The sequence below is a fragment of the Salinilacihabitans rarus genome (assembly GCF_024296665.1).
Taxonomy (GTDB): domain Archaea; phylum Halobacteriota; class Halobacteria; order Halobacteriales; family Natrialbaceae; genus Salinilacihabitans; species Salinilacihabitans rarus.
Genome location: NZ_CP100762.1, coordinates 2543706 through 2599615 on the forward strand (window position 1 = coordinate 2543706; position 55910 = coordinate 2599615).

General features: G+C 70.1%; 55 protein-coding genes and 1 tRNA gene (2 of these 56 cut by a window edge). 30 read left to right on the forward strand and 26 right to left on the reverse strand.

What is annotated here, in order from left to right; all coding sequences use genetic code 11:
* Both NKG98_RS13295 and NKG98_RS13300 read left to right on the forward strand, forming a co-directional pair.
* Positions 1 to 1042: the 3' portion of a signal recognition particle protein Srp54 gene (locus NKG98_RS13295; protein ID WP_254766403.1), read on the forward strand. The gene continues 347 nt to the left of window position 1, outside the view; only the last 1042 of its 1389 coding nucleotides appear in the window; its start codon lies off the left edge, out of view; it ends in the stop codon at positions 1040 to 1042.
* Positions 1043 to 1316: 274 nt separating this feature from the next.
* Positions 1317 to 3179, forward strand: coding sequence for a cation:proton antiporter domain-containing protein (locus tag NKG98_RS13300; protein ID WP_254769475.1), 1863 nt, complete (start codon positions 1317 to 1319; stop codon positions 3177 to 3179).
* An 18-nt stretch (positions 3180 to 3197) separates the two neighbouring features.
* On the opposite strand, the gene NKG98_RS13305 is transcribed toward NKG98_RS13300, so the two are convergent.
* Positions 3198 to 3611, reverse strand: a complete 414-nt coding sequence (locus NKG98_RS13305; protein ID WP_254766404.1) for an RNA-binding domain-containing protein — start codon at positions 3609 to 3611, stop codon at positions 3198 to 3200.
* Entirely contained in the window at positions 3608 to 4177 is a 570-nt protein-coding gene (locus NKG98_RS13310) for an AAA family ATPase (RefSeq protein ID WP_254766405.1), read from the reverse strand. The genes NKG98_RS13305 and NKG98_RS13310 overlap by 4 nt, the downstream gene beginning before the upstream one ends.
* 111 nt (positions 4178 to 4288) lie before the next feature.
* On the opposite strand from NKG98_RS13310, the gene NKG98_RS13315 reads away from it, so the two are divergent.
* The 3 genes from NKG98_RS13315 to NKG98_RS13325 all read left to right on the forward strand — a co-directional run bounded on the left by NKG98_RS13315 (position 4289) and on the right by NKG98_RS13325 (position 5658).
* Entirely contained in the window at positions 4289 to 5161 is an 873-nt protein-coding gene (locus NKG98_RS13315) for a hypothetical protein (RefSeq protein WP_254766406.1), read from the forward strand.
* On the forward strand, positions 5158 to 5535 hold the full coding sequence (locus NKG98_RS13320) for a YccF domain-containing protein (protein WP_254766407.1): 378 nt from the start codon (positions 5158 to 5160) through the stop codon (positions 5533 to 5535). The genes NKG98_RS13315 and NKG98_RS13320 overlap by 4 nt, the downstream gene beginning before the upstream one ends.
* 48 nt (positions 5536 to 5583) lie before the next feature.
* A tRNA-Arg gene (locus NKG98_RS13325) sits at positions 5584 to 5658 on the forward strand.
* 116 nt (positions 5659 to 5774) lie between these two features.
* Here the strand turns inward: NKG98_RS13325 and NKG98_RS13330 are convergent.
* Positions 5775 to 6053: an Hsp20/alpha crystallin family protein gene (locus tag NKG98_RS13330; protein ID WP_254766408.1), complete on the reverse strand. Its 279-nt coding sequence runs from the start codon at positions 6051 to 6053 to the stop codon at positions 5775 to 5777.
* A gap of 112 nt (positions 6054 to 6165) precedes the next feature.
* Entirely contained in the window at positions 6166 to 7248 is a 1083-nt protein-coding gene (locus NKG98_RS13335; RefSeq protein WP_254766409.1) for a glutamate--cysteine ligase family protein, read from the reverse strand.
* A gap of 84 nt (positions 7249 to 7332) precedes the next feature.
* Between NKG98_RS13335 and NKG98_RS13340 the strand changes: the two genes are divergently transcribed.
* Complete coding sequence (locus NKG98_RS13340) at positions 7333 to 7545, forward strand: hypothetical protein (RefSeq protein ID WP_254766410.1); 213 nt, start codon at positions 7333 to 7335, stop codon at positions 7543 to 7545.
* Positions 7546 to 7578: 33 nt separating this feature from the next.
* On the opposite strand, the gene NKG98_RS13345 is transcribed toward NKG98_RS13340, so the two are convergent.
* Both NKG98_RS13345 and NKG98_RS13350 read right to left on the reverse strand, forming a co-directional pair.
* Positions 7579 to 8673, reverse strand: coding sequence for an aminopeptidase (locus tag NKG98_RS13345; protein WP_254766411.1), 1095 nt, complete (start codon positions 8671 to 8673; stop codon positions 7579 to 7581).
* A gap of 56 nt (positions 8674 to 8729) precedes the next feature.
* Positions 8730 to 9722 carry a hypothetical protein gene (locus NKG98_RS13350; RefSeq protein ID WP_254766412.1) on the reverse strand — a complete coding sequence of 331 codons (993 nt, stop codon included), beginning with the start codon at positions 9720 to 9722 and terminating at the stop codon, positions 8730 to 8732.
* Between the two features lie 98 nt (positions 9723 to 9820).
* Between NKG98_RS13350 and NKG98_RS13355 the strand changes: the two genes are divergently transcribed.
* Complete coding sequence (locus NKG98_RS13355; protein WP_254766413.1) at positions 9821 to 10840, forward strand: threonine aldolase family protein; 1020 nt, start codon at positions 9821 to 9823, stop codon at positions 10838 to 10840.
* A 4-nt stretch (positions 10841 to 10844) separates the two neighbouring features.
* On the opposite strand, the gene NKG98_RS19015 is transcribed toward NKG98_RS13355, so the two are convergent.
* On the reverse strand, positions 10845 to 10976 hold the full coding sequence (locus tag NKG98_RS19015) for a DUF7859 family protein (protein ID WP_256558417.1): 132 nt from the start codon (positions 10974 to 10976) through the stop codon (positions 10845 to 10847).
* A gap of 354 nt (positions 10977 to 11330) precedes the next feature.
* Positions 11331 to 11846 carry a metallophosphoesterase gene (locus NKG98_RS13360; protein WP_254766414.1) on the reverse strand — a complete coding sequence of 172 codons (516 nt, stop codon included), beginning with the start codon at positions 11844 to 11846 and terminating at the stop codon, positions 11331 to 11333.
* Between the two features lie 96 nt (positions 11847 to 11942).
* On the opposite strand from NKG98_RS13360, the gene NKG98_RS13365 reads away from it, so the two are divergent.
* On the forward strand, positions 11943 to 12893 hold the full coding sequence (locus tag NKG98_RS13365) for a cation diffusion facilitator family transporter (protein WP_254766415.1): 951 nt from the start codon (positions 11943 to 11945) through the stop codon (positions 12891 to 12893).
* Positions 12894 to 12914: 21 nt separating this feature from the next.
* On the opposite strand, the gene NKG98_RS13370 is transcribed toward NKG98_RS13365, so the two are convergent.
* A complete protein-coding gene (locus NKG98_RS13370; protein ID WP_254766416.1) occupies positions 12915 to 13334 on the reverse strand; it encodes a hypothetical protein in 420 nt (139 codons plus the stop codon).
* 134 nt (positions 13335 to 13468) lie between these two features.
* Between NKG98_RS13370 and NKG98_RS13375 the strand changes: the two genes are divergently transcribed.
* Positions 13469 to 15637, forward strand: coding sequence for an ATP-dependent DNA helicase (locus tag NKG98_RS13375; RefSeq protein WP_254766417.1), 2169 nt, complete (start codon positions 13469 to 13471; stop codon positions 15635 to 15637).
* Between the two features lie 16 nt (positions 15638 to 15653).
* Here NKG98_RS13375 and NKG98_RS13380 read toward each other — a convergent pair whose 3' ends face one another.
* Positions 15654 to 16154, reverse strand: coding sequence for a 2'-5' RNA ligase family protein (locus NKG98_RS13380; protein ID WP_254766418.1), 501 nt, complete (start codon positions 16152 to 16154; stop codon positions 15654 to 15656).
* 40 nt (positions 16155 to 16194) lie between these two features.
* Positions 16195 to 16389 (reverse strand): DUF7554 family protein, encoded by a 195-nt coding sequence (locus NKG98_RS13385; protein WP_254766419.1) that lies wholly within the window; start codon positions 16387 to 16389, stop codon positions 16195 to 16197.
* Positions 16390 to 16476: 87 nt separating this feature from the next.
* Between NKG98_RS13385 and NKG98_RS13390 the strand changes: the two genes are divergently transcribed.
* The 9 genes from NKG98_RS13390 to NKG98_RS13430 all read left to right on the forward strand — a co-directional run bounded on the left by NKG98_RS13390 (position 16477) and on the right by NKG98_RS13430 (position 26144).
* Positions 16477 to 17553: a helix-turn-helix transcriptional regulator gene (locus NKG98_RS13390; RefSeq protein WP_254766420.1), complete on the forward strand. Its 1077-nt coding sequence runs from the start codon at positions 16477 to 16479 to the stop codon at positions 17551 to 17553.
* 288 nt (positions 17554 to 17841) lie between these two features.
* Positions 17842 to 19086: an argininosuccinate synthase gene (locus NKG98_RS13395; RefSeq protein WP_254766421.1), complete on the forward strand. Its 1245-nt coding sequence runs from the start codon at positions 17842 to 17844 to the stop codon at positions 19084 to 19086.
* 2 nt (positions 19087 to 19088) lie between these two features.
* Complete coding sequence (gene argH / locus NKG98_RS13400; RefSeq protein ID WP_254766422.1) at positions 19089 to 20594, forward strand: argininosuccinate lyase; 1506 nt, start codon at positions 19089 to 19091, stop codon at positions 20592 to 20594.
* Positions 20595 to 20840: 246 nt separating this feature from the next.
* Positions 20841 to 21005 carry a lysine biosynthesis protein LysW gene (lysW, locus tag NKG98_RS13405; RefSeq protein ID WP_254766423.1) on the forward strand — a complete coding sequence of 55 codons (165 nt, stop codon included), beginning with the start codon at positions 20841 to 20843 and terminating at the stop codon, positions 21003 to 21005.
* Complete coding sequence (gene lysX / locus NKG98_RS13410; RefSeq protein WP_254766424.1) at positions 21002 to 21889, forward strand: lysine biosynthesis protein LysX; 888 nt, start codon at positions 21002 to 21004, stop codon at positions 21887 to 21889. Before lysW ends, lysX begins: the two co-directional genes overlap by 4 nt.
* Positions 21889 to 22974 carry an N-acetyl-gamma-glutamyl-phosphate reductase gene (gene argC, locus NKG98_RS13415; RefSeq protein ID WP_254766425.1) on the forward strand — a complete coding sequence of 362 codons (1086 nt, stop codon included), beginning with the start codon at positions 21889 to 21891 and terminating at the stop codon, positions 22972 to 22974. The genes lysX and argC overlap by 1 nt, the downstream gene beginning before the upstream one ends.
* A gap of 1 nt (position 22975) precedes the next feature.
* The gene (locus NKG98_RS13420; protein WP_254766426.1) at positions 22976 to 23848 is read left to right on the forward strand and encodes an acetylglutamate/acetylaminoadipate kinase; all 873 of its coding nucleotides are present in this window, start codon (positions 22976 to 22978) and stop codon (positions 23846 to 23848) included.
* Positions 23845 to 25011: an aspartate aminotransferase family protein gene (locus tag NKG98_RS13425; protein WP_254766427.1), complete on the forward strand. Its 1167-nt coding sequence runs from the start codon at positions 23845 to 23847 to the stop codon at positions 25009 to 25011. The genes NKG98_RS13420 and NKG98_RS13425 overlap by 4 nt, the downstream gene beginning before the upstream one ends.
* Positions 25008 to 26144, forward strand: a complete 1137-nt coding sequence (locus tag NKG98_RS13430) for a [LysW]-lysine hydrolase (RefSeq protein ID WP_254766428.1) — start codon at positions 25008 to 25010, stop codon at positions 26142 to 26144. The genes NKG98_RS13425 and NKG98_RS13430 overlap by 4 nt, the downstream gene beginning before the upstream one ends.
* 258 nt (positions 26145 to 26402) lie before the next feature.
* Here NKG98_RS13430 and NKG98_RS13435 read toward each other — a convergent pair whose 3' ends face one another.
* Complete coding sequence (locus NKG98_RS13435) at positions 26403 to 26855, reverse strand: DUF6789 family protein (protein ID WP_254766429.1); 453 nt, start codon at positions 26853 to 26855, stop codon at positions 26403 to 26405.
* 147 nt (positions 26856 to 27002) lie between these two features.
* Here NKG98_RS13435 and NKG98_RS13440 point away from each other — a divergent pair, with 147 nt between their 5' ends.
* The 5 genes from NKG98_RS13440 to NKG98_RS13460 all read left to right on the forward strand — a co-directional run bounded on the left by NKG98_RS13440 (position 27003) and on the right by NKG98_RS13460 (position 30901).
* The gene (locus tag NKG98_RS13440) at positions 27003 to 27248 is read left to right on the forward strand and encodes a DUF8001 family protein (RefSeq protein ID WP_254766430.1); all 246 of its coding nucleotides are present in this window, start codon (positions 27003 to 27005) and stop codon (positions 27246 to 27248) included.
* Between the two features lie 42 nt (positions 27249 to 27290).
* Positions 27291 to 27674: a helix-turn-helix domain-containing protein gene (locus NKG98_RS13445; RefSeq protein WP_254766431.1), complete on the forward strand. Its 384-nt coding sequence runs from the start codon at positions 27291 to 27293 to the stop codon at positions 27672 to 27674.
* A gap of 73 nt (positions 27675 to 27747) precedes the next feature.
* Positions 27748 to 29007, forward strand: coding sequence for a threonine synthase (gene thrC, locus NKG98_RS13450; protein WP_254766432.1), 1260 nt, complete (start codon positions 27748 to 27750; stop codon positions 29005 to 29007).
* 82 nt (positions 29008 to 29089) lie between these two features.
* Entirely contained in the window at positions 29090 to 29446 is a 357-nt protein-coding gene (locus tag NKG98_RS13455) for a hypothetical protein (RefSeq protein WP_254766433.1), read from the forward strand.
* 249 nt (positions 29447 to 29695) lie between these two features.
* Positions 29696 to 30901: a tryptophan--tRNA ligase gene (locus tag NKG98_RS13460; protein WP_254766434.1), complete on the forward strand. Its 1206-nt coding sequence runs from the start codon at positions 29696 to 29698 to the stop codon at positions 30899 to 30901.
* Positions 30902 to 30954: 53 nt separating this feature from the next.
* Here NKG98_RS13460 and NKG98_RS13465 read toward each other — a convergent pair whose 3' ends face one another.
* Positions 30955 to 31161: a hypothetical protein gene (locus NKG98_RS13465; protein WP_254766435.1), complete on the reverse strand. Its 207-nt coding sequence runs from the start codon at positions 31159 to 31161 to the stop codon at positions 30955 to 30957.
* 93 nt (positions 31162 to 31254) lie between these two features.
* Positions 31255 to 31755 (reverse strand): metallophosphoesterase, encoded by a 501-nt coding sequence (locus NKG98_RS13470; protein WP_254766436.1) that lies wholly within the window; start codon positions 31753 to 31755, stop codon positions 31255 to 31257.
* 135 nt (positions 31756 to 31890) lie between these two features.
* Between NKG98_RS13470 and NKG98_RS13475 the strand changes: the two genes are divergently transcribed.
* The 4 genes from NKG98_RS13475 to NKG98_RS13490 all read left to right on the forward strand — a co-directional run bounded on the left by NKG98_RS13475 (position 31891) and on the right by NKG98_RS13490 (position 36531).
* Entirely contained in the window at positions 31891 to 32895 is a 1005-nt protein-coding gene (locus NKG98_RS13475; RefSeq protein WP_254766437.1) for an arsenic resistance protein, read from the forward strand.
* A gap of 73 nt (positions 32896 to 32968) precedes the next feature.
* Positions 32969 to 33526, forward strand: a complete 558-nt coding sequence (locus NKG98_RS13480; RefSeq protein ID WP_254766438.1) for a KH domain-containing protein — start codon at positions 32969 to 32971, stop codon at positions 33524 to 33526.
* Positions 33527 to 33698: 172 nt separating this feature from the next.
* The gene (gene thsA, locus NKG98_RS13485) at positions 33699 to 35375 is read left to right on the forward strand and encodes a thermosome subunit alpha (protein WP_254769476.1); all 1677 of its coding nucleotides are present in this window, start codon (positions 33699 to 33701) and stop codon (positions 35373 to 35375) included.
* A 160-nt stretch (positions 35376 to 35535) separates the two neighbouring features.
* Positions 35536 to 36531 carry an ornithine cyclodeaminase family protein gene (locus tag NKG98_RS13490; protein ID WP_254766439.1) on the forward strand — a complete coding sequence of 332 codons (996 nt, stop codon included), beginning with the start codon at positions 35536 to 35538 and terminating at the stop codon, positions 36529 to 36531.
* Between the two features lie 7 nt (positions 36532 to 36538).
* Here the strand turns inward: NKG98_RS13490 and NKG98_RS13495 are convergent, their stop codons facing one another.
* From NKG98_RS13495 to NKG98_RS13530, 8 genes are all read right to left on the reverse strand, one after another.
* The gene (locus NKG98_RS13495) at positions 36539 to 37303 is read right to left on the reverse strand and encodes a YqjF family protein (protein ID WP_254766440.1); all 765 of its coding nucleotides are present in this window, start codon (positions 37301 to 37303) and stop codon (positions 36539 to 36541) included.
* Positions 37300 to 37515 carry a DUF7535 family protein gene (locus NKG98_RS13500; RefSeq protein WP_254766441.1) on the reverse strand — a complete coding sequence of 72 codons (216 nt, stop codon included), beginning with the start codon at positions 37513 to 37515 and terminating at the stop codon, positions 37300 to 37302. Before NKG98_RS13500 ends, NKG98_RS13495 begins: the two co-directional genes overlap by 4 nt.
* 110 nt (positions 37516 to 37625) lie before the next feature.
* Positions 37626 to 40337 (reverse strand): leucine--tRNA ligase, encoded by a 2712-nt coding sequence (gene leuS, locus NKG98_RS13505; RefSeq protein WP_254766442.1) that lies wholly within the window; start codon positions 40335 to 40337, stop codon positions 37626 to 37628.
* 189 nt (positions 40338 to 40526) lie between these two features.
* Positions 40527 to 43376: a leucine--tRNA ligase gene (gene leuS, locus NKG98_RS13510; RefSeq protein WP_254766443.1), complete on the reverse strand. Its 2850-nt coding sequence runs from the start codon at positions 43374 to 43376 to the stop codon at positions 40527 to 40529.
* Between the two features lie 87 nt (positions 43377 to 43463).
* Positions 43464 to 43886 carry an Hsp20/alpha crystallin family protein gene (locus NKG98_RS13515; RefSeq protein WP_254766444.1) on the reverse strand — a complete coding sequence of 141 codons (423 nt, stop codon included), beginning with the start codon at positions 43884 to 43886 and terminating at the stop codon, positions 43464 to 43466.
* Between the two features lie 95 nt (positions 43887 to 43981).
* Positions 43982 to 44440, reverse strand: coding sequence for a peroxiredoxin (locus NKG98_RS13520; RefSeq protein ID WP_254766445.1), 459 nt, complete (start codon positions 44438 to 44440; stop codon positions 43982 to 43984).
* Positions 44441 to 44630: 190 nt separating this feature from the next.
* Positions 44631 to 45437 (reverse strand): prephenate dehydratase, encoded by an 807-nt coding sequence (gene pheA, locus NKG98_RS13525; protein WP_254766446.1) that lies wholly within the window; start codon positions 45435 to 45437, stop codon positions 44631 to 44633.
* 113 nt (positions 45438 to 45550) lie between these two features.
* The gene (locus tag NKG98_RS13530) at positions 45551 to 45859 is read right to left on the reverse strand and encodes a non-histone chromosomal MC1 family protein (RefSeq protein WP_254766447.1); all 309 of its coding nucleotides are present in this window, start codon (positions 45857 to 45859) and stop codon (positions 45551 to 45553) included.
* Between the two features lie 242 nt (positions 45860 to 46101).
* On the opposite strand from NKG98_RS13530, the gene NKG98_RS13535 reads away from it, so the two are divergent.
* A complete protein-coding gene (locus NKG98_RS13535; RefSeq protein WP_004215684.1) occupies positions 46102 to 46299 on the forward strand; it encodes a hypothetical protein in 198 nt (65 codons plus the stop codon).
* A gap of 213 nt (positions 46300 to 46512) precedes the next feature.
* A complete protein-coding gene (locus NKG98_RS13540; RefSeq protein WP_254766448.1) occupies positions 46513 to 49407 on the forward strand; it encodes a M14 family metallopeptidase in 2895 nt (964 codons plus the stop codon).
* A 6-nt stretch (positions 49408 to 49413) separates the two neighbouring features.
* Here NKG98_RS13540 and pheT read toward each other — a convergent pair whose 3' ends face one another.
* Together pheT and pheS are read right to left on the reverse strand one after the other, a co-directional pair.
* Positions 49414 to 51147 carry a phenylalanine--tRNA ligase subunit beta gene (pheT, locus tag NKG98_RS13545; protein WP_254766449.1) on the reverse strand — a complete coding sequence of 578 codons (1734 nt, stop codon included), beginning with the start codon at positions 51145 to 51147 and terminating at the stop codon, positions 49414 to 49416.
* On the reverse strand, positions 51147 to 52688 hold the full coding sequence (pheS, locus tag NKG98_RS13550) for a phenylalanine--tRNA ligase subunit alpha (RefSeq protein WP_254766450.1): 1542 nt from the start codon (positions 52686 to 52688) through the stop codon (positions 51147 to 51149). The genes pheT and pheS overlap by 1 nt, the downstream gene beginning before the upstream one ends.
* Before the next feature lie 346 nt (positions 52689 to 53034).
* Here pheS and NKG98_RS13555 point away from each other — a divergent pair, with 346 nt between their 5' ends.
* Positions 53035 to 53544, forward strand: coding sequence for a hypothetical protein (locus NKG98_RS13555; RefSeq protein WP_254766451.1), 510 nt, complete (start codon positions 53035 to 53037; stop codon positions 53542 to 53544).
* Positions 53545 to 53578: 34 nt separating this feature from the next.
* On the opposite strand, the gene NKG98_RS13560 is transcribed toward NKG98_RS13555, so the two are convergent.
* On the reverse strand, positions 53579 to 55165 hold the full coding sequence (locus tag NKG98_RS13560) for a tryptophan--tRNA ligase (protein ID WP_254766452.1): 1587 nt from the start codon (positions 55163 to 55165) through the stop codon (positions 53579 to 53581).
* Positions 55166 to 55215: 50 nt separating this feature from the next.
* Positions 55216 to 55910 carry the 3' portion of an FtsZ/tubulin family protein gene (locus NKG98_RS13565; RefSeq protein ID WP_254766453.1) on the reverse strand. 454 nt of this gene lie beyond the right edge of the window, so 695 of the gene's 1149 nt are visible here — the last part of the coding sequence; its start codon lies beyond the right edge, outside the window — the gene reads right to left on this strand; its stop codon occupies positions 55216 to 55218.

Genomic DNA, 55910 nt, shown 5'->3' on the forward strand with positions numbered 1-55910 from the left:
GATGGCGTGGTGGTTCTCGACGAAGGGGCTGCGCCCGGCGGTCATCCAGACCGACACCTTCCGCCCCGGCGCCTACGATCAGGCCGAGCAGATGTGCGAACGGGCCGAGGTCGACTTCTACGGCGACCCCGACGCCGACGACCCGGTCCGGATCGCCCGCGACGGCCTCGAGGCGACCAGCGACGCCGAGGTCCACATCGTCGACACCGCGGGTCGTCACGCCCTAGAGGAGGACCTGATCGACGAGATCGAGGAGATCGAGGACGTCGTCGAGCCCGACACCTCGCTGCTCGTCCTCGACGCCGCGATCGGTCAGGGGGCGAAAGAGCAGGCCCAGCAGTTCGACGAGTCGATCGGCATCGACGGCGTCGTCATCACCAAACTCGACGGGACCGCGAAAGGTGGCGGCGCGCTCACCGCCGTCGACCAGACCGACTCCTCGATCGCGTTCCTCGGCACCGGCGAGGAGGTCGAGGACGTCGAGCGCTTCGAGCCCAACGGCTTCATCTCCCGGCTGCTGGGGATGGGCGATCTCGGCCAACTGGCCGAGCGCGTCGAGCGCGCGATGGAGCAGACCCAGATCGAGGAAGAGGACTGGGACCCCGAGGACATGCTTCAGGGCAACTTCACCCTGAACGACATGCAAAAACAGATGGAGGCGATGAACAACATGGGGCCGCTGGATCAGGTGCTCGACATGATTCCCGGCTTCGGCGGCGGGATCAAAGACCAGTTGCCCGACGACGCCATGGACGTCACCCAGGACCGGATGCGGAAGTTCCAGGTCATCATGGACTCGATGACCGACGCCGAGAAGGAGTACCCCCGCGCCGTCGGTGCCAGCCAGGTCGAGCGCATCGCCCGCGGGTCGGGCACCAGCGAGGAGGACGTCCGCGAACTGCTCCAGCAGTACAAGATGATGGAGCGTACCATCAAGCAGTTCCAGAACATGGGCTCGGAGAAGGAGATGCAGCGGATGATGAAGCAGATGCAGGGCGGCGGTGGCGGTGGCGGCATGGGCGGGATGGGGCCGTTCGGCTGACCGCGTTCGTTCGACCGTCGGACCGTACGCCGGCGCGTTCTATCCGGGTCCGGCCGGGTCCGAACCGTCGTCTCTCGCCGCTTAGATGCCGCTGTGCCGACCGCGGTACGCGACGCCCCGACCGACGGGACGTCGCGGTAACGAAAGACAGTAACGACTGACACACAGATATGGTGATGGGAATGCGGCTCACGCGACCTATTCGACCCGCGTCGACGGACCGGTGGGGGGTGCGATCGTGCTACTAACGACCGCGGACAGCGAGCCGAACCTGATGTTGATCGTCGCGGTCATCATCGTGCTCGGCGTCGCGTCCCAGGTGCTCGCGGACCGATACCGCGTGCCGAGTGTCCTGTTTCTGATCGTGGCGGGGATCGCGGTCGGGCCGAAGGGACTCGGCATCGTCACGAGCGAGTCGTTCGGCAGCGCGCTGTCGACCATCGTCGGGCTGAGCGTCGCGATCATCGTCTTCGAGGGGGCCTTTCACCTCCACGTCGACAAGCTCCGGGAGGCGCCGTCGGCGGCCTTCCGACTCGTTACGATCGGGGCGCTCATCTCGTTTCTCGGGACGGCGCTGGCCGTCAGGTTCCTCCTCGACGCCGACTGGGGGATCGCCCTCGTCGTCGGGGCGTTGCTCGTCGCGACCGGGCCGACGGTGATCACGCCAATCCTGAGCGTCGTTCCCGTCCGCCGACCGGTCGCGGCGGCACTGGAGACCGAAGGGATCGTCAACGACGTGACGGCCGCCATCCTCGCGGTCGTCGTCTTCAAGGCGCTTACCGCCCAGCAGATCGTGGCGGGCAGTTTCGTGAGCGCGTTCGCGGAACGGGTCGGCATCGGGCTCGGCGTCGGCATCCTGGTCGCCGCCGTCCTCTGGTACCTCATCACGTACGTGGACCTCTCGGCGAAGAACGCGCCGCAAAACGCTCGCCTGATCGCGCTGGCCGGCGCGATCGTCGCGTTCAGCGTCGCCGACACCATCGCCACGGAGGCCGGCGTCGCGGCGGTCGCCACCGCGGGCATCATCCTCGGAAACGCGGACCTCCCCTACGAGGAGGCCATCGAGGAGTTCAAGGGGGACATCACGCTGCTCGTCCTCTCGTTTATCTTCATCGCGCTGGCCGCGCTCATCGAGATCGAGACGCTGCTCGAACTGGGGCTCGGCGGCGTCGCGCTCGTGTTGGTGCTGACGCTCGTCCTCCGACCGTTGCTGGTCTTCGTCTCGACGACCGGCACCGTCTTCACGACCCGGGAGAAGCTGTTCGTCAGCCTCGTCGCCCCCCGCGGGATCATCCCCGCGTCGGTCGCGACGCTGTTTGCCATCGAACTCACGACCATCGCCGAGGAACAGGGGAACCCGGCGCTCGCGGCGCAGGCGGACATCCTGGCGGGGACGGTGTTCCTGGTCATCCTCGCGACGGTCGTCTTCCAGGGCGGTCTCGCAAGAAAGATTGCGGAGTACCTCGACGTACTTCCCATGCGCGTACTCGTCGTCGGCGGTGGCAAAGTCGGACGGTCGCTCGCCGAACGGCTCGGGGACCGCGGCGAAGACGTCGTCATCATCGAGAAAAACGAGGACATCGTCGAGCAGGCCCGCGCCGCGGGCTTTACGGTGGAGTGGGGCGACGGAACCGATTCGGAGATGCTCCGCAAGGTCGGCGCGGACGATGCGAAGACGGTCATCGCCGCGACGGGCAACGACGACGCGAACCTGCTCGTCTGTCAGCTGGCCAAATCGCAGTTCGACGTCGAGCGGGTCATCGCCCGGACGAACAATCCGAACAACGTCGAGCCGTTCGAGGAACTGGGCGTGCGGGCGATATCGGCCTCGGACGCCACCGCGTGGGCCATCAACAACGTCATCGAGCGGCCGGAGCTGTCGAACTGGATGACAGAACTCGGCCGGAGCGGCGACGTACAGGAGATCGAGATCACCGCGGAGGACCTCACCGGCAAGAGCATCGCGGAGCTAGACGGCGAACTTCCGAACGGCGTCCTCGTCGCGCTGGTCGGCCGCGACGGCGACACCCACGTCCCGGACGGTAGCTTCACGCTCGAATACGGCGATCACGTCACCTTCCTGGGGCGGACGGAGGCGGTCCGCGAGGCGGTCCAGCGGACCCACCCCCACGACTGAGCCGTCGACGCGGTCGACTCAGCCCTCGATCGGCCGCCCGTCCTCGGTCGGCGGGGCGACGTGGTCGACGTACTCCTCGACGCTCGGTTCGTCGACGCGGACGCGGACCGCGATGTCGCCGAGTTCGGCCGGTTCCCCGACCGCGAAGTTGACCCGGCCCTCGAACGCCGCCTGCTTCTTCAGCGCGAACGAGAAGGCGTCGCCCTCGCGGTTCGAGAAGAACTCGCCGCGGGCGGTGTCGAGGATCTCCTGACGGTGGAGCAGTTCCGAGAGGCGGTCGAGCGAGTGGGTCTCGCCCCGGATCTCGCCGTAGCTCTCCTCGATGTCGGCGTTGGGAAACAGGTTGGCGACGGCGTCGGCGACCCGCGCGGTCACCTCGGTGTCGGACACCGGCGCGGTGATCTCGACGTCGACGCGGTAGATCTCGGTCATGGTTCGAGTCGCTGGGGGTCGGTCCCCTCCCGGATGAGGGTCCGGATGCGGTCGTGAAACGCCGCGAGCGTGTCCGTGTTCTCGACGACGACGTCGGCCCGGTCCATCGCCTCGTCCATCCCGAAGCCACGCTCGCGGTCGTCGCGGGCGGCAAGTCCCTCGCCGCCGTCGTCCTCGCCGGCGTCGCGCCCGCGGCTCTCGACGCGCTCCCTGCGGACCTCGAAGGGCGCCTCGATGCTCACGAGCGTGAAGTCCTCGTCGAAGCGCTCCTCGAAGACGTCGACCTCGACGCCCGAGCGGATGCCGTCGACCAGCACCGTCTCGTGGTCGCGCAGTCGGTCCTCGATCATCGGGAGCGAGCGCTCGGCGATCGCCGCCGGGCCGTCCTCCTCGCGCAGCGCCTGGGCCACCGTCCCGTGATCCCTCGCGGGGTCGAGCCCGCGGTCTTTCGTCTCCTGACGGACGACGTCGCCCATCGTCACCACCGGGACGCCCTCCTCGCGCGCGACCGTCGCGGCCTCGCCCTTGCCGCTGCCCGGCAGGCCCACGGTTCCGATGACGTGCATCACCCCGTGATACAGGCGACGCGTGCATAAGGACTGTGTCTCGCGTTCGGGCCCGAACGGCGGGCGCCCGACACCGGAACGTCTATCTGGTGCGGTTCGCCGTGAACGAGTATGCCCTCCCCCGATCCGACCGACGACGACTCGTCGACGCGACGGACCCTCCTTCGCGGCGCGGCGGCCGCCGCGATCGGTTTTCCCGTCGCCGGCTGTCTGGATCGCCGCGAACCGAGCGACCCCGGGGCGGTCGAGGCGGTCGAACGGAGCGTCGAGGCGCTCGACGGCGTCGACGGCTACGAGTCGGAGCTGTCCGGTCGGCTGGCGGCGACCCACCGGGACGAGGACGTTCGCGCGACGCTGTCGGGGTATCGTCGGGTGAACGAACGCGAGCGTCTGGCTCGCGCGCGCGTCGATGCCGACGGCGACGTCGACGAATGGTACGACCGCGACGCCGACGAGTGGTACCTCGACGGGGACACGCTGTACCGTCGGTGCTCGTCCTCCTGGTTGGTGAACGTCGAAGACGCGTGGTATCCCGAGCAGGCGGTCGACTGGGAGGAGGCGACGCTGGCCGGGAGCCAGCGATCGCTCCTCGACATCTCCGCGGTGTACGACCGCGGGACCGACGCGCTGGACGGGCGGGAACTGCGGGTGATCGAGTTCGCGCCCGACGCGGACGCGTACGCGGACCTCGAACGAAACGGCGGCGTCGAGGACGCGACCGAGCCGTCGTCGGTCACGCTCACCCAGTGGCTGGACGAGGACGGCCGTCCCCGCCGGATCGAGTCCGACGTCGAGCGCTCCTCGCGGTTCGGGCCGACGATCCGGCAGGAGCAGCGCGAGGACGTCGCGTACGGGGCCGTCGACGTCGAGGTGCCCCCGCTCGTGGACGACGAGGACGAGTGTCCGCGGTCGTTCGACGTGCGATCGGTTCGGTCGCCGTCGATCAGTGGAATTATCCCCGCCGGCTGGCTTCCTCGGGTATGACACAGCGGTCCCTCCTCGTCCGGGCGATCTGGTTCGTCTTCGTCGGCTGGTGGCTGACGCCCGTCGTGGTCAACCTCGCGTGGGCGCTGAACGTGACGATCGTCCTGCTCCCGATCGGGATCAAACTCATCAACCTCGTCCCGACCGTCCTGACGCTGGCCGAACCGCGGTCGCTGACCGAACCGGATGCCACCCGCGGGCAGCCGTCGCTCGTCGTCCGTGCGATCTACTTCGTCCTCGTGGGCTGGTGGCTCAGCTGGTTCTGGGCGAACCTCGCCGCGTTGCTCGCGATCACGGTCGTCGGCCTCCCGGTCGCCATCTGGATGGCAAACCGCCTGCCGTACGTCACGTCGCTGTACCGGTTCCACGGCTGACGGAAATCCCTACCGCTTATACCGGTTGCCCGACCAACGTGTACGCGAGGGCACGTAGCTCAGTCTGGACAGAGCGTCGGACTTCTAATCCGATGGTCGTGGGTTCGAATCCCATCGTGCCCGCTGATTCCGTTGCGAGCAACGCGAGCAACGAATCGAGGATCGCGTGGGATTCGAATCAGGGAGCAGCTCGCTGCGACCGTGGTTCGAATCCCATCGTGCCCGCTCTTCCACGCCTCCTACTCCAGCCCCAGCGTGATCTCCACGACGCCGTTGTGGTAGACCGCCCGCCGGTCGTCGGTGAAGACGCGGTCCGTCGGCGGCTCGAACGAGCGCTCGTAGCGGCCGCCGTCGGGGCGGTCGAGGCGGACGTGGATGCGGCTCGGGCCGACGCGAAGCGAGAGGTCGTCGGCGGTCGCGGGCATGACGTCGAGGTGGATCACCAGTCGACCGGCGTCCGGGTCGTAGGTGCGGCGAACGGGCAGCGCGGTGCTTTCGGGGAGTAGCGGGGAAGCCACGGCGGGGAGTGGCGAGCCGAGTCGCAAGTAGTTCGGGGTGCACATCGACGGCGTACAAGTAGTCCTCGACCGCGACGGCGGGAGCCGCGGGCTCCGAACGCGGAGGCGCGAGTCAGGCGCGGACGGCCGTCCGTTCGAGGTCCGCTTCGAGCCAGCCGGCCGCCCGGAGCCGGAGCCGCCGCGCGCGGCGCCGCGAGAGCCGCCCGTCGGGCAGCCGGTCGCCCAGCGGGTCGAACCGCGAGGGGTCGAGGCCCAGCCGTTCGAGGTAGCGACACACCGCCGGATCGGCGGCGCCGTCGCGTATGGCCGCGTCGACGGTTCGTTCGACCGTCTCGAACGCCGGGAGCCCGACCCGGCCGTCGTCGTCGGTGCCGTCGCCGCCGGGGTCGACGACGGTCCCGCGGGCCTCGGCGCGGGCGACGACCGCGCGTACCTGCCCTGCGAGTTCGAGCAGCTGGCTCGGCAACGCGGCGTCCGGCGAGCGCCACTCGACGGTCGGGACCGCCTCGCGCAGCCGGACGGGCGTCCAGACGGCCTCGTAGGGGTCGTACTCCCGGTCGAACGCCGACTCGTCGACGCCGCGGGCGAGTGCCGTCTCGCGGAAGCGGTCGAACGCCTCCCGCAGGCGGGCGTCCCACTCCGCGACGCTATCGACGTACGACCAGAGCTGTCCCTGTTCGGGGAAGCCGCCGTAACAGCTCCGCCGGTAGAGGTACGGGCGGGCACACGCCAGCAGCCGCTCGCCGCGGTGGTGGGCGGCGCTGGCGACGAGCGCGAACGCCGGGTCGAGCGCCGTCAGCGCGTTGAGCTGGTCGACGACGTTCGACCGTTCGAGGTGGACGTGCGTCCCGGCACAAAAGCGGGCGTCGCCGAACGCCGGGCCGAGGATCCGCCGCTGCAGCGCCGTGCTCTCGGACTCGCGGTACGGAAGCTCCGACGGCGCGGCGGAAAGCGGGGTCGCCAGCGGGACGAGGCGCCTGTCGTGCTCGCGGGCGCGGTCGACGACGCGGCCGAGTCGTCCGAGCAGGTCCGCGCGGAGTTCCGACGCCGACTCACACGGCGTGGTCTTGATCTCGATCATCGGCTCGACGAACTCGGGGTCGACCTGCTCCGAGACGTCGAGGAGGGGGTCGGCGGAGACGAGGTCGCCGTCGTCGTCGACGACCCAGTACTCCACCTCGAGGCTGGTTTTCATGGGTGTTCCGTGCGTGGCCGGGTTTCGTCGCCGCGCCGCGGTCGGATTCGACGGTGTCGGCTACCCGGGTCCGACGTGAGGCGCTTGAGCCTGCGCCTGCCGGCTTCGACCGGGATTTCGACGGGAGAGGAAGAAATCGGACCGACGGCCGGTTGGGGCCTCGAAGCCGTCCTCGAACCGGAACGTGCCGTCGCGCTGGACGACCTCGCCGTCGACCTCGATGACCGAGTCGCTCCGACCTTTTTCCGCTCGGGTGACTCACTTCGTTCGCCACCGCTCGCGCAAAAACGTCGATGAAAAAGCCGCGACTCGCTGCGCTCGCCGCGGTCGCTACTCCTCGAAACCGTCCTCGAACCGGAACGTGCCGTCGCGCTGGACGACCTCGCCGTCGACCTCGATGACCGAGTCCTCGCTCATGTCGACGATCATGTCGACGTGGACCGCGCTGTCGTTTTGCTCGTTGCCCTCGCCGACGGTCTCGTCGTAGGCGCGGCCGACCGCCATGTGGACGGTGTCGCCCATCTTCTCGTCGAACAGCATGTTGTACGTGAACTGGTCGATGTCGCGGTTCATCCCGATGCCGAGTTCGCCGATCCGGCGGGCGCCGTCGTCGGTGTTCAGGACCTCGGTCAGCAGATCCTCGTTCTTCTCGGCGGCGTGGTCGACGACGGTGCCGTCCTCGAATTCGAGGTAGACGTCCGTGATCTCCCGGCCCTGGTGGTACAGCGGCATGTCGAACAGCACCTCGCCCTCGACGCTGTCGGGGACGGGCGCGGTGAACACCTCGCCGCCGGGGAGGTTGTGCTCGCCGTGGTCGTTGATCGTACGGTTGCCCGCGACGGACATCGTGAGGTCCGTCGCGTCGCCGCTTTCGATCCGGACCTCGTCTGCGGGGTCCAGAATCTCGACCATCTGCCCCTGGTGTTCGCGCACGGCCGCCCAGTCCTTGTTGACGGCGTCCCAGACGAAGTTCTCGTAGGCCTCGGTGCTCATCTCCGCCAACTGGGCGTTCGCGGGCGCGGGATACTGCGTGAGACACCACCGCGTCGAGAGCCGCTCGTCCAGAATGGGGCGGTGGGCCTGCTGGTAGGCGGCGCTGGTTTCGGGGGCGACGTCGCTGGTCTGGGTGACGTTGTCGCTCGCGCGGATGGCGATGTAGACGTCGGTCTCCTCGATGAGCGCGAGTTCGTGTGCGGGCGTCTCGAACTCGTCGTCCGCGGCGCGAAGGTAGGCTCGCTGTTGCCGTTTGCCGGTGCGCTGGCTCGTCGTCACCGGGTTCGCGCCGACGTCGCCGATCACCTCGTGGAGCGCGACGACGAGGTCCTCGGCGACCGGGTGGGCGTCGATCACGACGTTGTCGCCCGCCTGCAGGTCGACGGAGTGGTTCGCGATGATCTCGGCGTGCTCACGGATGCGTGGGTCCATACCGGGCAGATTCCCCCAGCGGGCGCATACCGTTTTCGGATCGAAACGGGTCCCGCTCAGTCGCGCGCCGGTCCGGGTCGCGTCCGGGACCCCGTCGCTCCGCGGCCGCCGTCGACGAGGTCCTGCACGAGCGACACCGTCGCCGCCGTCAGGACGAGTCCCAGCGGCGTCGCCGCGAGGAGCGCGAGGACGAACCCCGCCGGACCGGCGCTGACGGCGACCGACAGCGCGATCGAGGCGCCGGCCGCGACGAGGACGTGTCCGAGGGCGAACCGGAAGTACGGCCCGCCCTCGACGGCGAACCCGTACGACCGCCGGAACGACTCGACCACTCCCGCGTCGTCGACGACGATCAGGAAGGGGGCGGCGTAGAAGAGGTAGCCCAACACCACGGCCGCGGGGAGCGCCAGCACGAGCAACGGCGGCGCGACCACGAGCACGGGAACGAGCGCGAGGATCGCCGCGAAGACGACGAGATAGTAGGCGAAGAGCCGCGGCGCGTAGGCGACGACGCACGCGGCTATCGACGCCGGGTCGCGGCGAAGCCGTCGATCGATGCCGCCGAGGTAGCCCGCCGCGACCGCCGCCGCGAGCGCCGCGTACGCGAGGACGACGGCGCCGATCCAGACCGTCGCCGCGGCGCCGACCGCGTCGAGGGGCAACGCGACGGTCTCGAACGGCGTCTCGATCGTGACGTCGAGGCCGCTCGACGCGGTCGTCCCGGACGGGCCGCCGATCGGCGGTCCCGTTCCCGGCCCGATGTCCGGGGGTCCGGACGGTTCCGGCGGGTCGACGAGCGACCAGAGGTGGAACAGCGGGGTCGGGAACGCGAACTCGACGTTGATCGAGAACCCGCGCGCGGACGGGTCGAGGGCCCGCCGGACGCTCTCGAACTCGAACAGCGACAGCGCGACGGGCACCAGCGCGAACGGGACGAGGTCGTCGAAGCGGTCGGTGACCCGCGAGACGTGCCGCGAGAACGTCGGGGACGACCGCTCGCCGGCGCCGTCCGGCGGGTCGGAGTCGGCGGGATCGGGTGCGGGGACCATACGGCCTCGCACAAACGACACCGAGTTGAACGTTTCGCTCCGCGCGGCGGCCCGCCGCGGTCGTCGCCTATTTGGTCCGCGGCCGGCTACCCCTCGTCATGATCGACCTGCGCTCGGACACGGTGACGAAACCCGACGAGGAGATGCGCGAGGCCGCCCGCACCGCCGCGGTCGGCGACGACGTCTACGGCGAGGACCCCACGGTGAACGAACTCGAAACCCGTGCGGCCGAGGCCGTCGGGATGGAGGCCGCGCTGTACGTGCCCAGCGGGACGATGGGCAACCAGATCGCCGCCTGCGTCCACACCGAGCGCGGTCAGGAGGTGCTGGCCGACAGGAAGAGCCACGTCGTGAAGTACGAACTCGGCGGGCTGGCCCAGCACGCCGGGTTGCAGGTGCGGATGCTCGACGCCGACCCGCGGGGGGCGCCGACGCCCGAACAGGTCGCCGCGGGCTACGTCGAGGCGGACCTCCACCGCCCCGGAACGGGCCTGCTCTGTCTCGAAAACACTCACAACGCCCGCGGCGGTCTCGCGATCGACCCCGAGCGGATCGCCGCGGCCGCCGAGGCGGCCCGCGAGCGCGACGTCCCGGTCCACCTCGACGGCGCGCGGGTGTTCAACGCCGCGACGGCGCTTGACGTGCCCGTCACCGAGATCACCGACCACGTCGACTCGGTGATGTTCTGCCTCTCGAAGGGCCTCGGCGCGCCCGTCGGTTCGATGCTCGCCGGCGACGAGGCGTTCGTCGAGCGCGCCCGCCGGACCCGAAAGCTGTTCGGCGGCGGGATGCGACAGGCCGGCATCGTCGCCGGTCCCGGCCTCCGCGCGCTCGAGAACGTCGACGACCTCGCGACCGACCACGAGAACGCCCGGGTCCTCGCCGCGGGCCTCGACGACGTCGACGGTCTCTCGGTCCAGGAGCCGGAGACGAACATCGTCCTCGCGGACGTCTCGGGGACCGGCCTCGACGTCGAGGCCGTCCTCGACCGCCTGCGCGAGCGCGAGGTGCTCGCGACGCAGTTCGGGCCGACGACGGTCCGCTTCTGTACCCACCGCGACGTGAACCGCGCCGACGTCGAGGCGGCGGTCGACCGCGTGGCCGCAACGCTCCCCTGACCCCCTACCGTCCCTCCATCCCCTCGCGGAACTCGAGGATCGTCCGCCGGAGCAGGAGGTACGAGAAGAAGACCAGCGAGAGCAGGATCAGGACGATCGCGATGATGACCGGATCGTCGGGGAGGAATTCCAGCATGGGAGGCGGATACACGGTCGGAGCGCAAAACCGTTTCGACCGCCCTCGCGGCCGACGACGGCGAACGCGACCGTCCGCGATCCCGTCGCCGGGGCGTCGTCTGACGCGTCTGACGTAGCTAAAACCGTTCTTTCACCTTACGGTGACTATTTTTCGTCCCGTGCCGTACGTCGAAATGCGCCGCGGCCCTCGCCCCGACCGCCCCCGGGGTGAGACCGCGGACGCCGCCCCGTCCCCGCGGCCCGCCGATCGGGTCGTCGTCAGCCCCCTCTGACCGCCCTCCGTCCGATCGACGACCGGATCCCCCTCTCCGCGTTCGGGTCTCCACCCGAACCGTCCCCCCTGACCGCTTCGTTACAGGTCGAACGACTCGACGACCGTCCCGTCCGGTTCGAGCACTCGCCCGCGTACGACGTCGCTCCCGTCCTCGCTCTCGCGTTCGAGCACGGCAAAGCCCGGTCGGTTGCCCCGCGGCCGGGCGTGGCTCCCGGGGTTGCACAGCACGACGTCGCCGGCGTCGACGACCGTCGGCCGGTGGGTGTGTCCCGAGACGACGAGGTCCGCCTCCCGCGCGCGGCCGAACAACGCGAGCGCCGTCTCGCCGCCGTCGCGGCGGTGAGTGACCGCCAGCCGGACCCCCTCGGCCTCGACGACCCGCTCGGCCGGGAGGCGGTCGCGGACCGCCATCGCGTCGGCGTTGCCGTGGACCGCGTACAGCCGGCCGGCGACGTCCCGGAACGCGTCGAGCGCCGCGACGCTCGTGAAGTCGCCGGCGTGGACGACGGCGTCGGCCTCGCGTGCGGCGGCGAGCGCCTCACCTTCGAGTTCGTGGCCGGTGCCGCTGTGGGTGTCCGAGAAGATGGCGAGCATGGTGGCGGCTACGACCGCGGCCGGAAGGGGTCTTTCGGATCTAACCGCGTCGCGGCCGGCCCATGCTTTTATCGACCCCGTCCGTACCGGCCGACGATGGCCAGTAGCAAGTCCGTCGTGATCGCCGCGCTGTTCGCGAACGGCGCGATCGCCGTGTTGAAGTTCGTGGGATATCTGCTCACCCTCAGCCCGGCGATGCTCTCCGAGACGTACCACTCGATCTCGGACACGGGCAACCAGATCTTCCTGCTGATCGGGATCCGGTACGGCGCTCAGGAGGCGGACCGGACCCACCCGTTCGGCTACGGCAAGGCACAGTTCTTCTACAGTTTCCTCGTCAGCGTGATGCTGTTCGGCATCGCCGGCTGGGAGAGCGCGAAACACGGCTACGACGCGCTCGTCCACGGCGCCGGACACGTCGCGAGCGGATCGACGCCGGTGCTCCCGATCGTCGGCGTCGTCGACGCCGTCTACGTCAACTACGCCGTGCTCGTCGGCGCGATCCTCTTCGAGACGTACGCGTTCAAGAAGGCCTACGAGGGGATCACGCGTCAGATGGACGAACACGGCTGGGAGACGTTCCGCGAGGCGTTCGCGAAGACCAGCGACGTGACGACGCTGACCGCGCTCACCGAGGACACGATCGCGCTCGCTGGTGCGGGGATCGCGCTGTTCGGCGTCTACCTCTCCCGGGTGACGGGTAACGGCGTCTACGACGCCACCTCCGCCCTGCTCATCGGCGTCATGCTGATGGGGTTCGCCGTCGCGCTCGCCTGGGAGAACAAGCGCCTGCTGCTCGGTGAGAGCCTCCCCGCGGCCGACGAGCGAGCGCTTCGCCGGATCGTCGCCGGCGCCGACGGCGTCCGCGAGGTCGTCGACTTCCGGACCGTCTACTTCGGCCCCGAGGAGTTGCTCGTGACCACGGACGTCGCGTTCGACCCCGCGCTCGACGCAGCGGAGATCGACCGCCGGGTCACGGCGATCGAGCGCGAACTGGCCACGCGCGACGAACAGGTGCGGCGCGTCTACGTCGAGCCCGAAACCTGATCGGCCGGCGCCCCGCGGCGCTCACTCGGGCCCGTCGCCTCCCGCGTCGTGGACCGCGGCCACGGTCTCGCCCGGCGGTCGGTCCGCGAGCACCGCCGAGACGGTCGCCCCGTCGAGGTCGACTTCGGAGTCGAGGACCTCGCGGTCGTCGCCGGCGACGACCGCCACCGCGACGTCGGTCGGACTCGCGCCCGGCGGAAGCTTCGAGGGGTCGTACGCGAGTTCGATCCGGAGCGCCTCGACCCCCGCGAGGCCGTCGAGGCCGACGAGGTCGACCGGCGGCGACAGCGCGCCGGGCGGCGGGTCGGCGTCGCTCGCCTCGACGGCGAACGCCTCGGGGACGACGCCGGCGACGACCGAGACGCGGGCGTCGACCGCGTCGGCCTCGCGTTCGAGTTCGACCTCCGCGACGTCGTCGGGGTCGTAGCCGGGAATCGTCATGCGGGCACGTAGGGCGACGGTCGCCGTAGTTCTGGCGCGTGCCAACGCCAGCCGTGGGCCGGCGCCGGCGGCGCGGGACCCCCGCCCCCGGCCGAGACGAACGCTTTTATCGGATGCGGGACCAATCACGTACCGTGTCCGAAGCCGCCGGGTACATGCGCTTTTTCCCGTACGACCAGCCGTACGAGAACCAGCGCGAGGCGATGGACCGCATCCACAACGCGCTCTCGCGCGGTCAGGACGTCCTCTTCGAGGGCGCCTGCGGGACCGGCAAGACCCTCTCGGCGCTCGTCCCCGCGCTCGAGGTGGCCCGCGAGCAGGACAAGACGGTCGTCATCACGACGAACGTCCACCAGCAGATGCGCCAGTTCGTCGCCGAGGCCCGCGCGATCACCCGGCGGGAACCGATCCGCGCGGTCGTCTTCAAGGGGAAGTCGTCGATGTGTCACGTCGACGTCGGCTACGAGGAGTGTCAGGCGCTGCGGGACAACACCCGCGCGCTCGTCGACGCCGAGCGCGACCGCCGGCAACTGGAGCGGCGCCAGCGCGAACTGCTCGCGGAGAGTCGGGACGGCGACGGTTCGGCCGCCGACGCCCGCAGCGCGGTGATGGACGAACTCGACGACCTCGAGGAGCGAATCGAGGAGTTAGAGGAGGCCAACGTCTGTACACACTACCGGAACAACCTCACCGGGGACACCGACGACTTCTTCGGCTGGCTGTTCGACGACGTCCGCACCCCCGAGGAGATCTACGAGCACGCCGACGAGCGGGAGTTCTGCGGCTACGAACTGCTCAAGGAGGGGATCGAGGGCGTCGACCTCGTCGTCTGTAACTACCACCACCTGCTCGATTCGACGATCCGCGAGCAGTTCTTCCGGTGGCTCGGCCGCGACCCCGAGGACGTCATCGCGGTGTTCGACGAGGCCCACAACGTCGAGGACGCCGCCCGCGAGCACGCCACCCGCACCTGCTCGGAGCGAACCTTCGAGTCGGCGCTGGACGAACTCGCCGAGAGCGACGACCCGCGCGCCGAGGACGCCGCGAACGTGCTCTCGGCGTTTCACCGCGCGCTCGTCGAGACCTACGAGGAGTCCTTCGGCTTCGGCGAGCGCGAGCGGGTCGACGAGAACTGGACGGACGTCCCCATCGCCAACGAGGACCGCCGGGACGACCTCACCCTCGAGTTCCTGCAGCGGTACTCGGGCCACGGGATCGAGGACGACCTCGAAGCCGCGACGGAACTCGGCCGGAAACTCGACGAACGGTACGAGGAGGCCTACCGCGAGGGCGAGACCGCGACGCGCACGGAGTGTCAGACCCTGCAGGCCGCGACGTTCGTGGGCGCGTGGCTGGACGACGGGGCCAAGGAGGGGCTGTACCCCGTCGTCTCGGTCACCAGAGACGCCGGCACCGACGAGGTCTACGGCCGGGCCGAGCTCTACACCTGCCTCCCGCGACGGGTCACCGGACGGCTCTTCGAGGAGGTCTACGCCGCGGTGCTGATGAGCGCGACCCTCCAGCCGTTCGAGGTCACCGAGGACGTCCTCGGCCTCGAGAAGCCGGTGACGATGGCCTACGGCCTGGGGTTCCCCGAGGAGCGCCGGCGCACCTACGCGGTCGAGACGCCGCCGCTGTTCGCCTCGGCGCGCGACGACCCCGAGGTCCAGAACGTCGTCGCCGAGACCATCCGCGACGCGGTCCGGATGACCCCCGGTAACACGCTCGCCTTCTTCCCGAACTACGGCGAGGCGAGCCGGTACGCCGACCGCCTCGACGGTTGCGGGTCGACGGTCTACCTCGACGAACCCGGCACGCCGGTCGAGGACCTGCGCCGGGAGTTCGTCGCCGACGACGACGGCGTCCTGCTGACGTCGCTGTGGGGCACCCTCGCGGAGGGGGTGAGCTTCGACGCCGACGACGCCCACACGGTGCTCGTCGTCGGCGTCCCCTACCCGCACCTGGACGACCGCGCGGAGGCGGTCCAGGAGGCCTACGACGCCGCGTTCGACGGCACCGACACGGGCTGGCGCTACGCCGTCGAGATCCCGACGGTCCGCAAGACGAGGCAGGCGCTCGGGCGGGTGATCCGCTCGCCCGAGGACGTCGGCGTGCGCGCGCTGCTCGACCGCCGCTACTCGCGGGCCGCGAAGGCCGACCTCGGGAAGTACAGCGTCAACGGCACCTTCCCCCACGAGGAGCGCGAGGAACTGATCGACGTCGACCCCGAGAAGCTCAAGTTCGCGATGCTCAACTTCTACGCGGACCACGACGCCTACGACGGCGAGCCACCGGCGCCGTAGCCGGCGAGCGACGGGGTCAGGCCGGCAGCGGCACCCGACTCACCGGTAGCCGGTACGAGCCGTCGAAGAACTCGAGTTCGCTCACCGTCCACTGGACGGGTTCGATCTCCCGGTCGGCCAGCCGGCGGGCGGTCTCGAGGTCGCCGCCGCGGGCGAGGGTGACGTGGGGGACGTAGTCCGGCCCTTCGAGGCCCTCGACGGGGTCGAAGGAGTTCGCGAGGGCGGCGTGGATCGACTCGAGGCCGGGGCTCTCGACGGCGAGGTAGACGACGGGCGCGCTCCCCAGCGGCGGGTCGGCGAAGTAGTCGATGCCCGTGACCCGCGCCTCGACGGCGGGGGTGCGTTCGAGGGCGCGGTGGGTCCGCTGTTGTAACTGGGAGACGTGGTCGGCCTCGCCGAGGCGTTTGAGCAGCAGCGAGTGCTCCTCGCGGACGGTGTCGAAGCCGAGCAGGGTCGGGTGGAGTTCGTCGGCGAGTCGGCGGACGCGGCCGGGGACCGGGACGTTGACGCTGTACACTCGCCCCGACGTACGGCGGCGGGGGAAATGAGTGTGGTGATTAGAGTCGGTCGAGCAGCCAGAGGACGATCAGGACGGCGATCGCGAGCTGGACGAGGACCGAGAACGGCCCGAGCAGCCCCGCGACGGCGCCGACGACCGTCTCGACGATTTCGAGGACGAGCAACACGGCGACCAGCGCGAGGACGAGTTTCAGCAGAGCCTCGACGTCGAGGGTTCCGCGACTGTCACGCATATCGTCAGCTTCGCGCGAGCGATCAAAGCTCTTCCGTCGTCGGGGGGTCGGAAAGACCTATTTAGGCGGCCCTATCATTTCCCCGTAATGGTTACGTGGGGGCACCGGGCGCTGTGGTGTGCGCTTCTGGTGCTCGGGTGTCTGGTGGCCGGGGTGCCGTCGGCCGCCGCGGGCACGGGGTCGGGTCCGGGTTCGGGCCCGGTCGCGCCGCAGGCGGAGGAGCCGTCGCTGAACGGCTACGACGGCCTCAGGGTACACGTCAGCGTCCACGACAACGGCTCGGCGACGTGGACCCTCGAGTACCAGTACCACCTCGACGGCGACGAGAACGCGAGCGACGAGTGGGATGACCTCCGCCGGGACGTCGAGGACCGTCCCGGCGCCTACGTCGGCCTGATCGAGGAGCGCTGGTCGGCGACGGCGGCCGACGCGGCGGCCGAGACCGACCGGAACATGTCGACCTCGAACTTCCGGGTCGGGACCGACCGGAGCCAGACGCCCGAGGAGTTCGGCTACGTCCGGTTTACCTTCGAGTGGGACTCGTTCGCCCACGTCGCGGTCAACCGGATCGAGATCGGCGACGCGCTCTCCGAGTTCGAACTGGGCGAGCGCACGCAGTTGATCGTCTCCTGGCCGGAGGCGTACACCCTCGAAGAGGTGCGGCCGTCGCCCGACGACCAGCGCAACGCGACGGTCGTCTGGAACGGCGACGAGACGGAGTTCCTCGAGAACGACGAACCGTACCTCGAACTGCTGAAGGGCGACCCCGAGACGACCGACGACGACGCCCGCGAGGACGTCCCCCTCTCGTGGATGGCGGGCGGCGTCGCCGCTCTGGCGGTCGTCGGCGCCGTCGGCTGGTGGATCGTTCGCGAACGCGGCTACGGCGGGCCGGAGCCGACCCCGGAGTCGGACGCCGAGGCGGCGACCGACGGCGCCGCCGAACCGGACGGCCCGCCGCCGGAACTGCTGAGCAACGAGGAGCGCGTGCTCCGCCTGCTCGAGGAGCGCGGCGGCCGGATGAAACAACAGGAGGTCGTCTCCGAACTCGGCTGGACGGAGGCGAAGACGAGTCAGGTGGTAAGCGGCCTCCGCGAGGAGGGCGCGGTCGAGGTCTTCCGGATCGGCCGGGAGAACGTCCTGACGCTGCCGGACGACGAGTGACGCAAGCTTTGCCCCGCCGACAGCTTTTAATAGCTCCCTCGCGGTAGAGGAGGACAGATGAGACGGATCGCGTCTACCGGCGTCGCTTTCCTCGGTAGCGACGCGACCGTCGCCCCGCGACGACCGCGACCGGGCCTTTGAGCCCGTACTATACTCTCCCCCCGTCCCGGTGTCTTCCCAACTTCGGAGAACTCCCTCGTTTTTCCGGTTAGCGTGCACTCTACCGTTAAATTCCTAAAACTAAACCGTTGAATTTAATACTCTCCTCCCGGTTCACTCGGGTACGACATGACCCGCGTTGCACTCGCGTTCTCGGGCGGACTGGACACCACCGTCTGCGTCCCGCTGCTCGAGGAGGAGTACGGATACGACGACGTGATCGGCGTGACCGTCGACGTCGGCCAGCCGGCGTCGGAGTTCGCCGAAGCCGAAGCGACCGCCGAGGCCCTCGGCCTCGAACACTACGTCGTCGACGCGCGAGCCGAATTTGCCGCCCTCTGTCTCGACGCGGTTCGCGCGAACGCGACCTATCAGGGGTACCCCCTCGGGACGGCGCTCGCCCGCCCCGTGATCGCCGAGGCGATCCTCGAGGTCGCCGAGGAGCACGGCTGTACGGGCGTCGCCCACGGCTGCACCGGGAAGGGCAACGACCAGCTCCGGTTCGAGGCCGTCTGGCGCGACTCGGACCTCGACGTGATCGCGCCCGTGCGCGAACTCGGGCTCACCCGCGAGTGGGAACAGGAGTACGCCGCCGAGCGGGGGCTGCCCGTCGAGGCCGGCAACGAGGGCGACTGGTCGATCGACAGCAACCTCTGGAGCCGCTCGGTCGAGGGCGACGACCTCGAAGACCCGAGTTTCGTCCCGTCCGAGGCGATCTACGAGTGGACCGACGAGCCGACCGGCGAGACCGAGTTCGTCGAGATCACCTTCGAGGAGGGCTACCCCGTCGCCGTCGACGGCGAGGCGTACGACCCCGTCGACCTGATCGAACACCTCAACGAGGTCGCCGGCGCCTACGGCGTCGGCCGCACGGACGTGATGGAAGACCGCATGCTCGGGCTCAAGGTCCGCGAGAACTACGAGCACCCCGCGGCGACGACGTTGCTCGACGCCCACGAGGCCCTCGAAGGGCTCGTGCTCACCCAGGAGGAGCGCCAATTTAAACAGCAGATCGACTCCCAGTGGGCCCAGAAGGCCTACGAGGGCCTGATCGACGCACCCCTCGTCGGCGCGCTGGAGGGGTTCATCGCGGAGACCCAGCAGCGCGTGACCGGGACGGTGACGATCAAGTTCGAGGGCGGCAAGGCGCGCCCGGTCGCCCGCGAGAGCGAGTACGCCGCCTACTCGGCCTCCCACGCCTCCTTCGACACCGAGAGCGTCGGGAAGATCGAGCAGGCGGACGCGACCGGCGTCGCGAAGTACCACGGCTTCCAGCGCCGCCTCGCCAACGAGTCGATCGCGGCCGCCGGGACCGGGGAGGCGGTCGAACTGGCGACCGACGGCGGCCCCGACGGAACGCAGGACGGGGAGTGACGATGACCGACGAGGGCGACGAGAGCGTGATCCGCCGCGACCGCTTCAGCGGCGGCCCCGCCCGGGGCTTTCTCTCCTCGCTCGCGGCCGACGAGCGCATCTTCGCGGCCGACCTCGCGGTCGACCGCGCCCACGTGGTGATGCTCGCCGAGTGCGGAATCGTCGACGACGAGACGGCGGGCGCGGTCCTCACGGCGCTCGACGCGATCGAGGTCGAGGGCCACGAGAGCCTGCCCGCCGGCGAGGACGTCCACGAGGCGATCGAGACGGCCGTCGTCGAGCGCGTCGGTCCCGAGGGCGGGCGGATGCACACCGCCCGCAGCCGCAACGACGAGGTGGCGACCTGCATCCGGTATCGCTTACGCGAGGACGTGCTGGCGGCGCTCGAGGCCACCCTCGTCCTGCGGGAGTCGCTCGCGGACGTCGCGGCCGAGCACGCGGAGACGGTGATGCCCGGCTACACCCACCTCCAGCCGGCCCAGCCGATCACCGTGGCACACTGGGCTCTCTCCTACGAGAGCGCGGTCCGCCGCGACACGGCGCGGCTCCTCGAGACCTACGACCGGATCGACGAGTCGCCGCTGGGCGCGGCGGCGTTTTCGGGGACGACCTTCGACGTCGACCGCGAGCGCACCGCCGAGTTACTCGGGTTCGACGGCGTGATCGAGAACTCGATGGACGCCGCCTCCGCGCGGGACTTCCTGCTCGAGACGACGGGGGCGCTGTCGACGCTCGCGACCACCCTGTCGGGACTGGCCGAGGACGTGATCCTCTTTGCGAACCGGGGATTCGTCGACCTCTCGGACGACTACGCCTCGACGTCGTCGATCATGCCCCAGAAGAAAAACCCCGACACGCTCGAACTCGTCCGCGCGGTCGCGGGCGACGCGGCGGCCGGGGTGCAGGGGCTGACGACGACGCTCAAGGGACTGCCCCGCGCGTACAACCGCGACCTCCAGCGGGCGACCCCCCACGTCTGGGAGACGGTCGACGCCGTCGTCGAGGCGACCGAGGTCGCGGCGGGCGCGGTGGCGACGGCCGAGTGGAACGAGGACGTCCTCGCGGCGGAAGCGGGCGCGGGCTTCTCGACGGCGACCGGCGTCGCCGACCTGCTGGCGGCGAACGGGTTGCCGTTCCGGACGGCCCACGAGGTGGTGGCGCTCGCGGCGGAGAAGAGCGCGGAACGCGGTTCCGCGAATAACGCGAGCGGTGACGAACCGCGAGCGAACGGCGCCGACTACGACGCCATCGAGGCGGCGGCCGAGGAGGTCCTCGGCGAACCCCTCGAGACGTACGCCGACCCCGCGGCCGTCGAGGCGGCGCTCGACCCCGCCGAGAGCGTGGCGAGCCGCGACTCGACGGGCGGGCCCGCCCCCGACGCGGTGGCAGACCAGCTCGAGGCCGCGCGGGCGACCCTCGCCGACGACCGCGAGGCGGTCGACGCGCTCCGGACGTCGCTCGAAGAGGCGAACGCGGCGCTGCGCGAGGAGGTGAACGCGTATGTCTGAACCCGTACGCGACGCGCCCCGGTGCCCGCCGGTCGTGCCGTCCGGGGGCCCGACCCCCGGGCGAGCGAGGCCGGCGCCCTCGCCGCCGCCGTCCCCTCCGGGGGACTACATACCACTTCCATGATATGGAAAACAAAATTTGCCTGAAAACGCCCTATTTGCGCCATTAGACTTGGGTATGGCACCTATATTTTAGCTGATAGATTCGAAGGATTTAAGGTCCCTCCCGGTTGAGGTGAGGGTACAATGAGCCAGTGTGTCGAGTGCGGGGCAGACCTGACCCTGCACGACGATCTGGAGGCGGGAGAGATCGTAGACTGTACGACCTGCGGTGCGGAACTGGAAGTAGTCGACGTCGAGCCGCCAGTCCTCGATCGAGCCCCGGAGCTCGAAGAGGACTGGGGTGAGTGATCTTGAAACTAGGATTACTCTACTCCCGGATCCGCAGGGACGAGAAGCTCCTGCTCGACGAACTCCGCGAGCGCGGCCACGACGTCGAGAAGATCGACGTCCGCGACCAGCGGTTCGACGTCGCCGCGGGCGGCGAGGTCTTCGCGGACCTCGACCTCGTGGTCGACCGCTGTCTGGCGACGAGCCGCAGCCTGTACGCCACGCGCTTCTGTGAGGCCTACGGCGTCCCGGTCGTCAACGGCAACGAGACCGCGGAGGTCTGTGCGGACAAGGCGAAAAACAGCCTCGCGCTCGCGGCCGCGGGCGTCCCCACGCCGGAGACGACGGTGGCGTTCACCAAGGAGAGCGCGCTCGAAGCGATCGAGTCGTTCGGCTACCCCTGCGTGCTGAAACCCGTCGTGGGCTCGTGGGGGCGGCTGATGGCGAAGATCGACTCGCGGGACGCCGCGGAGGCCATCCTCGAACACAAGGCGACGCTCGGCCACTACGAGCACAAGGTGTTCTACGTCCAGGAGTTCGTCGAGAAGCCCGGCCGCGATATCCGCGTGCTCGCGACCGACGGCGAACCGGTCGCGGCGATGGTCCGCTCGTCGGACCACTGGCTGACGAACGCCGCGAAGGGCGCCGAGACCGCCGAGTTCGAACTCGACGCCGAGGCGAAGGCGCTCGTCGAGAAAGCCAGCGACGCCGTCGGCGGCGGCCTGCTCGGGGTCGACCTCATGGAGACCGGGGACTCGTACACCGTCCACGAGGTCAACCACACCGTCGAGTTCAAGGCGCTGAACGACGCCGTCGACGCCGACGTCCCCGCCGCGGTCGTCGACTGGCTCGAAGCGAAAGCCGGCGAACCGGCGGACGAGGACGCACCGGAGGTGACCGCCTGATGGCGCCGTCGACCGTCGCGGGGGCGACCGACGCCGACGCGGGCGCGGAGACGGTCACCGCCTCGGTGGTCGGTGCCAGCGGCTTCACCGGCGGCGAACTCCTGCGGCTGCTCGCGGGCCACCCGAACTTCGAGATCCAGCAGGCGACCAGCCGCTCGTACGCGGGCAAGAGCGTCGGGTCGAAGCACCCGCCGCTGCGGGGGAGCGAACTGCGCTTTGGCGACCCCGCGGACCTCGACTCGGTCGACGTCCTGTTCGCGGCGACGCCCCACGGCGTCTCGATGGACCGGATCGACGAGTTCTTCGAGGTCGCGGACACGGTGGTCGACCTCTCGGCGGACTTCCGCCTCGACACCGAGGAACAGTACGACGAGTGGTACGACGGCCACGCGGCGCCCGAGTACCTCCGACGGGCCGAGTACGCCCTCCCCGAGATCAACCGGGAGAACCTCCCCGGCGCCGAGTTGATCGCCGGCGGCGGCTGTAACGCCACGGCGACGATTCTCGGGCTCTCTCCTCTCTTCGAGAGCGGCCTGCTGGAGGGCGGCGAGCAAATCGTCGTCGACGTGAAAGTCGGCTCCTCGGAGGGCGGCGCGGGCGGCGGCGAGGCCTCCTCGCATCCGGAACGGTCGGGCGTCGTCCGACCCTACGCGCCGACGGGTCACCGCCACGAGGCCGAGATCGAACAGTTCCTCGGGACGAGCGTGGCCTTTACCTGCCACGCCGTCGACATGGTTCGCGGCGCGAGCGCGACGAGCCACGTCTTCCCGTCCGCGCCCGTCTCGAAGGCCGACCTCTGGAAGGCTTACCGCGGCGCCTACGAGGACGAGCCGTTCGTCCGCATGGCCGCCGGCGGCTCCGGCGTCTACCGCTACCCCGAACCCAAGGCGGTCGCGGGGACGAACTACGCCGAGGTCGGCTTCGAACTCGACCCCGCGAACGAGCGCGTCGTGGTCTTCTCGGCCATCGACAACGTGATGAAGGGCTCGGCCGGGCAGGCCGTCCACGCGGCCAATATCGCGCTCGGCTTCGAAGAGACCGCCGGACTCGAGTTCGCGGGGCTACACCCCGTGGGGGCGCCCTGACGTGACGACCGTCGTCAAGATCGGCGGCGCCCGCGCGGTCGACCCCGCCGGCGCGCTCGCCGACGTGGCCCACCTGACCGCCAACGGCGAGGAGGTGGTCGTCGTCCACGGTGGCTCGACGGCCGTCGACGAGACGCTCGAGGAACTCGGCGAGGAGCCGACGTACGTCGAGACGCCCGACGGCGTCGTCGGGCGCTTCACCGACGAGCGCACGATGGAGGTCTTCGAGATGGTGATGCCCGGCAAACTCAACACCGACCTCGTCTGTGCCCTCCAGAACGAGGGCGTCGACGCCGTCGGGCTGTCGGGCACCGACGGCAAACTGCTCTCGGGCCCGCGCAAGTCCGCCGTGCGCGTGCTGGAGGACGGCAAGAAGAAGATCAAGCGCGGCGACCACTCGGGGCGGATCGAGTCCGTCAACGCCGACCTGCTCGAAACGCTGCTTTCGGGCGGTTACGTCCCCGTCGTCACCGTTCCGATGCTCGGCGAGGAGCGCGACGGCGGCTACACCGCCGTCAACGCCGACGCCGACCGCGCGGCCGCGGCCGTCGCGGGCGCGCTCGGGGCCGACCTCGTCTTGCTGACCGACGTCGCGGGCGTCTACGAGGACCCCGACGACGCGTCGACGCGGATCGACGCGGCGACGACCGAGGCCGAGTTCGAGGCCGTGAAGGCCGCCGCCGAGGGGTTCATGACGAAGAAGGTGATGGCCGCCACGGAGGCGCTGTCCGGCGGCGCCGCGTCGGTCGTCGTCGCGGACGCGAACGCGAACGACCCCGTGCTCAACGCGCTCGGCGGGCACGGGACGACGATCGAACCCGGGGCCCTCGGCCTCGAAGCCGAGGCGGACGAATTCGAGGTGACGGAGGCGTGAGCGGCGCCGGGAGCGGCTTCGTCTTCTCGGAGAAGCCCATCTCTATCGCCTCGGGGGAGGGCGTCTCCCTGACCGCCGAGGACGGCACCGACTACCTCGACTTCGGAGCCAGTTACGCCTGCACGCCGGCGGGCCACTGCCACCCCGACGTGGTCGAGGCGGTCCGCGAGCAGGCCGCCGACCTGCTCTACGTGCAGGGTTCGTACCCGGTCGAGGCGCGGACGGACCTCCGCGCGAAACTGGGCGCGCTCGCGCCGGGCGACCTCGGGAACGTCTGGCTCTGCAACTCGGGGACCGAGGCGAACGAGGCGGCGCTGAAGTTCGCCCGCAGCGCGACGGGGAAGACGAAAATCGTCGCCGCGAAGCGCGCGTTCCACGGCCGCACCGCCGGGACGCTCTCGGCGACGTGGAAACCCAAGTACAAGACGCCGTTCGAACCGCTGCTGGAGGACGTCGAGTTCGTCGCGTACGGCGACGCGGACGAACTCGCCGCGGCGGTCGACGCCGACACCGCGGCGGTGATCCTCGAACCCGTCCAGGGCGAGGGTGGCGTCCACGTCGCGCCCGAGGGCTACCTCGAAGCGGCCCGCGACCTGACCGAGGAGGCCGGCGCGGCGCTGATCTTCGACGAGATCCAGACCGGCCTCGGCCGCACGGGGTCGCTGTGGGCCTGCGAGAACGAGGCCGTCGCCGGCGACGGCGTCGTCCCCGACGTCCTGACGACGGCGAAGGGCCTCGCCAGCGGCCTCCCGCTCGGTGCGACGATCTGTGCCGACTGGATCGCCGAGGACGCCGGCCCGCACGGCTCGACGTTCTCCGGCAACCCCGTCGTCTGCGCCGCGGCGAACGCAACCCTCGACGTGCTCGTCGAGGAGGACCTCGCGGCCAACGCGGCCGCCGTCGGCGACTACCTGACGGCGGGGCTCGCGGCGAGTGACCTCCCGCTCCGGGACGTCCGCGGCGAGGGGCTGTTGCTCGGGATCGAGGTGAAACGCGGGGCCAACCGCGTCCTGCGGGACCTCGCGCTCGACCACCGGGTGCTGGCGCTGCCCGCCGGCCGGACCGTCGTCCGCCTGCTCCCGCCGCTGATCGTCGAGGAGGGCCACGCGGACGAACTGCTCGAGGCGCTGACGGACGTCCTCGCGCCGACGGCCGAACCATGAGCGCGAACGCGACCTCGACCCCCGAGGTCTCGCGCGAGGAGGCCCGCGACCTGCTGGTCGACCTCGTCTCGATCCCGTCGCCGTCCGGCGACGAGGCGGAGGCCGCCGAGCGACTGGTGGACTTCGTCCGGGCCCACGGCCGCGAGGCGTGGCTCGACGAGGTCGGCAACGTCCGGGCCCCCGCGGACGACGCCGTGTTGCTCACCTCGCACGTCGACACGGTTCCGGGCGAGATTCCGGTCGCCGTCGAACCGGCCGACGCCGACGACCCCGTCGCCGCCGAGGGCGCGGACGTCCTCCGGGGCCGCGGCAGCGTCGACGCGACGGGGCCGCTCGCGGCGATGGCCGCCGCGGCGGTAAACGCCGGCGTCTCGTTCGTCGGCGTCGTCGGCGAGGAGACCGACTCGCGGGGCGCGCGCCACCTCGTCGCGGACCGCGACCCCCCCGAGGCGGTCGTCAACGGCGAGCCCTCGGGCGCCGACGGCATCACCCTCGGCTACCGGGGCTTTCTCGCCGGCACCTACGTCGCGACCAGCGAGTCGGGCCACACCTCCCGGCCCGACCCGAACGCCGTCCAGCACGCGATCCGCTGGTGGTCGCGCGTGGAGAAGGCGTTCGAGGACGGCGTCGTTCCGGAGGAACGACGAGACGGAGACGGCGACGCCGGCGAAGCGCCCGTCTTCGAGCAAGTGACCGCGAAGCCGGTCGCCGTCGACGGCGGGGTCAGCGACGACGGCCTCTCCGTCGAGGCGACGATGGACGTCCAGTTGCGCGTCCCGCCCGCGCTCGACGTCGAGACGGTCCGGGAGACGACCGAGGCCCACCTCGACGTCGGCACCGTCTCGTGGGCCGACCCGATCCCGCCGGTCATGCAGAGCCCGCGGACCGACCTCGCGCGGGCGTTCCGCGTCGCAATCAGGGCGGAAGACGGGGAGCCCCGCCTGCTGCGCAAGACCGGCACCAGCGACATGAACCTCTACGCCGACGCCTGGGACTGTCCGATGGTCACCTACGGCCCCGGCGACTCCGACCTCGACCACGCCCCCGACGAGCGCCTCCCGCTCGCGGAGTTCGACCGCTCGGTCGCGGTCCTCGAACGCGTCGCCCGGACGCTCCGGGACGACGCGGCCTGACGGCCGACCCCCGCGTCGGCCGTTCGAACGCCGCTTAACCGTGAATTAACGGATTCCGTGACTGCTTTCGGTACTGTTACGCAGACGATAGTTATACCGCGATCCGCGCTATCCGACCGCGGAGCATGTCACTGAGACTACTGCTCGCCGTGCTGTTGCTGGTCGGGGGACCGGCGCTGCTGGTCGTCGTTTACCTGGTGTGAGTGGGCGCGACGGGGGAAGAGCCGGCAAGCGACGGGCGGACCGCGCCCTCGCGGCTCATTCGAGCAGCGCGTAGACGACGCCGAGGCCCGCGCCGTAGACGACGTGGCCGACGAGGCTGCCGACGTCGAGGTTCGGCACCATCTCGGGCATCCCGAGCCAGACGGGCATGACGACGACCGCGAGCGCGGCCCAGACGACGACGCCGTAGGCGACGCCCGCGGCGGTGCCCGCGCCGAGGCTCGGGTGCGGTCGCCCGGCCGCGACGAGCAGCGCCGCGAAGACGACGCCGAGGATCGCGCCGTGGGAGACGTGGACGAACCAGCCCGCGAGGCCGCCCTCGAGGCCGTACATCGACGGAATCACGGTTTCGAGCATCTCGGGGCTCGTCGCCGCCATCAGCGCGCCGAAGGCGAGGGCGCCGACGATGCCGCCGGCGACGCCCGCCTGCCACGGTTCGACTGCGGTGTCGGTTCGTACTCCGGTTCGGGTGGCAGTTTCCTGTGCCATGTGCGTCCACACACCTCGGGTGTGGGTAGCACTGTCTCGGTGGTGGGCGCCGCGCACACGACCGGGAAACGGCCACGGTCGTCGCGTCGCGCGCGACCGTAAGCGCCACGGGAAGACTCTTGGACGTCGCGGGAGCAGTGTCGCTCGATGCCCGAACCGCTGCGGATCGAGGCGGGCGAACTCGCCGTCGACGCGATCCTCGACGCGCTCCGCGAGGGCCGGCGGGTCGTCGTGACGACGACGGCCCTCGGCGAGGAACACGAGGTGACGCTGCGCCTCGCCGGCGGGACGTACTACTGCGACACGCCGACGCGCCTGCACCGCCACGAGACCGTCGACGAGATGCGCGCCTGCATCCGGAAGATGGGCTACGCGCGCGAGCAGGGGGCGTGACCCGGCGCGACACCTTTCGTCCTCCCCGCCGTAGGTCGGCCCATGACCGACGCCCCCCGGCACCGCCTCGGCGAACTGATGGAGCGGTCGGACCCCCCGTTCGACGAGGTGATGAGTTGCGTCTTCGGGATCGAGGACCACGAGACGCGGACCTACCTCGTCCTGCTCGAATACCCCGGTAGCACGGTCGAGGAACTGGCCGCGGCGCTCGACCGCGACCGGAGCACCGTCACCCGCTCGCTGTCGACGCTGCGCGACCGGGGGCTGGCGCGGCGCGACCGCCGACTGCTCGACGGCGGCGGCTACGTCTACCAGTACACCGCGGTCGCGCTGCCGGCGGCGAAGGCGATGCTCCACGAGGCCCTCGACGCGTGGACGGCCACGGTCCACGAGACCATCGACGAGTTCGAGGCCGAACCGGGGTGAGGGCCGCCGCGGCCGTCGGCAGCATCGGCGCCAACCCGCTCACTTTTCCCCCTCCCCCGCCTTCGACCCGCCAATGAGTCTCGCTCTCTCCGGGGCGGCCCCGGCGCCGCCGGCCGACGCCGTCGACGGCGTCTGGCTCGAGTGCATCGCCTGCGAGGAGACGTTCGCCCCCTTCGAGGACGTTCGGTACACCTGCGACGCCTGCGACGGCCTGCTCGAAGTCCGTTACGCCGACCCGCCGACGTTCGAGGACTTCTCGGGCCGGGGCGTCTGGCGCTACGCCGACGCGCTGCCGCTCGAATCGGGCGTCTCCGTTCGGGAGGGCGACACGCCGCTGTACGAGGTGCCGCGGCTGGAAGCCGACGTCGGCGTCGAGGCGCTGCGGATCAAACACGAGGGGATGAACCCGACGGGGTCGTTCAAGGACCGCGGGATGACCGTCGGCGTCGCCGTCGCGCGCGAACTCGGCGTCGACCGCCTCGCCTGCGCCTCGACGGGCAACACGAGCGCCGCGCTCGCGGCCTACGGCTCGCGGGCCGGGATGGAGACGCTCGTCCTCCTGCCCGCCGGGAAGGTCGCCGCGGGGAAGGTCGCACAGGCCAGCCTCCACGGCGCACGCATCCTCGAGGTCGACGGCAACTTCGACGCCTGCCTCGACGTCGTCCAGGACCTCGCCGCCCGCGGCGAGGCGTACCTGCTCAACTCGCTGAACCCCTTCCGACTGGAGGGCCAGAAGACGATCGGCCTCGAGATCCTCGAGGCCTTCCGCGACGACTACGGCGCGTGGCCCGACCGGATCGTCCTCCCGGTGGGTAACGCGGGCAACACCGCGGCGCTGTACAAGGCGTTCCGGGAACTCGTCCAGACGGGCGCGCTCGCCCCCGACGACGTTCCGAAACTGACGGGCGTTCAGGCCGAGGGCGCGGCGCCGATGGTCGAGGCGGTCGAGAACGGCGCCGACGAGGTCCGCCGGTGGGACGAGGTCGAGACCCGCGCGACCGCGATCCGGATCGGCAACCCGGTGAACGCGCCGAAGGCCCTCCCCGGCATCCGCGAGACCGGCGGGACGGCCGTCGCCGTCTCCGACGCGGAGATCACCGCGGCCCAGCGCGACCTCGCCGGCGAGGGGATCGGCGTCGAACCCGCCTCCGCCGCCTCCGTCGCCGGCCTGCGAACGCTTCGCGCCGAGGGCGCCGTCGGGGGAGACGAGCGCGTCGTCTGTCTCACGACGGGCCACCTGCTCAAAGACCCCGACGCGGCGGCCGCGGCGGGCGCCGACCCCGAACCGGTGCCGGCCGACACCGACGGCGTGCTCGAACACCTGCGGGCGTAGGTCCGGCCGGGACGCGCCGCTACCCGTCTGACGCCCGACTGACTGAGCTTTTTCAGCACCCCTGTGGTAGGCGTTCGTCCCGATGTCCGTCGAGCATCGACCCTCCGACCCCGCCGATCACGACGCCGACGCCGAGTCCGCCGCCGACGCCGAGGACGCCGACTCCCCGGCCGAACCGTCGTCCGTCGACTCGTCGCCGTCCGCCCCGCGAACTGCGGGCCCGGACGACCGCCCCACCGTCGACGGCAGACTGGAACGCGCCCGACTGCGCGTCCAGGTCGCCGCCCTCGAACGGGCGCTCGCCGAGAGCGAACGCCGCCGGCAGGCCGTCGTCGACCAGTACGAACTCGTCCTCGACGGCCGCGAGGCCGACGGGACGGACGCCCGACGCCGGGACCGGCCGCTCCTCCTGCGGGTGCTGGACCGCCTCGGTCGGTGAGACCCCGCGCCGGCGCCCCGACGCCCGCGAGCGCTCTCGACCCGCCGAAACCCTCTTGCTCGTCGCTCCGCAACGATCGTCCGATGACGTCCGCTCTCGTCCGGCGCTGGCGTGGCCCTTCGAGAGCGGACAGTGTCGCCGCCGCGGCCGGCGCGGCCTAACCCGGCGGACGCGCCGGCGACGCTCCCTTCGTCCTCCGTTCTCGCGGAATCGTCTTTCGGCCGTACCATCCCGATCCACGACGCGACCATGACCGACACGACTCACGACGCGGAATCGAACGCCGACCGATCCGACGACCCCGGGGACTTCGTCGTCACCCCCTACGCCGTCTCCGGCGACGTCGACTACGAGAAGCTACTGGAGCGCTTCGGCGCCGACCCGCTCACCGACGAACAGATCGACCGCTTCCCCGACCACCCGATGTTGCGCCGGCGGACGTTCTACGCCGGCCGGGACGTCGACGACTACCTCGACGCCGCCGAGGCGGGCGACCCACACGCCGTCGTCACCGGCCGCGGCCCCTCGGGGCCGATGCACCTCGGGCACGTCCTCCCGCTGTACCTCGCGAAGCGCTTCCAGGCGGCGACGGGCGCGACCGTCTACCTCCCGCTGTCGGACGACGAGAAGTTCCTCGCGAAGGGGCAGTCGTTCGCGGAGGTCGGCGAGCACGCCCGCGAGAACCTCCGGGACGTCCTCGCGGTGGGCTTCGACCCCGAGCGGACCCGGATCGTCGTCGACACGGCCGACGCGGACGTCGTCTACCCCGTCGCCGTCCGCCTCGCGAAGCACCTCACGCCGGCGACCGTCGAGGCGGTCTACGGCGAGACCGACACCGTCGGCCTGCAGTTTTACCCCGCGGTGCAGGCGGCCCACCTCCTGCTCCCGCAACTCGTCGAGGGCCGCCAGCCCACCCTCGTGCCCATCGCCGTCGATCAGGACCCCCACGTCCGGGTCTGTCGCGACGTCGCGGCGAAGGAGGCCCTGCCGGTCGCCAAGCCCGGGGCCCTCCTCGGTCGGTTCCTCCCCGGCCTCGCGGGGCCGGGCAAGATGAGTTCCTCCGGCGACGCGCCCTCGATCGAACTCACGGACGACCCCGGGACCGTCGCGGAGACGATCCGGAACCACGCCTACACCGGCGGTCGGGCGAGCCTCGAAGCACACCGCGAGAAGGGCGGCGACCCGACCGTCGACGTGCCGTTCCAGTACCTGCGATTCTTCTTCGAACCGGACGACGACCGCCTCGCGGAACTCGCCCGCGAGTACCGCGCGGGCGCGTTGCTCAGCGGCGACCTCAAGGAGATAGCGATCGAGCGCATCGCGGAGTTCCTCGCGGAACACCAGCGCCGGCGCGACGAACTGGGCGACCTCGCGACCGAACTCGAACCCTACCGGCTGACGACCGACGAGCGCGAGCGGGCGCTGGAATCGGCGGGCGTCCCCCGGATTCCGTGACGCGACCGTGCCGGGTCCGGCGTTCGGGTGCCCGCGACGCGCCCGCGGGCCGCCTACTCGTCCGACTCCCCGTACCTGCGCTCGAAGTAGAAGTAGACGGGGTGGCCGGCGGGACAGCGCACGCGACGGGTGTGGTGGCGGGCGTCCTCGGGCTTTTCGGGGTCGGGGTCGGCGCTCACCTCGAGGGCGGCGTAGTTTTTCGGCAGTCCGATCGACACCGACTCGCCGCAGTTCGGACACGTCACGGTTTCGATTGGCACGGGGGTCCCTCCATCCGGCGGGGAGAAATCGTTGGGGCCTAACGCCGTAAGCCCCCGCGGGAACCGGAACCCGTTCGGCGTGTCTCGCGAGGCCTATTCGAGGCGGCGGAACTGGACGGATTCGGTCTCGGTGTCGACGACCGCCACCGTCCGGTGTTCGTCCGGCACGGTCGGGAAGTGCGCGCCGGGGTTGAGCAGCGTCGTCCGGCCCTCCTCGGTGAGTTCGCGCCGGTGGTGGTGGCCGTAGCAGACGAAGTCGTACGCCCCGGCGGCGGCGAGCGCTTCGACCTCGGATTTCGACTCCCCGTGCAATACCGCGAACGAGAGGCCGTCGAACGTGAGGTCGGCGAACCGCCCGTGGAGTTCGCTCTCGGTCCCGAGGGCGTCGAACGCCGCGTGGAGGCCGGCGACCTCGCCGTCGTTGTTCCCGAGCACGCCGTGGACTTCGAACCCGTCGAACTCCGCGACCGTCGGCGGCGCGACGAAGTCGCCGCAGTGGAGCAACACTTCGACGCCCTCGGCCGCGAAGACGTCGTTCGCGCGGTCGACCGCCGCGACGTTGTCGTGGGTGTCCGAGACGATTCCGATCTGCATCGGTCACCGGGTTCGTCGCGAATCCTCATAATCCATTGGGCGACGGCCCTCCGGGGGCACCGATCGCCGGTTCGAGCGGGTGCCGAGCGCTATCGGAACGCTTTTGCCTCGATTGTGCAATACCCACAACATCGAATGATATCCGACTTCCTCGAGAGCATCAAGGCGAACCTCGTTCCGGCGGTCGTCCTCTCGCTGGCCCTCGGGCTCGTGAGCGGGCAGTTCATCGGCCCCGGCGTCGCGGGCGTCCTTCAGTCGGCGGTCGTCCCGATCCTGTTCCTGATGGTCTACCCGATGATGGTCACCCTCGACCTGCGGGAACTGCTGAAGGTTCGCCGCCACGCGGGGCTTGTCGGCGCGACTCTCCTCGTGAACTTCGGGCTCGCGCCGCTCGCGGCCGTGGGGCTGGCCCGGCTGTTCTTCGCGGGCGACCCACACTACGCGGTCGGCCTGTACTTCATCGCGCTGATCCCGACGTCGGGGATGACCGCCGCCTGGACCGGGCTGGCGGGCGGCGACCTCGAGGGTGCGCTCGTGGCGATGTCGGTCAACCTCCTCGCGGCGGTCGTCCTCCTGCCGGTGTACCTGTCGGCGCTGGTCGGCGCGGACGTCGGCTTCGAGCCGACGGCGCTGTACCGACAGCTCGCGCTGATCGTCGTGCTCCCGATGATCGCCGGCGCCGTCACCCGGCGGGGGCTGCTCCGCCGGTACGGCGCCGACGACTTCAGGCGGCTCAAGCCGACCCTCGGCGGCCTCAGCTCCGCCGGGGTCGTCCTGATCGTCTTCGTCGCGATGGCGATGCGCTCCGAGAGCATCCTCGCGGACCCGGTCGCGTCGCTGGTCGTGGTCGTCCCGCTCGTCGCGTTCTACGCCGCCGTCCTCGGGATCGGAACCGTCGTCGGCTCGCTCCTGTTCGACTCCTCGCGGACCGTCGCCCTCGTGTACGCGACGAGCATGCGGAACCTCTCGATCGCGCTCGCGATCGCCGCGGCGCCCGGCTTCCCGCCCGCCGAGGCGGTGTTGCCGATCGCGCTCGCCTACCTCCTCCAGCCGCCCCTCGGGGCGGCGTACGCCCAGTACCGCCGGACCGTCGTCGACGAGGAGGGCTCGCTCCGGGACGTGATCCCCGCGCTGGGCTGAGCCGACGCCGGCCGCGACGGGCCGGAACGCGCGGACCGAGCGCTTAAACGCCCCGAGCGAGTAGTCCCGATACATGCAGCACGTGAAGATTCCGCAGGACCGGATCGGTGTTCTCATCGGCGAAGGGGGCGAGACGATGCGCCGGATCGAGTCCGAAGCCGAGGTGCGCCTCGACATCGACTCCGAGAACGGCTCGGTCGCGGTCGAGACCGTCGGCGACCCGGTCCGCGGGCTCAAGGGTCCCGACATCGTCCGCGCGATCGGCCGCGGGTTCGCCCCCGACGACGCGATGGACCTGCTGGCCGACGAGATGATGATGTTCGACGTCGTCGACATCGACGCCGCCTCGCGCAACAAGAACGACCTCAAGCGCAAGAAAGGCCGACTCATCGGCGAGGGCGGCCGCACGCGCGAACTGATGGAGGAACTCACCGGCGCGTCCGTGGTGATCTACGGCTCGACGCTGGGCGCGATCGGCACCCCCACGCAGGTCGAGGCCGTCCGCAGCGCCGCCGAGATGCTACTCGACGGCGCCCCCCACGGCGCGGTCTACTCGTTCCTGGAGGAGAAGCACAACGAGATGAAACGGCAGGGACTGCAGTACCACCGGTTCCCCGGCGGGCAGTCCTGACCGAGCGGCGTCGCGACCTTCGTCGTCCCCGGCCGTAGACGCTGCATAAATACCGGCTCCCAGTTCTGTCGGACATCGCTATACGGCGCCCTCGTGTTGCGGTTTGCCACGCTCCGATGCGAAGATTTTATATAGAATAGCAATCAATCTCTCCCTGACTATGGCACAACAGATGGGTAACCAGCCCCTCATCGTTCTCTCGGAGGAGAGCCAGCGAACCTCCGGGAAAGACGCGCAGTCGATGAACATCACGGCCGGGAAGGCGGTCTCCGAGGCCGTACGCACCACGCTCGGCCCGAAGGGGATGGACAAGATGCTCGTCGACTCGACGGGCTCGGTCGTCGTCACCAACGACGGCGTCACCATCCTCAAGGAGATGGACATCGACCACCCGGCGGCCAACATGATCGTCGAGGTCGCCGAGACCCAGGAGGACGAGGTCGGCGACGGGACGACCTCGGCGGTCGTCGTCGCGGGTGAACTGCTCAAGCGCGCCGAGGACCTGCTCGAACAGGACATCCACGCGACCACGCTCGTCCAGGGCTACCGGCAGGCCGCCGAGAAGGCCCGCGAGGCGGTCGAGGAGGTCGCCATCGACGTCGAACCCGACGACGAGGAGGTCCTCAACCAGATCGCCGCGACGGCGATGACGGGCAAGGGCGCCGAGAACGCCAAGGAACTGCTGGCCGAACTCGTCGTCGACGCCGTCCAGGCCATCGCCGACGAGGACGGCATCGACACGGACAACGTCAAGGTCGAGAAGGTCGTCGGCGGCTCGATCGAGAACTCCGAACTCGTCGAGGGCGTCATCGTCGACAAGGAGCGCGTCTCCGAGAACATGCCCTACTTCGTCGAGGACGCCAACGTCGCCATCGTCGACGGCGCCCTCGAGGTCAAAGAGACCGAGATCGACGCCGAGGTCAACGTCACCGACCCCGACCAGCTCCAGCAGTTCCTCGAACAGGAGGAACAGCAACTCGAGGAGATGGTCGACGCGCTCGCCGACGCCGGCGCCGACGCCGTCTTCGTCGACAAGGGCATCGACGACATGGCCCAGCACTACCTCGCCCAGGAGGGCATCCTCGCGGTCCGGCGCGTGAAGTCCTCGGACGCCACGCGGCTGGCCCGCGCCACCGGCGCCCGCCCCGTCTCCGACGTCTCGGAGATCACCGAGGACGACCTCGGCCACGCGGGTAGCGTCGCCCAGAAGGACGTCGCGGGCGACCAGCGCATCTTCGTCGAGGACGTCGAGGACGCCAAGGCCGTCACGCTCATCCTCCGTGGCGGCACCGAGCACGTCATCGACGAGGTCGACCGCGCCATCGAGGACTCGCTGGGCGTCGTCCGCACGACCATCGAGGACGGCAAGGTGCTCGCCGGCGGCGGCGCGCCCGAGATCGAACTCTCGCTCGTGTTGCGGGACTTCGCCGACTCCGTCGGCGGCCGCGAGCAACTCGCGATCGAGGCCTTCGCCGACGCCCTCGAAGTCGTCCCGCGCACCCTCGCGGAGAACGCCGGGCTCGACCCCATCGACTCGCTCGTCGAACTCCGCAGCGCCCACGACGGCGGCGCCACCGGCGACGGGCTGGACGCCTACACCGGCGAGGTCGTCGACATGGGAGACGACGGCGTCTACGAACCCCTGCGCGTGAAGACTCAGGCCATCGAGTCGGCCACCGAGGCCGCCGTCATGCTGTTGCGCATCGACGACGTGATCGCCGCCGGCGACCTGAAAGGCGGCGGCTCCGACGACGACGAGGGCGACGACATGCCCGCCGGCGGTATGGGCGGCGGCATGGGCGGTATGGGCGGTATGGGCGGTATGGGCGGCATGGGCGGCGCGATGTGAGCGTCGGCCGATAGCCCGTACTCACCCGCTGGACGCCCGACCCCCGAACCGTCGACGCGCGCGACATCGACTTCTTTCGACCGCCGGCCGGCCGGCGACGGCTCCGTCCCCGGAGACGTGCATAGCATGAACTAAGTCCTGCCCCGCAATATTCGCGGCTATGGAAACGCTGCTCCTGGACAGCGACGAGGTCGACGAGAACGCGCGGCTCCCGGACGTGATCCGCGCGGTCGAGGAGGCCTTCGCGGCCTACGAGCGCGGCGACGCCCAGATGCCGCCGAAGTCCTACATCGACCTGCCCCAGTACGACGGGGACTTCCGGTCGATGCCGTCGTACATGGACGCCGGCGAGTGGGACGCGGCCGGGATCAAGTGGGTGAACGTCCACCCGAACAACCCCGCCGACCACGACCTGCCGACCGTCATGGGGACGATGGTCTACTCCGATCCCGAGACGGCGTTCCCGCTCGCGATCATGGACGGGACGGCGCTGACGATGAAACGCACCGGCGCCGCCGCCGCGGTCGCCACCGACCACCTCGCCGTCGAGGACGCCACCAGCCTGGGACTCGTCGGCGCCGGCGTCCAGTCGTACACGCAACTGGAGGCCATCGCCGAGGTCCGGCCCATCGAGGAGGTCGTCGTCAGCGACGTCGACGACGAGCGCGTCCAGCGCTTTATCGACGCCTACGGCGACGAGTTCGACGTCCGCGACGGCTCCATCTCGGAGGCGGGGGGCTGTGACGTGCTCTCGACGGTGACGCCCGTCGAGGACCCCATCGTCGGCCCGGACGACGTCGGCGAGCACACCCACGTCAACGCGATGGGCGCCGACGCCGAGGGCAAACACGAACTCGCCGACGACCTCCTGCTGTCGGCGACGGTCGTCATCGACGACCACGAGCAGTGTACCCACTCCGGCGAGGTCAACGTCCCCTACGGCGAGGGCGTCCTCGGCGACGAGGACATCTACGGCGAGATCGGCGAGATCGTCGTCGGCGAGCGGGACGGCCGGACGGCCGACACGGGCGTCACCGTCTTCGACTCGACCGGGCTGGCGATCCAGGACGTCGCGGCCGCCCACGTCACCTACGAGAACGCCCGCGAGGACGGGGCCGGCTACGAGTTCGGCATGATCGACACGGGCGTCCAGTAAGCGCCGATCACCACGGGTCGAACCGCCGGAGCACCGACCCCGTGATCTCGAGGCGGTCGCAGTAGGAGACGCGAGGGTCCCCCGACGGCGTCGGGAGGTCGGCGGCCGCGAACAGGTCGTTCGCCTCGATCGTCGCGTCGGCCCGCTTCAGCGGCCAGGGGTCGTGGGAGATTTCGGCGACGTAGACGCGGCCGCCGCGGGGGACGAACGTCCGCCGGCGCTCGACCAGCCAGCCCGCAAGCGAGTCGTGATCGGCGCGGCTGGCCGCCCCGCGGGGCCGGTAGACGGCCTCGAACGCCGCGGGGCGGTCGCCCTCGCGGCGGGCGCTCGCGAAGGCGATCCGGTCGTCGACGCGGGCCACCCGCTGGCGGGCGTGAAAGCAGGGGACGCCGGTCGCGTACCGGGCCGCGGTCGCCAGCAGCGGCCCGTCGAGGTCGATACTGAAGAAGTAGAGCCCGGAGAGCCCACCGCAGGTGACGTACGTCCGGAGGTTCACCTCGGGGAACGTCAGCCGGGCGGCCGGCGGCGAACCCCGGAGGCCCGTCCGGGCGAGGACGAACGGGACGACGCTGAGCCACGCCCGCCCGTCGCGGGTCTCGAGGTCGAGCGGGGCCGGGACGTGCGGGCGGAGTCGGTCGGGGTCGACCGGCCAGTGGAAGAAGGCCCCGTCGCGCCAGGTCATCGAGAACGGGAAGGGTAACCACGGCGTCTCGGGGCCCGACCGGCGGCCGCGGCGGCGACGCTCGCGTTCGGTCGCTTCGCGCCGGCTCATGCTTCCTCGCCGGAGTCCGCGACCGCGTCCAGCAACCGGCTGACGAGCCACAGGATGATCGCGAACGGGAGCAACGGGAGCAGGACGATCAGCAGGCCGAGGAAGTACGCCCAGCCGATCAGGGTCATCTCCCGGTCGGGGCGGCCGTGGTACGACGGCGTGACGGTTCGCAGCGTTCGTTCGGATCCCGATTCGTCGTCGTCCGCGCTCATACCACTCGTACGCGGCGACGCCGGATAAAGTAGACAGGCGACTGTCAGGAGCCGTGACGCTCCCGGCGCGGTTCGGGGCTCGACGATCGACGAGAGCCGGCGACCGCAGTTCAGTCCTCGATCTCGATCGCGGGCCGACCCGGCTCCGCGTTCTTCAGGACGCTCTCGTCGTCGACCGCGGCGGCGCGGACGACCCGCACCGGCGCGCCGAACTCGCGTTCGAGCAGCCACGCGGCGGCTTCGAGGGCGTCGTACTCCGCTTCGGGGCCGAGCGTCATCGACAGCGCCTCGCGTTCGGCCTGCAGGTCCTGCCCGTAGTTTGCGGCGGCGTCACCCTGCTCGCGGATGTGAGACACCTGCATCAACTCGCCGATCAGGTTGTCGGCGTCGCTCTCGATCGCGATTTCGAGGGCGTCGTACTTCCAGTCGGGGGCGACGACGACGTCGATCCCCTTCGGGTCCTCGATGCCGGCGACGTCGACGATCTGGCGGACGTCGGCGCGGGTGTTCTCGACCAGTTTCCGGCGTTTCTCGACGCGGTCGCGGTCGACGTCGGCGGTCGGCCACGCGGCGTCGACGACGAAACCGTCGTCGCCGAGGTCGTCGTACAGGTCCTCGGCGAGGTGGGGCGCGACCGGCGCGAGCAGGCGCACGACGGCCGACAGCCCGCGCTCGAACGTCTCGGCGTGGGGTTCGGTGTAGTCGGCGTACTGGCGCAGCGTCCGGGTCAGGTCCTGGGTCTCCCGCAGCGCCCGGTTGAACGTCAGGTCGTCGTACTCGTCGGTGGCGATGGCGACCGTCGCGTCGATCTCGTCGTCGACGTAGCCCGCGACGGCGTCGTACTCGCCGTCGGGCTCGTCCGCTCGCGGCTGATCGCCGCTCGCGTCTTCCGCGGCGCCACGCGCCGCGCTCGCGACGAACTCCTCGACCAGCTCCTTCAGCCGCGCGAGGTAGGCGTTCGTCGAGCGGACCCCCTCCTCGCTCCAGTCGAAGTCCCGTTCGGGCTGGGCGGCCTGCATCATGAACAGCCGCGCCGTGTCGGCGCCGTACTCCTCGACGATCCGCTGGGGCGAGACGACGTTGCCCTTCGACTTCGACATCTTCTCGCCTTCTAGCTGGACCATCCCCTGGGCCAGCAGGTTGGTAAACGGCTCGCGGTGGTCGAGGCCCTCGTGGTCGGCGAGCACCTTCGTGAAGAACCGCGCGTACAGCAGGTGCATCACGGCGTGCTCGATGCCGCCGACGTACTGGTCGACCGGCATCCAGTCGTTCGCGCGCTCGCGGTCGAAGGGTGCGTCCTCGAGGTCCGGCGAGACGTACCGCAGGAAGTACCACGAGGAGTCGACGAACGTGTCCATCGTGTCCGTCTCGCGGGTCGCGTCGGCGCCGCAGTCGGGACAGGTCGTCTCCTTCCACTCCTCGGCGGCGTCCAGCGGGTTGCCGGTGGTGTTGATGAACGCCGGCAGTTCGACCGGCAGGTCCTCCTCGGGGACCAGCACCGGGCCGCAGTCCTCGCAGTGGACGACCGGGATCGGCGTCCCCCAGTAGCGCTGGCGGGAGATGCCCCAGTCGCGAAGCTGGTACTGGGTGGCGTGTTCGGCGCCCTCGACGTCCTCGGTGATCCGCTCGCGAGCGGTCTCGCTGTCCAGCCCGGAGTAGTCCCCGGAGTTGACGAGCACGCCGTCGTCGGTGAACGCCCCCTCGCTGACGTCCGGGGCCTCGGGGACGGTCTCGCCGTCCCAGTCCTCGGGTTCGGGCGCGATCACGGGGACGACGTCCTCGCCCATCTTCGAGGCGAAGACGTGGTCCCGGTCGTCGTGGCCGGGGACGCCCATCAGCGCGCCGGTCCCGACGTCCGAGAGGACGAAGTCCGCCACGTAGACGGGAATCTCCTCGCCGGTGACGGGGTTGGTGGCGGTCAGGCCGGTCTCGACCCCCTCGGGTTCGTCGCCCTCGGGGTCGGCCTCGTGCTCGACGAAGTGGCGAACCGCCTCGTCTTCCGCCGCGAGGTCCTCGCTGATCGGGTGGTCCGGCGCGAGCGCGAAGAAGGTTGCGCCGTAGATGGTGTCGACGCGGGTGGTGAAGGCCTCGACCTCGCCGTAGCCCTCCACGCTAAATTCGAGTTCCGTCCCCTCCTGCCGGCCGATCCAGTTGCGCTGCATCTGGCGCACCGAGTTGGGCCACCCCTCCAGGTCGTCGATCGCTTCCAGCAGTTCGTCCGCGTACTCGGTGATCTTCAGGAACCACTGGTCGAGTTCGCGCGTCTCGACGGGCGTGTCACAGCGCCAGCACAGTTCGGCCTCGCCCTCGACCTGCTCGTCGGCGAGGACGGTCTCGCAGTGGGGACACCAGTTGACCTCGGCGTCGCGCCGTTCCACGAGGCCCGCCTCGTGGAACCGGCGGAACAGCCACTGGTTCCACCGGTAGTAGTCGGGGGTGCAGGTGGTGACCTCCCGCTCCCAGTCGTAGCCAAAGCCCATCGCGTCCATCTGCTCGCGCATCGTCTCGATGCAGTCGAACGTCCAGTCCCGTGGGTTGGTGTCGCGCTCCTTGGCCGCGTTCTCGGCGGGGAGGCCGAACGCGTCCCACCCCATCGGGTGGAGCACCTCGTCGCCGCGCATCCGCCGGTAGCGGGCGTACGCGTCCGTGATCGTGTAGTTGCGGACGTGCCCCATGTGGAGTTTGCCCGAGGGGTACGGGTACATCCCGAGGACGTACGTCGGATCGTCGACGTCGTCGGGCGTTCGATAGACGTCCGCGTCGTCCCACGCCTCCTGCCAGCGTCGTTCGACCCTCGCGTGGTCGTATCCCCGTTGACTCATTTGTGTACCAGTGCGCCCGAGGGAGCCGTATACCTTCGCATCTTCGCTCGTTCCGCGTCGGCGCTCTCGCTTACAGTTCGGGCGACCCTCCCTCGGCGACGTCAGCGAGAGCACGGCCGACGCGCGACGAGGAACACGACCGACTGCCACCGTCGGGGCTCGGACGTTCTGGCCGCTCGACGGCGGTCGTTACTCGAGGTGAATCGCCGGCCGGAACGGCCGGGCCTGACCTGCCTTGTCGTCGGGATCGACCGGATTCCCGTCCTCCGCGTAGACCTCGACGTCGGCGCCGAACTCGCTGGCGAGGAAGTCGGCGGCCACCTCGTAGACCGCCCGTTCGTCGATCCCGGACAGAGTCTCGATGGTCTCCGCATCGCGCTCGCGGACGACCGAGACGAGGTCGCCGACGAGGTCGTTGACGGCGTCGCCCCGCTCGCGCAGCGCCTCGTTTTGCATCACTTCGCCCATCACACGTCCCTGATTCGGCCCGACGTCGATTACGGTGTCGAGGACGTCGCGCTTCCAGTCGGCCGCGACGTACAGGCGGATCGTCTCGGGATCGGTGCCGGTGACCTCGACGATGTCCCGGACGTCGTCTCGGACGTCCTCGACCAGTCCCTCCTGGGCGAGGACGGTCGGGTCCTCGAACTCGGGGACGGGTTCGGGCCAGGGGACGTCCTCGGCGGGTTCGCCGATCAGGCGCTCGTGGAGTTCGTTGGCCATGAACGGAACGAACGGGGCAAGCAGCCGCAGCCGGGTCTCGAGGACGGTCCGGAGCGTCCAGCGAGCGCCCGGCCGGTCGAGGTCGGTCCGTCGGCGGTACCACTTCAGGTGCTCCTCGAACCGGTAGAAGGCGTGCTGGCTGGCGGTCCGGGTTTCGAATCGGTCCATCGCGTCCGTCACGTCCCGGACGGTTTCCTGTAGTTGGGCGAGCAGCCAGCGGTCGATCGTCCCGAGGTCCCGCTCACCGTCGGGTCCCTCGATGACGTCGATCGCGCGGTTCCAGAACCGTTCTAGCTGGTCGCGGGTCGCGCCGACCTCCTCCGCGCGCCAGTCGAAGTCCTGCCACGGCTCCGAACTGTTCAGCAGGAAAAAGCGCACGGTGTCGGCGCCGTACTCCTCGATGGCTTCGTCGGGCAAGACGACGTGGCCCTTCGAGGAACTCATCTTCTCGCCCTCGAGCAGGCCCATCCCCATGCTGGTGATCCCCTCTGGCCACCTCTCCTCGTCGAAGAGTTCGGCGTGGTGGTAGAGGAAGAACGTCAGGTGGTTCGAGATCAGGTCGTTCGCCGAGCAGCGGTAGTCGACGGGATACCAGTACTCCCACTCCTCGCGCAGTTCCAGCGCGCGCTCGTCGGGGTCGTCCACCGCGTCCTCGCCGTAGAATAGCGCGTCGAAGAAGTCCCGATCCATCGCCTCCGGCGGGACGTCTTCGAGCCGGTGAGCGATGGTGTAGTAGGCCATGTAGATCGTCGAGTCCGAGAGCGGTTCGATGACGAAGTCCTCGTCCCACGGGAGGTCCGTCCCCAGCCCGTAGTTTCGGATGCAGGGCCACTCCTCGAGCCAGTCGACGGTGTGGACGTACTGCTCGCGAGTCGTCTCGGGAATCGCGTCGAGGTTCTCTACGGCCCGCAGAACCTTCTCGCTCCACTCCTCGTCGTTGTACCGCAGGAACCACGTCTCCTGTTCGGCGACCTCGACGTCGCCGCCACAGCGACAGACGACCTCCTCGGCGAAGTCGTACATCGCGTCGAACGCGCCCTTCCTCCGGTAGTGTTCTTTGAGTTCGTCGCGGACGTCCGCGATGACGTCGCCGGCGAACTCGCCGTACTCCTCGATGAGTTCCCCCTGGTGGAACTCGCGGTTGTACAGTTCCTGGGTCGCGTGTTCGAGTGCGGGATCGCTCGAGCACGTGACCCCGTGTTCCTCGACGGCGTCTCTCGCGGGGAACTCGCCGTAGCCCTCGATGGTGAGGATCGCGTGGGGTTCGATCGCGCGGACCTCGGCGGGGTCGACGCCGTACTCGGCGAGGTCGTCTGCGCGCTCTTTGGCCTCCTCGAGGGCGACCCAGTCGTCGGGCGAGTGGGCCGGGACGGACATCACGACCCCGGTCGCGTTGTCCGTGTCGACGAAGTCTGCCGGGATGACGAGAATCTCCTCGTCGGTGACGGGGTTCGTGACGTACTCGCCGACCAGTTCGGCGCCCTCGAACGTCTCTTCGACGTCGACGTCGCGGGCCTGCAGGTCGAACTTCTCGGTCGCCGTCTCGGCGACGATCCACTCCTCGCCGTCTACGGTCGCGCGGGCGTACGTCGCGTCGGGGTCGACGTAGGCGTTGGTGACCCCGCGGACCGTCTCGGGCCGGAGGGTGGCCATCGGGTAGACCGTTCCCTCCGCATCCTCGAACTCGATCAGCGTGTACTCCTGGAACTCCGCGTCCTCGCCCTCGAGCAGATCGTGGGTCGTGACCGGCTGTTGCTCGTTCGTACAGTAGTTGACCGGGTGCAGGCCCCTCTCGAGCAGCCCGCGTTCTCGCAGCGTCTCGTACTGCCAGGTGATGAACCGCGAGTAGCGCTCGTCGTTCGTGGTGAACTCGCGACGCCAGTCGATCGACAGTCCCAGCCGGCGCATCCCCTTCTTGTAGTGTTCCTCGATGAAGTGGCGGGCGTACCCCATCGGCGTCTCGAGGTCCTCGAGGGTGTCCTCGGGGACGTTGTAGGTGTCCCGTAGGACCGACAGCTGTTCCTCTTCCCCCTTCTTGAGCCGCTCGACGGCACCGATGATCGGCGTGCCGGTGACGTGCCAGGCGATCGGGAAGAGGACGGTATCCCCTCGCTGGCGGCGGTATCGCGCGTACACGTCCGGGACGGTGTACGTACGTGCGTGTCCGATGTGCATTCCCCCGCTCGGGTAGGGATACGGCACCGTCACGAACGTCGCTTCGCTCGGGTCTCGGCCGTCGGGGTCGGCCTCGTACCGCCCCGACTCGGCCCAGCGCGCGCGCCACTCGGACTCGAGTTCCTGCGGGTCGTAGCTCATGGCTCGTCGTTGTGGCGGACGGATAAAAGCGCTACCACATTGACAGTCCGCCACGCCACGGCGCGCTCTCGGCGAAGCGGCCGGCGATCACTCGATGTCGATGTGCTTCGAGTCCTCGCCCTCGTCGACTTTCGGCAGGCGGACCGTCAGCACGCCGTCCTCGTACCCCGCGGTCACCGACTCCTCCTCGACCGGTTCGGGCAGGCGGATCCGCCGGTCGACCGACCGGCGCGTGCGCTCGCGCCGGAGGTAGTGGGCCTCCTCGACCGAGACGTCCTCCTCGCGGCTCGCGTCCAGCCGCAGTACGCCCTCCGACAGCGTCAGGTCGATCTCGTCGGTGTCGTACCCCGGCAGGTCGGCGGTCACGACGTACTCCTTGCCGGCGTCGACCACGTCGACGGCCACCGACCCCGGTACGGGGAAGCCGGTGCCGGCGTTCATTCCCTCCTCGACCTGTCGGGTCACGCGGTCCAGCACGTCCTCTAACTCGTCGAACGGGTTGCGTCGCATACTCTCGCGTACGGGTCCGAAGGGGATAAAATCTGCCCGTCGGCGAACGACAGAACGCGGCGGTTCCGCGAACCCGGCCGGCCCGACGCGGCCGCTCACTCCGGCAAACTCGCGAGTCCCGCCTCCAGCGCGTCGCGCAGCACCTCGCGGGCGTGGCCGTCGGGGTCGACGCCCTCGTAGACCGCCTTCACCTCGCCGTCGGCGAGGAGGAACGTCGTCCGCGGGGCGGCGCCGCCGCGGCGCGGTTCGAGGTCGAACGCTTCGAGCACCTCGCCGTCCGGGTCGGCCAGCAGGTCGAACGCCAGCCCCTCGGCGTCGCAAAACGACCGGTGGGAGTCGACGTCGTCGGTCGAGACGCCGTAGACGTCGACGCCGGCCTCGCGGTAGCTCCCGAGTTCCCGCTGGAACTGGCGGGCCTCGGTCGTACAGCCCGGCGTCTCGTCTCTCGGGTAGAAGTAGACGACCGTCGGCCCGTCGAACGAGGGGGTCACGGCCTCGCCGTCCTGATTGGGCGCGGTCACCGCCGGCGCGGGGTCGCCCGGATCGAGTGCCATGCGGGTCCGTACTTCGGGCGGCCGGAAACGGCTTTCGGGGCCCGCGACAGTCTCGGCTCGCTCACTCCACGAACAGCCGAACGTCGTCCGCGACGTCGCGTAAGCGCTCCGGGTCGAACAGGGGTTCCATCCGTCGGTACGCGTCCAGTCGGAGTCAAAAAGTCGTTTCGGTGAGAACTCCCCGCGGCCGTCAGTCGACGACGTGTTCGGTGTCGTACGAACCCAGCCGACGCACCCAGCCGTTCGCGGCGAGTTCTTCGAGGTCGGCGATCGCCTCCTGCGTGCGACGCTCGTACAGCCCCGCGGCGACGTCGACGTGGAAGACGTAGTCGCCGAGGCGCTCGCCGCTCGGGCGGGACTCGACGCGGGTCAGGTTGACGTCGCGGTCGGCGAACGGCTGGAGCAACTCGAGCAGCAGGCCGGGGTAGTTCGCGTTCGGGTAGACGACGAGCGAGGTCTTCCCGCCGGCCTTCGAGCGCTCGTCGGCCGGCGCGAGCGCGAAGAAGCGGGTGGCGTTCGACGACCGGTCCTGAATGTCCTCGGCGAGCACGCGGAGGTCGTCGTCGGCGTTGTCGGGGTGGCCGATCCCCGCGACCGACGGGTCCTCGCGGGCGTACTCGACCCCCTGGGCGGTGCTGGCGACCGCTTCGAGGGCCGCGTCGGGGTACTCGCGTTCGAGGTAGGCGCGACACTGCGCGAGTGCCTGCGAGTGGCTGGCGATCGTCTCGAACGCCTCGTTCTGGGCGAGCAGCGCGTGCCTGATCGGGGTGACGATCTCGCGGACGACGGCGACGTCGTACTCGGCGACGGCGTCGAGGCTCTCGGTGACGCTCCCCTCGATGCTGTTCTCGATCGGGACGACCCCGCGGTCGTACTCGCCGCCGGCGACGGCGTCGACGATCGAGGTCACCGACTGGCGGAACTCGATCTCGTCGGCGACGGCGCGGGCCGCCCGGTGGGAGTAGGTCCCCTCGGGTCCGAGGGTGACTGCGATCATGCCACCCCGTAGCGGGCAGCGGGACAAAAACGCGTCGAGAGCGGCGACGCTGGCCGCGACGCCGCGACTCGGCTTCGCGTCTCACGTCTCGGGTCGGAGACGGGGGTCGCCCGCTACTCGTCGAGGTGCTCGATGCCTTTCTTCGAGACGTTCGCCTCGGTGATCTGGTCGGGCATCCAGTCGGGCTTGTCGTCCGGCGCGGTCTCCTCCCACGCCCAGCCGTCGTAGATGTGGACCTTGTCCGTCCCCTTCTCGCGGAGTCGGAGTTCGATCCGGTCGGCCGCGTCCTCGCTCGGGCCGGGGTCGAGCCGACGGGCCGCCTTCAGGGCCGCCTGCCTCGGCGTGTTGCCCGAGAAGACGCTGTCTTCCTCGCCGTTCGAATCGCGCAGTGCGAAGTTCCGCTTACCGTCTTCACGTACCATGGTTTTCGCCCTCCGTGCCAATCGAGCACATGGTCCGACATAAAGATATCCCCAAAAACCGACCGACAGCGTCGGTATCTTTAAGTGCGTTCGCCTCACCACCACACGCCAGCAGTGGACGACGACGTCGAGGCGCGTCGGCCGACGACGCCCGAAGCGACCTGTAAGGGACGTTGTCGGTCGATGTGCCGTAGAAAACACTTAAGTATATCCTACGGCGAAGGTCGAGGTAGAGTCCCGCGATGGTACGGAAAAAGAAGCTGAGTCCAAGCGGTGCGAAAGACGAGGACGGCAACTACCACAACGTCCACCTGAACCTCCACGAGGACGAACTCGCAGTCGCGGGGATGGATATCGGCGACGAGGTCTTCGTCCGCGTCCGAGACGGCAAGATCATCATCCAGAAAGCCGACGAGGATGACGTAGAACACGAGTTCTGAACGCCCGTTCCGTGACCGACGGGCGCGCCGACCGCCTCCGGTTACCGACCCGTCTTCGACGGCCGCCGGGCGAACACCGATTCTCCGGAGTTTCGCTCTACTACGGCCGAATACCTAAACGTACGTCTCCCAGCTACTTTCTCTCGTTCCTGAGGGTATTTATTCGGAATCATTGTGGTCCCCGGTCGTGGGACGTCCCTCCCACGACAGACAATGGCACGCAGCCCGGACCACGCCAGACCGACCGACCGTACCGCACGCGCCGACGGGGCGAGAGTCGACCCCGACGAGGTGCGCGACGCCGACTTCGCGGACAGCCCCGTCGACCGTCGGAGGTTCCTCGCCCTCTCGGCGGCGACGGGCGCCGCGCTCGCCCTGCCCGGGAGCGCGACCGCGGCCGTCGACGGCGAACCGTTGACCGACGAGTACGCGTTCGTCGTCAACCACACGCCGGACGAGTACGAGGCGCCGACCGTCGTCGAGTTCGCCGACCGGGACGCGCTCGCCGCGTTCGCCGACGAGTACGCGGCGGACCCGGACCCCGACCTGTCGCGGGCGCCGAAGGCGGTGACCCGCGAGTCGCCGACGCCGGCCGCACACGCCCACCTCACCGCCGACGAGGTCGTGGACGTCCTCGAAATGGACGGCGTCGAACTGATGGACTTCTCGCCGGGCGCGAACCCGTGGTGGACACTCGACGACCCATACGCCGACGGCGTCTTCCCGCCGGTCGAGGAGGCCCGGGACTTCGTCTCCTACCGGGAGACCGCGCGGGCGCTCGACCACCTCGAAGAGACCTACCCCGACCGCGTGCGCGTCCACGCCCTCGACGGGTCGCCGGGGTGGCCCAACCGGTACACCGGGGCGGACCCCGACCCGCAGGAGATCTACGTCGTCGACGTCGCGACCGACGTCCGCGACGAGGCGTCGTTCGCCGCGAAGGAGAAGGTCGTCTTCTCGCTGTCGATCCACGGCGACGAGCGCGCCGGCGTCGAGGCCGGCTGTCGACTCCTCGAAGACCTCGCGCGGGGCGAGGCCGACGACTTCGCGGGACTGCTCGACGACGTCGCGGTCGTCTTCGTGTTCACGAACCCCGACGGCTGGGTCTCGCGCGAGCCCCAGTACGAGATCACCTACGGCGAGACCCGGACCAACTTCCGGCGCGGGAACGCCTCCGGCGTCGACACCAACCGGCAGTACCCGACGATGGGGTGGGTCGACCCCGCGTTCTGGCCCGCCGAACCCGAGGACACCCCCGAGGTACGGCCCGGCTACGAGGAGGAGGGGCTGGGATACGCGGACGTCGTCCCGGACGCGCTGGCGATCGTCGACCACTTCCGGGGGTACGAGAACGTCGAGTACCTCTGTGACTACCACGGGATGTACGTCGCGGACCACGTGGTGTTCAACCTCGAGACGAACGCGCCGTTCGACCACGACGGGACCCACGACCTCGACGAGGTCAACGTCCGCATCGGCGAGGGGATGCGCGAGGAGTGGGGCGACGTCGACGCGCTCGCGGACGACCTCGCCCGGTCCGGCGAGGAGATGTACGGCTTCCCGTTCGTCCCGGACGGCGACAGCTACGGCGGCCTCTTCGACTGGGGCACCATCTACGACTCGCTTGCCTACCAGGTGACCGGCGCGTTCCTCGGCTGGGCCGGCCAACCCGAGGCGTTCGGCGGCCTCGGCGCCGTCACGGTCGCCCCCGAGATCGTCCGCGCGAACCACTTCCCGGAGGCCGTAATCGAGTGGAAACCCTACGTCGAGCGCCACCTCGTCAGGGCCTACCGCATCTCGATGCGCGAGTTCGCCCGGATGACCGCCGCGGAGACGAACGCGACCGTCGCGACCGGCGGGCGGGACACCGCCTACGTCACGACCGACGCGCTCACGCGGTCGTCGGCCGACCTCCCGTACACCGACGAGCGACCCGGAGAGGGCGACGGCCCCGGTCGGGACCGCGCCGCGGAGGTCCGGCGCCGCCACGACGTCGTCCAGCCGGGCCCCGACGGCCGGGCGAGCGTCGACGTGGCGGCCACCGACGCCTCCCACTCGCTGTCGATCCACCTCGCCGGCGTCGCCGGCGCGACCGACGGCGTCGTCCGCGTCAGGAACCCCGACGGGACCGTCGTCCACGAGGTCGACCTCGCCGAGCGGGCGGCTCCCGAGACCGACGCGCCGGGCCGGCCCCACGACTTCGAGGGCTGGTTCGTCCGCCGACCCGCGGCGGGCCGGTGGGAGGTCGAGGTCGAGGCCGACGCCGAGATCGAGGCCGACCTGACGGTGCTCGACGCCGACGAGTACCCGGACCCGGAGGCGGTGCTCGGCTACGAGCAGCGCGAGTACACCGTCGACCCGATGCAGTTTTTCGCCGACCTCGAACCGCACCTCGAGGACGGCGAGATAGACGGTCTGCGGGTCCACGACGTCCGGATCGGTCGCCTGTTGCGCGGGAACTCGGGCGAGCGCCGCTACGACAAACTCGTCGTCTCCCACGACGAGGGGGTCGACGACCCGGCGTACGTCGCGGCGATCGAGGCGTTCGTCGAGGCCGGCGGCGACCTCGTGCTCACCGACGCCGGCGTGAACCTGCTCGCCGAACTCGACGTGGGGGAGGCCGCCGCGATCGGAACCGACGACGTCGACGAGATCGAGATGTGGTTCGCCAACCTCGACGACCGGGACTTCGAGCACCCGCTGCTCGCGGGCGTCAGGCCTCGACAGCGGGAGATATGGAAGGGCTCGCAGCTCGGCTACACGACGTGGGTCGACCAGCCGGCGACGGTCGTCGACCGCGACGCCTTCGAGGCCGCCGGCGGCTCCGTCGCCGGCACCCTCACCGAGTGGGACGTCGTCGACGGCTGGCCGGCCCCGGTCGGCACCGGCGTCGGCGCCGGGACGCTCGCGGCCGCCGACGGCGACGCGGAGGTCGTCGTCCTCGGCTCCGTGCTCCCGCCGGCCCAGCAGACCGTCCTGCACCCGTTCGGGATGGCCGACTACGCCGTCTCGTTCATGGGCCACACGCTGGTGTGTAACGCGCTCGGCTTCGAGCAACGGCGGTACGTCGACGGGGATCTGGTGCGCACCTACGGCGAGATCCGGTAGGGCGGCCTACCGCAGCGCCGCGAGGTCGAACTCGAAGGCGGAGACGGGCACTTCGAGGTCGTGTTCGACGAGCACCTTCGGGTGGACCTCGCCGACGACGCCCACCTCCTCGCCGTCGATCACGACGCTCGCGACGCGGCCGTCGATGAACGACGGGTGGTCGGTCGCGGGCGTCTCGAGGTCCTTGCCGAAGCCGCGGACGAGCGCCTGCAGGCGGGCCTTCGCGTCCTCGTAGCCGGCGTCGTGGCTCGCGAGGGTTGCCGCGACGGCCCGGCGCTCGGCGACGCCCGTGTTCTCCGTCTCGTCGACCTCGGCGGCGAAGCCGATCTCCGCGAGGTCCTGCGGGTACGCCCGGTGGGTGTTGTTCTCCAGCACCATCAGCAGCGAGGGGAGTACCCACGTCCGCAGCATCGTGTAGTCCTCGCTGTAGGGTTCCTTGATGGTCGCGGCCTCGCCCGCGCCGTAGACTCCCTCGCCCGGCTCGATCCCGAGGCGCTCGTAGTTTTCCGCCGCGTTGATCATGTGGAAGTTCAGCAGGTCCTCGAAGCCGAGGCCGACGAGCTGGGTGCGCGCGGCGTTTTCGAGCCGCGAGCGCTCGTGGCGGCCGCCGACGGTACCGATCTCGGGGTAGCGCGGTTCGAGGTCGTTGAAGCCGTAGGCCCGCCCGAGGTCGTCGATCACGTCCAGCGGGTGGAGCACGTCGACGCGGTACGGCGGGATCGTCACCTCGTAGACGAGGTCGCCGTCCGCCTCGTCCCGTTCGGCGTCCAGCCCCGCCCGCTCGGCGAGGTCGATCACCTCCTCGGGGTCGAGGCCGATCCCGAGGATCGACTCGATCCGGTCGTGGGCGACGGTCTTGGTCTCCGTCGAGAGGTCGGGACGGACGACCTCGGTGCCGACGTCCTCGTAGGCGGGTTCGTCGGGGTACTCGACGGTCACCGCCTCGATCGTCGCCCCGCGGGCCGCCAGCGCGTAGCAGACGACGTTCAGCATCCGGTCGATCGTCCACTGGTCGGTGCCGGTCATCTCGACGAACAGCTCCCGCGAGTCCGTCGAGACCTCTGTCCGGCGGCCGTTGATCACCGGCGGGAACGAGAACAGCCCGAGGTCGTCGTAGATCGCCGGGTAGCGCTCGTAGCCGTTCACGAGGGGGGCGTACTCCCGGCCGGTCGGGTGCTCATCGAGGACCTCGCCCGGGGTCACCTCGCGGTCGAAGTCGAGCGGGACGAACCGGTCCTCGTCGGGTTCGACGCCGGCGTAGCGGATGCTCGGGCTCCCCTCGGTGGCGGGCGAACCCTTGAGCATCGCGAGGTCGTGGATGCCGATGGCGCCTTTCGCGCGCTTGCGGCCCATCGTCGCGTGAAGCTTCTCCTGAAGCTGGATCAGCGAATCCAGGGCCTCCTCGTCCAGATCGACGCCGCGGATCACGGCGCCGGTCACGTACGGGCGCTCGTCGGGGACCGACTCGTCGACCTCGATCGTCCAGTCCGGCGAATTCGTCTTCGGGACGTGGACGCCGCGGGCGTCGCCGTACTGGTAGCGCAGCGAGCGTGCGACCCCCTCGACCGAGAGCCGGTCCAGCCTGTCGGGGGCGAATTCGAGTTCGAACGCGCCGTCTTCGGTCTCGCCCTCGTACTCCAGACCGAGCGCGAACAGGTCCGTCTTCAGTTCGTCGTCGCCTTTCTCCTCGTGGCCGGTCAGCCCGCGCAGTTCGTCGGGGTCGATCTCGACCGTGGGCATCAGTAGGTCACCTCCGTCTCGCGCAGCAGCTGCAGGTCACAGAGCGTCCCGTGGATGTCGCGGATGTCCTCGAAGCCGTACATCAGCATCAACAGCCGTTCGAGCGCGAGCCCCCACGCCATCACGTCGCAGTCGACGCCGAGCGGTTCGAGCATCTCCTCGCGGAAGATACCCGAGTTGCCGATCTCGACCAGTTCGCCGGTCGTCGGGTGGGTACCGAACAGTTCGAACGACGGCTCCGTGTACGGGTTGTAGTGGGGTTTGAACTCGATGTCGGTGATGCCGAACTGGGCGTAGAACTCCTCGAAGGTGCCCATGAGGTCACGCACCGAGAGGTTCTCGGCCATCACCCACCCCTCGATCTGGAAGAACTCCAGCAGGTGCGTCGGGTCGAGGGTGTCGTTGCGGTACACCTTCTCGACGCTGAAGAAGCGCGCCGGCGGTTCGATCTCGCCGATCTCGGTCCCGGAGAGGTACCGCGCCGACAGCGACGTGGTGTGTCCGCGCAGCGCGAGCGCGCGGGCGAAGTCCTCGTCCCACGGCGAGCGGTAGCCCTCGCCGTCCTCGCCGACGCCCTCGCGGTGGGCGCGCTCGACGCGCTCGACGAGGTCCTCGGGGAGGTGGTCGATCTCCGAGGGAGTTTCGAGGGCGAACCGGTCCCAGTGGGTTCTGGCGGGGTGGTCCTGGGGCATGAACAGGCAGTCGTTGATCCAGAAGTCCGCGTCGACGTGTGGCCCCGCCATCTCCTGAAAGCCCATCCCGACGAGGACGTCTTTCACCCGCTCGGCGGTCTGGCGGAGGATGTGGACCCGGCCGCCGTCGATCCGCTCGGCGTCGGCCTCGACGTTGTACTCGGCGAACTCGACGTCGCGCCACTCGCCGCTGGTGAGCATCTCGGGGGTGACCTGACCGACCGTCTCGGCGGTCTCGACCCCCGCCATCAGCTCCGTGACGCCGCGTTCGCTCAGCGTGATCTCGCGGACGGTACTCTCGCGTCGTTCGAGCAGGTCGCGTCGTTCGAGCGCGTCGAGGGTCGCCGCGGCGACGTCGACGGCGTCGGCGGGGACGCCTCCGCCGTCGTCCGTCTCCGCGTCCGAGAGCGTCTCGAGGGCCGTCGCCTCGGCGTCGGACACGGGATCGGCGTCGGGATCGGCCGTGATCTCGCCGCCGTCGATCGCGCCGTAGCCCTTGCGGGCGTAGTTCGACAGCGCGATGTTCACCGCCGGCCCGTCGAGCCCCGACGCGCCGATGGCCTCGCCCATCTCGACGGGGTCCGAATCGGCGCCGGCTTCGAGGGCCGCCTCGTACAGTCGTAGCTCGGGGAGTCCGTCCGAGACGTACTCCCGGCCCTCGTCGGTGAGGGCGATCGTCTCCTCGACGCGCTCGTCGACGGCGACCAGCCCCTCCGCCCCGAGTTCGAACGCCGCCCCGGTGACGGTCTCCGGCGGGAGGTCGGTCGCCGCGGCGAGGGCGTCGACGGACCGTGCCTCGTCCGCGCTCGCGGCCTCGAGGACCGCGACCTGTGGTTCTGGTAGCTGCATTCGCTTGGTGGTATCACTGCGAGTCGGTCAGTTAGCGGTTCCGATACCGCCCGGCGCGAGTCGCCGGACGACCCCTCGAACGGTCGGTTTCCCCGCGTGCGCCCGGTGTGGGCGCTCGCCGATCCACCGCCCCGGACTCACCGGGCGAAGAAGAAGCCGAATCCCGATCGCGGTCGCCGTGGCTGGAGTGCGAGGCCGGCACGCCCGTGGGATTCGAGTGCCATACGCGAGTCGTGTTCCGGCCGGAGCAAAAGCGTTGCGGTGACCCACGGCCACATCGCGCCGTCGCGCCGTCGCGTACTCTCGAACCGGAAGGTTTCTCCTGCCGACGTGAGAGCGAACACGTATGGCCGGCACCGATCCGGACGACGAATCCGACTCCAGCGACGATCACACCGCCGACGACCGCACTACCGGGCGGTCCGCCGACCGGGGCGACCGCACGAACCCCGGCGGCGACCACGCCGACTCCGGTCGTCCCGCTACGGATCTCGGTGACGGCGACGCCACCGTCGATCCCGACCGGCGGCCGACGGCCGTCAACGGGCTGCTCGGCGCCCTCGTCTCGCTGTTTCTGCTCTCGCTCGTCTCCTTCGCGCCGCTGTTTGGCGGTCTCGTTTCGGGCTACCTCGAAGGGGACGATCTCACGGCGGGCACAGTCGCCGGCGCGTTCGCCGGTGTGATCGCGGCCGCTGCGGTCGCGGCCGGCCTGTTCCTCGCTAACGGAATCGTTCCCGGATTCTTCCCCGAATCCGTGCTGGTCGGCCCGCTCTACGTCGTCGCGTTCGCGACGGCCGGCGGCGCGACCGGGTCGTACCTCAACGGCGAACTCGGCGACGAGATCGGTCGGTACTGACTCGCTTCGTCACGCCTTCGGGCCGCTCCGTCTGCTACCTCGCGCGCGACGATTCGAGTTCGATGTCGGCGTCTTCCAGCAACTCGGCGACCTCCTCGCGTTTCTCCTGGTGGTCGGCGAGGAACTCCTCCATCAACCGGGCGGCCTGTTCCTTGCAGTCCCCACAGAGGCGGTCGCCGCCGACGCACTCGTCGTAGACGCGCTTGGCGAACTCGTCGTCGTCGCCCGCGAGCAGGTAGGCGTACAGTTCGTAGACGGGACACTCGTCGGCCCGGCCGCCGAGTTCGCGCTGTTTCTCCGCGGTCTCGCGGCCGCCGGTCGTCGCCGCTTTCACCTTCTCGTAGCCCGCCTCGGGGTCGTCCAGCAGCGAGATGTGGCTCGCGGGGATCGACGAGGACATCTTCCCGCCGGTCAGGCCGGTCATGAACCGGTGGTAGATCGACGACGGCGGGAGGAAGCCGTAGCCGCCGTGTTCGACCTCGACCTCGCGGGCGAGTTCCTCGGCCGCCTCGCGGTCGAGGTCGAAGGCGTCGACGTGGGCCTCGAAGACGCGCTTCTCGCCGTCGACGGCCTCGATCAGCGCCTCGAACGCGTCCTCGTCGGCCCGCCGGTTCAGGAACCGGGTGCGTGGGCGCAGGGGCTCCATCCCGGCGTTTTCGAGCTTCTCGGCGGCGCGCTCGACGGTCCGCTCGTCGTCCGGGACCTCGAACCGGGCGCCGCCCTCGCCGCGGAGCCACTCGGCCGCCTCGGCACAGCGGGGCGTCCCGGGGTCGTCCGCGTACGCCTCGCGAGCCTCGTAGGCCTCGGCGATGACCGCGGACTCGTCGGCGGTCGCCTCGAAACTCGCGTAGGCCTCGGTCACGCCGAAGTAGCGCATCCGCGAGGCGAGGTCGCGGGCCAGCCGCACGTGCGGGTCCTGATCGGGGCCGACCGGGATCACCGTCGGCTTCGGCTCGTCGAGTTGCGGGTAGAGGATGTCGGCCATCTGCGTGACGACCGACTGCATGTGCGAGACGTCGGTCTCGCCGTCGAAGCCGTAGATCGAGCCGAGTTCGGAGAAGTTGGCCTCGATCCCCAGTTCGAACGCGAGGTCCTGTACCTCGCGGTTCTCCGACTGGCGGTAGAGTTCGCCCTCGTCGGGGTCGAAGCCGAGCGCGAGCAGCGAGAGCAGGTAGTTGCGCGCGTGCTCGTCGATCTCCTCCCAGGAGAGCCCGCGTGCGGCGTGGGCCTCGAGGTCGGCGATCAGCGCGTAGGCGTCGACGCCTTGCCGCTGATGCCAGATGATCTCGTCGAACACCAGCTTGTGGCCGATGTGTGGGTCGCCGGTGGGCATGAATCCCGACAGCACCGCCGCGGACTCGCCCTCGCGCATCGCCTCCGCGACGGGGCGGTAGTCGCGGTGGCCGAAGATGACCCCCCGGCGCATCAGGTAGTGGGGGTCCGGCACCTCGGGGAGCACTTCCTCGAACTCCTCGATGCCGAACTCCTCGAACAGCTTTCGGTAGTCGGAGACGGTCGAGGAGCCCCAGGGGTCGAGGGCGACGTCGTCGGCGCCTGCTGTCCCTCCATCCGGTAACGGTTCTCCCGATTCGGACCCCTCGATCGGCTCGTCTCCGGTCATCGTCACCGCCTTGGCGCTCCGAAGCGCAAAAGCCTTCGCCTTCGCGTCGCTCAGTCGTCCGCGCGAGCCTGCTCGCCCGCCGCCTCGCGTAGCCGGTCGAGTCGCGGCCCCGGGTCGACCCCGGCGAAGACGACGACCGAGAAGACGGCGTCGCCGTCGGGCCGCGGCGCGTCGCCGCCGACGATTGACCGGGTGTCGATCGTCGATTCGAGGTCGCGCTGGGCGTCGGCGACCGCGCGCCGTTCGAGCCACGCCGGCGGGCCGCCGACGATCAACATCGCCCGCTCGGCGCTCTCGCGCTCGCACTCGAACGTGAGTCGCCCGCGGACGGCCTTGCCGACCGCCGTCTCGACCGCGCTGACCGCCTCGGCCGTCTCGACGTCCGGCGTCGAGGAGAACAGCCCGAGGCCGAACCGCGACCCGCCGGCGTCGACCTTCTGGGCGCCGTGGCCGATCGTCGCGAGTTCGGTCCGGTTGCCCAGAACCCGCTCGACGTCGTCCTCGTCGATGGCGCTCTCGGCGACGTCGGCGGTCGCCTCCGATCCCGCCGCCAGCAGGGCCGCGACCCGCTCGGCGAACGTCCCGTTGAGGCGCTCGCGGGCCTCGGCGACGGACTCGTCGCGTCGCAGCCACTCCTCGTTGTCGAAACAGACGACGGCGCTGGCGAGGCCGTCGAGCCGTTCGAGGGTGCGGACGGCGTTCGCCGCCACCCGCGGCCGCGCCGGGCGGGTGCCGCCCGCGCTCC

Bases quoted from the DNA above. Each gene is read 5' to 3' on its own strand.
- NKG98_RS13355 (WP_254766413.1), top strand. From the start codon at position 9,821: ATGATCGACCTGCGCTCGGACACGGTGACGAAACCCGACGAGGAGATG.
- NKG98_RS13345 (WP_254766411.1), bottom strand. From the start codon at position 8,673: ATGGACCCACGCATCCGTGAGCACGCCGAGATCATCGCGAACCACTCC.
- NKG98_RS13500 (WP_254766441.1), bottom strand. From the start codon at position 37,515: ATGAGCGCGGACGACGACGAATCGGGATCCGAACGAACGCTGCGAACC.
- NKG98_RS13365 (WP_254766415.1), top strand. From the start codon at position 11,943: ATGGCCAGTAGCAAGTCCGTCGTGATCGCCGCGCTGTTCGCGAACGGC.
- NKG98_RS13515 (WP_254766444.1), bottom strand. From the start codon at position 43,886: ATGCGACGCAACCCGTTCGACGAGTTAGAGGACGTGCTGGACCGCGTG.
- NKG98_RS13370 (WP_254766416.1), bottom strand. From the start codon at position 13,334: ATGACGATTCCCGGCTACGACCCCGACGACGTCGCGGAGGTCGAACTC.
- leuS (WP_254766443.1), bottom strand. From the start codon at position 43,376: ATGAGCTACGACCCGCAGGAACTCGAGTCCGAGTGGCGCGCGCGCTGG.
- pheA (WP_254766446.1), bottom strand. From the start codon at position 45,437: ATGATCGCAGTCACCCTCGGACCCGAGGGGACCTACTCCCACCGGGCG.
- NKG98_RS13350 (WP_254766412.1), bottom strand. From the start codon at position 9,722: ATGGTCCCCGCACCCGATCCCGCCGACTCCGACCCGCCGGACGGCGCC.
- thsA (WP_254769476.1), top strand. From the start codon at position 33,699: ATGGGTAACCAGCCCCTCATCGTTCTCTCGGAGGAGAGCCAGCGAACC.
- NKG98_RS13540 (WP_254766448.1), top strand. From the start codon at position 46,513: ATGGCACGCAGCCCGGACCACGCCAGACCGACCGACCGTACCGCACGC.
- lysW (WP_254766423.1), top strand. From the start codon at position 20,841: ATGAGCCAGTGTGTCGAGTGCGGGGCAGACCTGACCCTGCACGACGAT.
- NKG98_RS13335 (WP_254766409.1), bottom strand. From the start codon at position 7,248: ATGAAAACCAGCCTCGAGGTGGAGTACTGGGTCGTCGACGACGACGGC.
- NKG98_RS13460 (WP_254766434.1), top strand. From the start codon at position 29,696: ATGACCGACACGACTCACGACGCGGAATCGAACGCCGACCGATCCGAC.
- NKG98_RS13320 (WP_254766407.1), top strand. From the start codon at position 5,158: ATGACACAGCGGTCCCTCCTCGTCCGGGCGATCTGGTTCGTCTTCGTC.
- NKG98_RS13480 (WP_254766438.1), top strand. From the start codon at position 32,969: ATGCAGCACGTGAAGATTCCGCAGGACCGGATCGGTGTTCTCATCGGC.
- NKG98_RS13315 (WP_254766406.1), top strand. From the start codon at position 4,289: ATGCCCTCCCCCGATCCGACCGACGACGACTCGTCGACGCGACGGACC.
- NKG98_RS13520 (WP_254766445.1), bottom strand. From the start codon at position 44,440: ATGGCACTCGATCCGGGCGACCCCGCGCCGGCGGTGACCGCGCCCAAT.
- NKG98_RS13490 (WP_254766439.1), top strand. From the start codon at position 35,536: ATGGAAACGCTGCTCCTGGACAGCGACGAGGTCGACGAGAACGCGCGG.
- NKG98_RS13475 (WP_254766437.1), top strand. From the start codon at position 31,891: ATGATATCCGACTTCCTCGAGAGCATCAAGGCGAACCTCGTTCCGGCG.
- leuS (WP_254766442.1), bottom strand. From the start codon at position 40,337: ATGAGTCAACGGGGATACGACCACGCGAGGGTCGAACGACGCTGGCAG.
- NKG98_RS13470 (WP_254766436.1), bottom strand. From the start codon at position 31,755: ATGCAGATCGGAATCGTCTCGGACACCCACGACAACGTCGCGGCGGTC.
- NKG98_RS13395 (WP_254766421.1), top strand. From the start codon at position 17,842: ATGACCCGCGTTGCACTCGCGTTCTCGGGCGGACTGGACACCACCGTC.
- NKG98_RS13440 (WP_254766430.1), top strand. From the start codon at position 27,003: ATGCCCGAACCGCTGCGGATCGAGGCGGGCGAACTCGCCGTCGACGCG.
- NKG98_RS13535 (WP_004215684.1), top strand. From the start codon at position 46,102: ATGGTACGGAAAAAGAAGCTGAGTCCAAGCGGTGCGAAAGACGAGGAC.
- NKG98_RS13305 (WP_254766404.1), bottom strand. From the start codon at position 3,611: ATGACCGAGATCTACCGCGTCGACGTCGAGATCACCGCGCCGGTGTCC.
- NKG98_RS13390 (WP_254766420.1), top strand. From the start codon at position 16,477: ATGGTTACGTGGGGGCACCGGGCGCTGTGGTGTGCGCTTCTGGTGCTC.
- pheT (WP_254766449.1), bottom strand. From the start codon at position 51,147: ATGCCCACGGTCGAGATCGACCCCGACGAACTGCGCGGGCTGACCGGC.
- NKG98_RS13445 (WP_254766431.1), top strand. From the start codon at position 27,291: ATGACCGACGCCCCCCGGCACCGCCTCGGCGAACTGATGGAGCGGTCG.
- NKG98_RS13530 (WP_254766447.1), bottom strand. From the start codon at position 45,859: ATGGTACGTGAAGACGGTAAGCGGAACTTCGCACTGCGCGATTCGAAC.
- NKG98_RS13555 (WP_254766451.1), top strand. From the start codon at position 53,035: ATGGCCGGCACCGATCCGGACGACGAATCCGACTCCAGCGACGATCAC.
- argH (WP_254766422.1), top strand. From the start codon at position 19,089: ATGACCGACGAGGGCGACGAGAGCGTGATCCGCCGCGACCGCTTCAGC.
- thrC (WP_254766432.1), top strand. From the start codon at position 27,748: ATGAGTCTCGCTCTCTCCGGGGCGGCCCCGGCGCCGCCGGCCGACGCC.
- NKG98_RS19015 (WP_256558417.1), bottom strand. From the start codon at position 10,976: ATGCTGGAATTCCTCCCCGACGATCCGGTCATCATCGCGATCGTCCTG.
- NKG98_RS13360 (WP_254766414.1), bottom strand. From the start codon at position 11,846: ATGCTCGCCATCTTCTCGGACACCCACAGCGGCACCGGCCACGAACTC.
- NKG98_RS13300 (WP_254769475.1), top strand. From the start codon at position 1,317: ATGTTGATCGTCGCGGTCATCATCGTGCTCGGCGTCGCGTCCCAGGTG.
- argC (WP_254766425.1), top strand. From the start codon at position 21,889: ATGGCGCCGTCGACCGTCGCGGGGGCGACCGACGCCGACGCGGGCGCG.
- NKG98_RS13430 (WP_254766428.1), top strand. From the start codon at position 25,008: ATGAGCGCGAACGCGACCTCGACCCCCGAGGTCTCGCGCGAGGAGGCC.
- NKG98_RS13560 (WP_254766452.1), bottom strand. From the start codon at position 55,165: ATGACCGGAGACGAGCCGATCGAGGGGTCCGAATCGGGAGAACCGTTA.
- pheS (WP_254766450.1), bottom strand. From the start codon at position 52,688: ATGCAGCTACCAGAACCACAGGTCGCGGTCCTCGAGGCCGCGAGCGCG.
- NKG98_RS13495 (WP_254766440.1), bottom strand. From the start codon at position 37,303: ATGAGCCGGCGCGAAGCGACCGAACGCGAGCGTCGCCGCCGCGGCCGC.
- NKG98_RS13435 (WP_254766429.1), bottom strand. From the start codon at position 26,855: ATGGCACAGGAAACTGCCACCCGAACCGGAGTACGAACCGACACCGCA.
- NKG98_RS13455 (WP_254766433.1), top strand. From the start codon at position 29,090: ATGTCCGTCGAGCATCGACCCTCCGACCCCGCCGATCACGACGCCGAC.
- NKG98_RS13310 (WP_254766405.1), bottom strand. From the start codon at position 4,177: ATGCACGTCATCGGAACCGTGGGCCTGCCGGGCAGCGGCAAGGGCGAG.
- NKG98_RS13385 (WP_254766419.1), bottom strand. From the start codon at position 16,389: ATGCGTGACAGTCGCGGAACCCTCGACGTCGAGGCTCTGCTGAAACTC.